Here is a 57,671-nt window from a genome sequence, read left to right on the forward strand (position 1 = left end):
GCCGCCACCCACTCGTCGCGACCGTGCACGCGCCCGAGCGACGCCAGTGCCGCGGGGCTCACCCCGTACTCGACGGCGCGCATCATCAGATCGCGCAGTTCTGTCCTGAACCCCCGGAGCCGACGTACATCCTCATCGAGATGAGGGGGCCAGTAGGACGCCGTGCCGTCTTCGATCTCACCCGCCAACAGCTCGCCGATGATCTGGTCCTGCTCGGCACCCGTCAGAAGTGTCGGCGCAGGCTCGCCAGCCACTGCGGCGGCATCGCGCACGATCTCGAAGGCGAGCGAATTCGCCGTGCGCGCCATCGGCCCGGGAGTCGGCACAGCCAGCCGCTGGGCCAGCCGGTCACGCAGCAGGGTGGCGCTGGCCCGGCTCGGACTCAGGATGACGATCTCGCCCGGAGACCATCCGCGACCGAGCACCCGATCGGCGACCAGCTCGATCATCGTCGTCGTCTTGCCGCTGCCTGGCGCCCCGATCACGGCGGCACAGGCATCATCGGGTAGCGCGATGACGGCCAGTTGGGATGGATCGAGCCCGACGAGAGGCGGGCGAGCCGCTCTGCCCCCGATGTCGAAGTTCGCCATGCCCCCACGGTAGCGGGATGCGCTGACAGTGAACGTCGCGGAACGAGCCTGTCGTTGTGTCGTATTCTGAGCGTGTGGACATTCGCATCGGCATCGCCAACAGCCCCCGTGAGATCAACTTCGAGTCGTCGCAGACATCGAGTGAGGTTGAGAAGACGGTTTCAGACGCTCTCGAATCGAATTCGAAGTTCGTGAAACTGGTCGACAACAAGGGAAACGTTTACCTGGTTCCCACTGACTCTTTCGCATACCTCGAGATCGGCTCCGAGGAGTCGCGTCGCGTCGGCTTCGTCGCGTAGCGACACATGGAGCTTCTCTTCGTCACCGTGATCGGCGCCTGCATCGGGGCCATAGTGCGCTACACCATGCCGAAGCGCGGCACATACGGCGCCTTCCTGCTACCCGCAGCAAGCGCCGCAGTGACGGCCACCGCGTGGGTGGCACTGCTCTGGGCGGGGCTCACCTTCGACGGCACGTGGATCTGGGTCGCGAGCATCGGAGCGGGCACGATCGCTGGCATCGTGATCACGGTGGTACTGCCTCGAAAGCGCACCACGCTGGATGACGCGAAACTCGCCAGGCTCGCTCGGGCATAGACGCCCGACGCGCTGCCCTGCCTAGGCCATCAGGCCGAGTGCATCCATCCGCTGGGTGTGGGCTGTGATCAGTGTGGTGAATACCGGCTCGATCCGCGCTTCGTCAGACCGGTGGTCCTCGCTGTACTGGAGTGCAGATCGGGCCACGAGCATGGTGTCGCCGACTAGCCGGCGTCCCCACATGGCCAGGCGTGCGGAGAGCCGAGGATTCTCCTCGATGGCTTCCGTCAACAGCTCGGCCAACAGCGCTTCCCCCGACTCGCCCGTGAAGATCGCGGCGATACGCCTACCGGTATCGTCGTGGAGACCTCGAGCCAGGCGCGAGAAGAAATCGTCGAGGAATCCGGCGGTCAGGTAGCAGGTCACGACCGTCTCGAACCAGTCGCCCCCACGGGTGTCGCGTTCGAAATCGTCGACAATCCTCGTGAACGGCTGCATCACTGTCGACGGGTCCTCGCCTGCCCTGACGATCTCGCCGACCAGCCGCCGGTGTTTTGCCATGGATAGTTCGGCGGCGCGCCCGATGGCGGTCTTGGCCGCGGTTGTCGGCGCTGTCGAGATCGCCCTGGAGAGGTTTTCGAACAACATCAGCTGCACGTAGGCGGATCGACCGAGGAACTCGACGAGGTCGGGAGTGAACTCCGCCAGTTCGACCTTCGTCGTGGCCTGTTCGCCCCCGCGGGCACGCAAGCGAGGCGTATCAACGCTGCGAGGGGCGCGCGAGAATCGCGAAAACCAATTAGCCACGAAGCCAGCTTATGGTGTGGAAAGGGCAAGGCCGGGATGACAGCGTCGACCCGCAGCGTCGGCTTACAGCGTCGGGTTACACCCCACCGCCGGCATGACACCGGAAACAGCGCGACCAGGCGCGAGTGCACACGTCGTGTCGATGTGCGAAGTGTTCGACGAACGCCTTCCGGAAGGGAGACCGCTGGACGGTGGCGTCAGGATCTAAATGCGGCACGGCGGGCGCGTCCAGGTTCTCGGCGATCCGGCGGTGCGGCGACTGGTCATCGACGCTGCCGCCCCGCCCGGGCCGGATGCTGACGGTTATCAGGGGGCGACCCGCTAAACTGGATACATACCTCCCGTTCTGGCGGAGGTCCTGCGCCCCAGGACACAACGGGCGTACCTCGTTATCTGTTAGGGCATGAATCTTTTGACATTTGCAGAACTCAATATCGATCAGGACATGGTCGACGCTCTCGCCACCAAGGGCATCATCGAGCCGTTCCCCATCCAGAGCCAGACGATCCCCATGGGGCTCGCCGGCCAGGACATCATCGGGCAGGCCAAGACCGGAACGGGTAAGACCCTCGGATTCGGGCTGCCCCTGCTCCAGTCACTCGGCACCGACCCGGAGCCCGGCGTCAAGGCCCTGGTAGTGGTACCCACACGCGAGCTGTGCGTGCAGGTTGCCGAAGACCTCGTGCTCGCGGCATCCAATCGCAAGACCAAGATTGCGGCCATCTACGGCGGCAAGGCCTACGAGGGTCAGGTCGAAGAGCTCAGGGCTGGCGCGCAGGTCGTGGTCGGCACGCCCGGTCGACTGCTCGACCTCGCATCGCAGCGACTGCTGTCGCTGAAAGACGTCAAGGTCATGGTGCTCGACGAGGCAGACAAGATGCTCGACCTCGGCTTCCTGGCCGACATCGAGAAGCTGTTCGCCCAGACCAGCCCGACCCGCCACACCATGCTGTTCTCGGCCACCATGCCCGGCCCGATTGTGGCTCTCGCGCGCCGGTTCATGAACAAGCCCATCCACATCCGCGCCACAGACCCGAATGAGGGCCTGACGCAGGCGAACATCAAGCACATTGTCTACCGCGCCCATAATCTCGATAAAGACGAGGTCATCGCGCGCATCCTCCAGTCAGAGGGTCGCGGTAAGACCGTGGTCTTCACACGCACCAAGCGTGCCGCCGCCAAGCTGGTCGAAGAGCTGGGTGACCGCGGCTTCAATGCCGCTGCCGTGCACGGAGACCTCAACCAGGAGCAGCGCGAGCGCGCCATGGCCGCGTTCAAGGCCGGCAAGAAAGACATCCTGATCGCCACGGATGTCGCGGCACGAGGCATCGACGTCAACGACGTGACCCACGTCATCAACCACACCATCCCCGACGACCACGACACCTACCTGCACCGCGCCGGCCGCACCGGTCGCGCGGGCAAGACGGGAATCGCGGTGACGTTCGTCGACTGGGACGACATGCACAAATGGTCGCTGATCAACCGTGCGCTCGATATGGGAATCCCGGAGCCGACCGAAACCTATTCGTCGAGCCCGCACCTCTTCACCGACCTCGACATCCCCGAGGGCACGAAAGGTCGCCTGCCAGGTGCCCCGCCGGCCCGCGCCCGTGAGGCCGCACCCTCGTCGGCTGGCCGCGATGGTCGCCCGCCGCGCTCCGGTGGCGATCACGGTGGTCGCCCGTCGCAGGGTTCGGGTTCACGCCCGTCGCGCGAGCGTTCGACTGATGCCGTGCGCGACAGCGCGGCAGGCGGAGGTACTCACGATGGCGCGGCTCCGTCACGCCGAAGCCGCACGCGCACCCGCCGGGGCGGCTCCAGCACTCCCGGAAACACGCCACCGACCAACTAGCAGCAATTCTGGTCGGTCATCCGGCACGGGGCGAATCCCCGGCAGTGGCCCGGCGCGGAGTGAAGATCGAGAAGGTCCGCTCCGGGGTTTACCCACCCCGAGCGCGGTGCGATACTGACAGCGACGAACACCGCGGTTCGTTTCTGACAGGATTCTTTCATGACTTTTCATCCGCTCGACCCGCTCACCTCGACCGAGTTTTCACACGCATCCTCGATCCTCACGAGGGAAAAGGGAGTCGCCGACGGTTGGCGCTTCGCGTCGATCGAGATGCTCGAGCCGTCGAAGGCAGCAATCGCCGGGTTCTCCGCCGCCGGTACCGTTCCTGACCGCGCGGCTCGATTGGTCGTGCTCAACCGCGCCGAGAACTCGACCTACATCGCCGTCGTGTCGCTGACGACGGATTCACTGGTCAGCTGGACCCACGTCCCCGACGTGCAGGCCAACTTCACCGTCGACGAGTGGGAAGAGTGCGACGCGATTCTTCGTGCGCACCCCGAGGTGATCGCGGCTCTCACACAGCGGGGCATCACGGACCTCGACCTTGTGTTCATCGACACCTGGACGTACGGTGCCGCCCTGATTCCCGAGAAATACGCGGGTCGGCGACTGGGCTGGAGCGACATCTGGGTGAGAGCGCAGGCCGGCGGGAACCCGTATGCGGGGCCGGTGAATGGACTGCACTTCGTCATCGATGTGAACAGCATGCAACTGCTGGAGATCGAAGACTCATTCTCGGTGGACCGGCCAGAGATCATGGGCGAGTACGTTCCGCATCTCATCCCGGAGCGCATCAAGAACGCCTCACGACGACCACCTCGCAAGCCCCTGGATGTCGTACAGTCAGACGGCCCGGGCTTCGAGGTCGACGGTCATCTCGTGACGTGGCAGAACTGGTCGCTGCGCGTCGGATTCAACTACCGCGAGGGCATGACCCTGCACGCGCTCAGCTACCAGGACGGCGACCGCGTGCGCCCGATCGCGAACCGACTCTCGTTTGCCGAGATGGTGGTGCCGTATCGCGACCCGAGCGTCGACCATTTCCGGCGCACAGCCTTCGACATCGGCGAGTGGGGACTGGGTTTCATGACCACCTCGCTCGAGCTCGGTTGCGACTGCCTGGGCGAGATCCGCTACATCGACGCCGTCATGCACGACTCACACGGCCAGCCGTACGACATCCCCAACGCCTTCTGCGTCCACGAGGAAGACAACGCCCTGCTCTGGAAGCACGTCGATCACGACACGGGAGCCGAGGTGCGTCGATCGCGACGGCTCGTCGTCTCGTTCCACGTGACCGTCGCCAACTACGAGTACCTCGTGTATTGGCGCTTCTACGAAGACGGCAACATCGAGTGCGAGGTGCGTGCGACGGGAATCATGGTCGTCACCCATCTCGCAGAGGGGCAGGCCCACCCCAACGGCACCCTCGTCGACAACCGCACGTACGCCCCATTCCACCAGCACTTCATTGTGGCCAGGATGGATCTGGATATCGACGGCCCCGAGAACACCGTGTACCGCTCCGAGACTCAGATCCAGCCGATCAGCGAATCCAATCCGCACGGTCTCGGCCTGACGGTAGCGAACACGCCGATGGAGATCGAGGGTCACGACGACTTCGACTGGAACACCCAGCGAACCTGGAAGATCACCAACGAGAACTCCACGAACTCTCTCGGCACGCCGGTGTCGTACAAGCTGGTGCCGGGCGGCGCGATTCCCTCATTCTTCCCGCCGGGAGCCCCGGTGCTCGAGCGAGCGCAGGTCATCGGCCACACGGTGTGGGTTACCCCGAACGATCCGGAAGAGCGCTGGCCCAGCGGCGAGTTCGTCAACCAGTCGTCCGTCGATCATGGGCTTCCCGAATGGCAGAAGGCCGGCCGAAATGTACGCAACACCGACGTCGTGGTCTGGTACGTCTTCGGAATCCACCACATCACCCGCCCCGAGGAATGGCCCATCATGGCCGCCGACGTTGTGAGCTTCTGGATGAAACCCGCGAGCTTCTTCGACCGGAACCCCGCCCTCGACGTCGCCCCGAGTGCCAGTGCCCACTGCGCACCCGGCGGAGACCACGCCGGTCACGAGCACCACTGACTCTTCGATAGCCACCCGACGCAAGGAGTTCACCCGTGACCCGGACAGCCAACTATGTCGTCGCATACGAGGCGACCGACCGCGGGCGTGATGCTGTGCAACTCGGGGTCGCCCTCGCCAGGCTCACGGCGGCGGAATTGCGGATCTGCCTCATCCTGCCCACGTCGTCGGCGGTTCCCGCAAAGGTTCCCGCGGGTGCGTCCGAGTACGGGTCACTCCTCGCAGCGCAGGGACGGGATTGGCTCAGCGAGGCCGCCGACCTCGTGCCGTCAGACGTGACAGCCACCACACACCTGCTGTGGGCGGAGTCGACATCAGAGGGCCTGATCCGGGCATCCGTCCAATTCGATTCCGACCGGATCGTGGTTGGCGCCGCGAGCTATGGCGTCCTGCAGCGCTTCACCGTGGGAAGTATCGCCAACGCACTGCTGCACGCATCGCCGGTTCCCGTCGCGCTCGCTCCCCGTGGGTATCTCGCCCCCGCCGCCATCAGCCGAATCACCTGCGCCATGGGAACACGACCGGGGTGGAAGGCACTGCTGGAATCGATGGTCGCCATCTCAGAGGGGCTGCCGGTCGACCTGCGCTTCGTCACGCTGGTCGAGGTGGACGCGGCCCGGTCGGGTCAGGCAATCGACCTCTCTGCGGCCAGCGCTGCCCACCTCACCAGTGTCGTCGAGCATTTCGAGAAGGACTCCACCTCCAGCGGATTCGTCACCACCGAAGTTGCAGAGGGCCGCAGCGTCGAGGATGCCGTCGAGAAACTGGACTGGCGTGTCGACGAGATAGCCCTGGTGGGTTCGTCCCGGCTCGCGCAGCCCTCCAGGATCTTCCTGGGCGTCACAGCGAACCGGATGCTGCATTCCCTGCCGGTTCCACTCATCGTCGTTCCGACCGCTGCCGCGGCCAACTCCCCCTCTTAGCTTCCCTGCTGCTGCCACACGAAGGATCGATCTCATGGCAAGTTCTCCCACCCCCTCATCGCCAGCCGCCACCATGCCGGCAGCGACAGTGACCGGAATCTCTCCCAAAGGTCTGAGTGCCGGCTCGATCGGTCTCCTCGGCGCGACGGTGATCGGTATTTCCTGTATCGCGCCCGCCTACACCCTCACAGCCTCTCTCGGCCCGACCGCCGCCGCTGTGGGAACCCAGATGCCGGGCATCTTCCTGGTCGGCTTCCTGCCGATGCTGCTCGTGGCACTCGGCTACCGCGAGTTGAACAACGCGATGCCCGACAGCGGAACGTCGTTCACCTGGGCGACGCGCGCATTCGGGCCGTGGCTCGGATGGCTCGGTGGCTGGGGCCTGATCGTCGCCACGGTCGTGGTGCTGTCGAATCTCGCAGGGGTAGCCGTCGACTTCCTCTACCTCGCGCTGGCGCAGCTCTTCGGAAATCCCGGCATCGCTGACCTCACCAACACGTTGTGGATCAACATCGGCACCTGCCTGGTCTTCATGGTGGCCGCCTGTTATGTCTCATATCGAGGGATGGAGACGACCAAAGCGGTGCAGTATGTGCTTGTCGCCTTCCAGCTGATCGTGCTCGTGTGGTTCTCCATCTCAGCCGTAGTGCACGTCACCAATGGTTCGGCGTTCGATGCTCTCCCCTTCGACGCGAGCTGGTTCAACCCGTTCGCGGTGCCGTCCTTCTCCGCCTTCGCCGCCGGAGTCTCCCTGTCGATCTTCATCTTCTGGGGCTGGGACGTCACCCTCACGATGAACGAGGAGACGAAGAATCCGGAGACGACACCGGGTCGTGCTGCGACACTGACCGTCGTCATCATCTTCCTGCTGTACATCCTCGTGGCCGTGGCCACCCTGATGTTCTCCGGAATCGGAACCGGTGAGTTCGGGCTGGGCAACGAAGACATCTCAGGAAACGTCTTTGCTGCGCTGGCCGGACCGGTGATGGGGCCGTTCGCCATCCTGCTGTCGCTCGCCGTGCTGTCGAGCTCTGCGGCATCCCTCCAGTCGACGTTCGTCGGCCCGGCACGCACCATGCTCGCCATGGGTCATTACGGTGCCTTCCCCCGGCGATTCGCCAGGATCAGCCCCACCTTCAAGTCACCGGGATTCGCCACCATCATCGCTGCGGTCGTCGCCTGGGGCTTCTACGCCGTGATGCGCGCGTTGAGCACCGACGTGCTGACCGACACGATCCTCACCCTCGGCATGATGATCTGCTTCTATTACGGGGTCACCGCCCTCGCCTGCGTGTGGTATTTCCGCAAAGAAGCGCTCTCGTCGGCCCGTTCGTTCTTCCTCAAATTCCTGGCGCCACTTGTCGGCGGGGTCATCCTCGCGGTGATCTTCGTCACGACGCTCATCGACTCTATGAACCCCGAGTATGGAAGCGGTTCGAACATCGGTGGTGTCGGACTCGTCTTCCTGCTCGCCGTGTTCCTGCTGGTCGCGGGTATCGTGCTGATGTTCGTGATGCGGGCCGTGAACCCGGCCTTCTTCCGGGGCAAGACGCTTCGAAGGGGCACCTCACTGGACGCCCAGCGCTGAGCCGGGCGTGGGGCGCGGGGCGCGTCCTCAGCCGCGGAAGGCCTGCGAGCCGGTGCCGGCCGCCATGATCCGTTCCAGCACATCCGGGGCTGTCGAGTTCTCGGCGAGTCGATTCGGCTTGCCCTCGCCGTGATAGTCACTCGACCCCGTCACCACCAATCCGAACTTCTCGGCAAGCGCGAGCAGCCACAGCTTGCCGTCGTCGGTGTTGTCGCGGTGGTGCACCTCCAGCCCGAACAGCCCGTTGTCGACGAGCTCGCGAACGACCGAGTCATCCATCGACCGGTATCTGCCCTGGGTGGCGGGATGCGCGAGCACCGGCACTCCCCCGGCCGCGACGATCATCCGCACCCCCTCGAGCGGTGACGGCGCGTAGTACTTCTCGTTGTAGCCGCCCTGCCAGTGCAGGATGCTCTCGAATGCGGCACTTCGGTTGGCCACGAAGCCTTTACGCACGAGGGCGTCGGCGATGTGCGGGCGACCCAGGGTCGTGCCATCCTGCGCCTCGGCGAGCACGTCGTCCCAGGTGAGGTCATAGTCTGCCGCGATCTTCTCGACGATCTTCTCGGCCCGGCGAAGCCGCCCATCGCGGATGCGCGCTGTCTCAGAGACGATGCCCGCATCCAGCGGATCGAACAGGTAGGCCAGCATGTGCACGCTCGCCGGGCCGTAGTTCGTGCTCAGTTCCATGCCAGGAACGACCGTCAGCCCGGTGCCGGATGCCGCGGCAAACGCCTCCTGCCACCCCGCCGTCGAGTCGTGGTCGGTGATCGCCACAGTGCTGAGCCCAGCGGCGATGGCGGCCTGCACCAACTGCGTCGGAGTCTCGGTTCCATCGGATACCGCGCTGTGAGTATGGAGATCGATGGGTCGGTCGGGCATTCTCAAAGCCTATTGGCATAGGCTCAGCCCGCAATGATCCGACGAACCCTCGCAGCCATCATCATCGTGGTGACCGCCCTGGCCCTGCTCGTCGTCGCCTGGCCGCAGTTGTTCGGGGCGGCGAGACTGCCGATCCTCGCGCAACTCGTGTCGCTTCGGGGAGCTGCTGCCAGCGTGGGGTTCGGCATCGTGGCGTTACTGGTGATCGTGGCGCTCGTGTCCGCGCGCGTGCGGCGGTTTGCGGCATCCATGGCGGCGATCATGCTGGTGTTCTGCCTCGTCAACCTCGTCGTGCTGTCTGCCCGCGGTTTCGGCGACACGGCTTTTGCCGACCGGACCGATTCGGATGTGACGGTGCTCAGCTGGAACACCCTCGGCGACCTCCCTGGCGCAGACACCATCGCACAGCTGGCGATCGAGGCTGGCGCCGACGTCGTCGTGCTGCCCGAGACATCCAGGGCTGCTGGAGAGGCGGTCGCCGCCCTGATCAGCGATGCGGGTCTCCCCATGATCGCCCACACGACCTCGTATGACGAGGTATCGAAAGCCCGGTCGACCACGCTTCTCATCGGCGTCGGCCTGGGTGAGTACACGGTGGATGAGCTGGCACGCACCACGTCGGTGCTGCCGTCCGTGGTCGCCAGCCCGGCCGACGGTTCCGGGCCAACGATCGTGGCCGTGCATCCGGTCGCCCCTATCCCCGGCGAGATGGCTCACTGGCGGTCCGACCTGCAATGGGTGAAGGATGCCTGCAGCGGCGACAACGTGATCATGGCGGGCGACTTCAACTCGACCCTCGACCACTACGCAGGTCTCGGTGTGGCACCGGGGGCTGCCGTGGGCAATTGCGTGGATGCCGCCGCCACCACCGACAACGCCGCCGTCGGCACCTGGCCCTCCGCGGCGCCCGCAGTCCTGGGTGCCCCGATCGACCACGTTATGTCGACCCCGAATTGGCGGGCCACCGGAATGCGCGTCATCACGACCCAGGATGACTCAGGCAGCGACCACCGCCCGATCGTCGCCCAACTGACCCCGGCAGACTGACGGCACGGACCGACCGGGTGGAGAATGGATGCATGGCTGACTCCACCGCATCCTCCACTGCCCCCCGCGCCACCTCGAACCGCTCGACGACTCCGCTGTCGTCCACGTTCACCGACTACATCTCGTCACAATGGGCAGACCGACCGGATGTCACCCCGTCACCGCGCGACCAGTCCGCGTTCGCCGCCGCCCGGCGTGACCGCATCTCTGCCGCTCATCCCGATAAGCGGCTGGTCATCCCTGCCGGCGCTGCCAAGGTGCGATCCAACGACTGCGACTATCCGTATCGCGCCCACTCCGCCTTCGCCCACCTCACGGGCTGGGGTTCGGATTCGGTCCCCGGAAGCGTGCTCGTGATGGAGCCGACAGGGAATGGGCATACCGCGACGCTGTACTTCCGTGAGGCTGCCGGGCGCGACACCAACGAGTTCTACGCCAACCCCGAGGTTGGCGAATTCTGGACGGGCCCTCGCCCCTCGCTCGCCCACGTCGCAGCCGACCTCGGGCTCGCGACCGCAGGGCTCCCCGCATTCTCTGCCGTCATCGACAACGTGGATGCCGCCACCCTCGTCGTGCGCGACGCCGACCGCGACGTGACCGACCAGATCGACGGGCGCCGCCTGCTCGCAGCAGACAGCGACATCGCCGTGGAGCTCGAGACCGATGGCGACACCGAGCTCGCCCGTGACCTCAGCGAACTGCGACTGGTGAAGGACGCGTTCGAGATCGCCGAGATGCGTGCCGCTGTTGCTGCCACCGGCCTCGGATTCGACGACGTGGTCGGCGACCTGCCGCAGGTGGTCGCGCACACCCGGGGCGAACGCCTCGTCGAGGGCACGTTCAACCGACGCGCGCGCGCCGAAGGAAACACCGTCGGGTATGACACGATCGCGGCATCCGGCGCCCACGCCTGCATCCTGCACTGGACGCGCAATGACGGCGCCGTCGTGCCGGGCGACCTGATCCTCATCGACGCCGGCATCGAACTCGAGAGCTACTACACAGCCGACGTGACCCGCACGCTTCCTGTCAACGGCACGTTCACCGAGGTGCAGCGCCGCATCTACGACGCCGTGCTGGAAGCGGCGGATGCTGCGTTCGCCATCGTGAAGCCGGGGCTGACGTTCCGCGAGATCCACGCCGAAGCCATGAAGGTCATCGCGAGGAAGACCGCGGAATGGGGCCTGCTGCCGGTCAGCGCCGAGGAGTCGCTGGAGCCGGATCACCAGTACCACCGCCGCTACATGGTGCACGGCACGAGCCACCACCTCGGCATCGACGTGCACGACTGTGCTGCCGCGCGCCGAGAGCTCTACCTCGACGGTGTGCTGGAGGCCGGCATGGTGTTCACGATCGAACCGGGGCTGTACTTCCAGCCCGACGACCTGAGCGTGCCGGAGCAGTACCGCGGCATCGGCGTGCGGATCGAAGATGACATCCTCGTCACAGAGGGCGGCGCCGAGAACCTGTCGATCGGCATCCCTCGCACGGCCGACGACGTGGAGTCGTGGCTGCGCGGTGGAGCGTAGATAGTTCCGCCGCTGGTCACATGACCCGGCGTCGGGGGAGCCCGAGACCGTGGCTTATGCCGTCGGATGCTCCTGCAGCGCCTGCTGCGCCTTCGCGGTCAACTCCGGATCGATGATGATCTGGTAGTTGCTGGCGAGCACCTGGTGGGTGGAGGTGAAATCCCGGCGGCGGCGGCTGATGGTGTAGGTGACGATGCTGAAGATCATCCCGAAGCCTGCTCCGATAAGCAGTGCGGCGCCGACGATACCGAATGTCTGGGTGCTCGGCGGGGTGAAGAGAGTGAAAATCAGGCCGAGAAAAAGTCCAAGCCAGGCTCCGGATGCCGCACCCGCGATAGCGGCCCGGCCGTATGTCTGCTTGCCGGTGACCCGCTCCACGGTCTTCAGGTCGTTGCCGACGATCGAGAGCCTGGCGACTTCGAAATCTGCCTTGGAGAGGCGATCGACAACGGACTGTGCCTCGAGGTAGGTGTCGTAGGTGCCCAGAACATCGCCCTTGGGAACACTGGGAAGGGAGAGGCCACGCCGACGGAACATGCTCTGGTTGGTCACCGGGCCATTGTGCCACGCAGCGGTAGGGTTTTACCGTGAGCACGTCGAGAGTATTCGCCGCCCGCCTGGTCGGGTGTTCCGTTTTCGACCCCAATGGCGACCGAGTCGGCAAGGTTCGCGATGTGCTCGTCGTCTACCGCTCACAGGGCAGCCCCCGCGTGGTCGGAATGGTGCTCGAGGTACCGGGCAAGCGACGCGTCTTCCTGTCGATCGGCCGCATCACCAGCATCGGATCCGGCCAGATCATCACGACCGGACTCATCAACCTGCGCCGCTTCGAGCAACGTCGTGGTGAGGTCAGGGTGATGTCGGAGCTCCTGGGCCGCTCGGTTCGACTTCGCGATGGCTCTGGCGAGGCCAACATCGAGGATGTCGCGATCGAGGAGACGGGGCTCGGAGAGTGGGAGGTCACCCAGGCGTTCCTGCGCCGCCCCAGGACGACCACCTTCACGAAGGGTGCCACCCTCTTCATCGCGTGGTCCGACATCATCGAGAAGACCGACACCGGCGAAACGCAGTCGGCGACCCAGCTCGTCGCGAGCTACGCAGACATGCTGCCCGCCGACCTCGCCACCGCCATGCTCGACCTGCCGGAGCAGCGGATGCTCGAGGTCGCTTACGAGCTGTCTGACGACCGCCTCGCCGACGTTCTCGAGGAGATGCCAGAGAACGAGCAGGTCGACATCATGAACCAGCTCGCCGACGACCGCGCGGCTGACGTGCTCGACCAGATGCAGCCCGACGACGCCGCCGACCTCATCGCGCACCTCAGCGATGAGCGCGGCGAGACGCTGCTCGACCTCATGGAGCCCGAAGAGGCCGAAGACGTGCGCTTCCTGCTGTCGTACGCACCAGACACCGCGGGTGGCCTGATGACGACGGAACCGATCATCGTCTCGGCGGATTCGACTGTCGCCGAAGGCTTGGCCCTGATCCGTCGCCACGAGCTCGCGCCAGCCCTCGGCGCGGCGATCTGCGTGACCCTTCCGCCCTATGAGCCGCCGACCGGCCGGTTCCTCGGCATGGTGCACTTCCAGCGCATGCTCCGCTATCCGCCCAACGAACGACTCGGCACCATCGTGGACTCGACGCTCGAGCCCGTGCACTCGGGTACGAGCGCAGCGGAGGTCTCGCGCATCCTCGCCAGTTACAACCTCGTGTCTGTGCCCGTCGTCGACGACAATCACCGACTCGTCGGGGTGGTGACCATTGACGATGTGCTCGACTACCTGCTTCCGGACGACTGGCGAAGTTCGACGAACGACGCAGAAGAGCCGGCTGTTTTCACCAACACTTCGACCGCATCGGTAACCCTGAGAAAACCGACACGACCAGGCAGGAGGTCACCACGTGGCACGCGACCGTAGCTCTCGCCCCAGCCGTTCAGACTCGCGCCTGGACTCCCCCCGCGGCCTGCGCACCACCCCATCGATTTTCCAAAGCCGCGACAGGTTCGGTCGATTCACGGAGGCCATTGCGCGAGGCATGGGAACGCCGTGGTTCCTGTTCGGCCTGTCGATCTTCGTCATCCTCTGGATGATCTACAACACGCTCGCCCCTGAGGGCATCAGGTTCGACTCCGCCGCGATCGGATTCACGGCGCTGACGCTGATCCTGTCGCTGCAGGCCTCCTATGCAGCGCCCCTGATCCTGCTTGCACAGAATCGCCAGGATGACCGCGACCGCGTCACCATCGAGCAGGATCGGCAGCGCGCCGAACGCAACCTCAACGACACCGAGTACCTGGCCCGGGAGGTGGTGGCACTTCGGCTCGCGATGAAAGACCTCGCGTCGAAGGACTTCATCCGGTCTGAGCTGAAGTCCCTGCTCGAGGAGCTCGAGGAGAAGAAGCCCGGTGGCTGAGCGGGCGGCAACCGAGCGGCTCGAAGCTCTCGTGAGGCAGTCGCTCGAACAGGTCATCGACCCGGAGATCCGCCGGCCCGTGACAGAGTTGGACATGATCGGCGGTGTGACGGTCGACGAGACCGGCGTGGCATCCATCGACCTGAAATTGACGATCGTCGGATGCCCCGCAGCCAGGACGATCGAGCGTGACGTGCACCACGCCGTCGCCGGCACCCCGGGCGTGACCGGCGTGACAGTCAATGTCGGTGTGATGACGCCGGCCGAACGCGAGGCCCTCACCGCGAAGCTGCGCGGCGGCCGCCCCAAGGCCCTGCAGTTCGGCCCGGAGTCACTGACCCGCATCTACGCGATCACGAGCGGGAAGGGCGGCGTCGGCAAGTCGACTCTCACGGCCAACCTCGCCGTGGCGATGGCCGAACGCGGACTCCGCGTCGGGCTCATCGACGCCGACGTGTTCGGATTCTCGATTCCCGGCCTGCTCGGCATCGCCGGCGCCACGCCCACCCAGGTCGGCGAGATGATCCTGCCGCCGGTCGCGCACGGCGTGAAAGTGATCTCGATCGGGATGTTCGTGGAAGACCACACCGCGGTGTCGTGGCGCGGGCCCATGCTGCATCGCACCATCCAGCAGTTCCTCACCGACGTGTTCTTCGGCGACCTCGACGTGCTGCTGCTCGACCTGCCGCCGGGCACCGGCGACATCGCCATCTCGCTCGGCCAGCTGCTGCCCCAGGCCGAGGTGATCGTCGTCACCACACCGCAGGCCGCCGCCGCCGAGGTGGCGGAGCGCAGCGGGCTCGTCGCGCGCCAGACCGGCCAGGCCGTGATCGGGGTGATCGAGAACATGTCGGGGCTCGTGCAGCCCGACGGCAGCATCCTCGAGCTGTTCGGTTCCGGCGGAGGGGCGGATGCCGCGGCCAGGCTCTCCACGCCGGAGCAGCCGGTGCCCGTGCTCGGGTCGGTGCCGCTGAGCATCTCCCTGCGCGAGGGTGGGGATTCTGGCCTGCCGGTAATCCTGGCTTCACCGGACGATCCTGCGGCCAAGGTCATCCGCGGCATCGCCGAGGCACTGTCAACTCGCTCTCGCGGCCTCGCGGGCCGCAAGCTCGGCCTCAGCACCTACTGAGCTGCCCCCGGATCCCGCCGCGACGAACTGCCCTTAAATGCAGAACGCCCCGGTCGGGTGACCAGGGCGGTGCGGTACCGGAAAGTCCGGCTCGGGCGTTACGCGCGACGGGTGGGCATGCGACGGTATCCGTCGCGCAGTGCAACCACGAAGGTGCCGGAGATGGCCGCCACGAGGAGCGCTGCTGTGATGATCAGTTCGAAGTTCATAACTCTATTCCAGTGCCTACAACCTTGTAGAACAAGCTGATCTTACTTAGGCAACCGTGTAGTTTAGCTTCATGGATATTCGCCGGCTGGAGCTGCTGAGGGAACTCGCGGATCGCGGAAGCATCACCGCCGTCGCACTCGCAACACACCGCACCACCTCGGCCGTCTCCCAACAACTGAAGATCCTGGAGCGGGAGGCAGGAGTGCCACTCACCGAGCGATCGGGCCGCGGGGTCGCACTCACCTCGGCGGGCCGGGCACTCGCCCGCACGGCCACGGACGTCGCCACAGCCATCGAGCGCGCGGAGGCGCTGTGGGCCGACTTCCGGTCGGCACCCCAGGGCGAGGTCACGATCACCATCTTCCCGACCGCCGGGCAGATGTTCCTGCCGGGCGTCCTCAATCGCGTCGCCGAGATGCCCGGTCTCCAGCTGATCTGCAGCGACCTCGACAGCTTCGTCACCGACATCGCCGACCTCACGGCCGACTTCGACATCGTCATAGCGGATGCCCCGGGAATCCTGCCCTCGTGGACCGAACGGGGGCTGACCGTGGTCCCGCTCATGCGCGAACCCCTCGATATCGCCATGCCCGAAGGCCACCCGCTCGGCGCGAAGAAGTCTCTCACCCCCGCCGATGTGATCGACCAGGACTGGATAGGTGTTCCGTCAGACCTCCCGTTCGACCGGATCCTGCGCGGGATCGAAGCGGCCAATGCTGCGCCGGCGCGGGTCACCCAGCGCATCGCCGACAACCGCATCGTGGAGTCGCTGGTTGCCGCAGGCCACGGCATCGGGATCCTCCCCCGCTACACGACCCGCGATCGCGAGAACGGTCTGGTCACCCGACCGCTGGTCGGGGTCAGGTCGTCGAGGCTGATCAGTGCTCTCGTACGACCGGACCGTGCGCAGCGCCCCTCGGTGCGAGCCGTGCTCTCCGCATTCCAGGCCGAGGCCGCCGAGTTCGAGCAGCGCCACGAAGGCTGAACCCGGCGCCTATTCGACCGTGCGGCCCTATTGGACCGTGCGGCCTGTTCGACAGTGCGGCCTGTTCGACAGTGCGGCCTGTTCGACAGTGCGGCCCTTATTCGATGGTGCGTGCGATGAGTTCCGTGAGCAGCCGTTCGGTCACGGGAGCCGGCAGCGCCGTGATGAGCGCGAGAAACGGCGCCATCTTCTCGGGCAGGCCCGACGCATCCGTCGCGACGAGTCCGACCTCGGTCAGCACTCGCAGCGCCGACTCCGAATCCAGCGGTTCGGTGAGCGAGTCGAGCAGCCCCTCGGGCAGCGAAGCGAGGGCGTCGTCTGCAGACACCGGCGGCACCCCGCGAACCGCTCCAGCGGCGCTCATGAGGGCATCGGCAAGCCCGGCCATCACGCTCTCCGTCACGGGCGTGATCGTGAGGTGGGTGGTGTGCGGCAGGGTCACACCGAAACTCTGGTTGAGTCCGGGCTGCAGCTGCAGCATCCATCCGTGTGATCGCACCTCGTCGGCCCAGTGGTGCGGGTCGACCCTGCGCTCTTCGGGAACGCTCTCGTCGGTAGCGATGGCGAGCAGCGGGCCGACGGGCGAGCCGACCACTCGCAGCCCCTCGATGAAGTCGATGAGCTCGACGAGGAAGGCCGTCGACCTGGCGCAGGATGCCGCGAGTTCGGCGAGCCCGTCGCGACCCAGTGCCCGGGTGATGGCCCAGCCCGCGGCGAGCGCTCCCGCCGACTTCGACCCGAGCATGGTCGCGTTGACCACCGGATACCCGGGCCACTGGGTCGTCGAGAAATACTGTGCGCGCTGACGATCCCGACCGCGAGTCAGCAGCACCGATATGCCTTTCGGGGCATACGCGAACTTATGGAGGTCTGCGCTCATGCTCGTGACGCCGTCGACCCGGAAGTCCCAGGGCTCGAGGCCTTCCCAGAACGGCAGCACCCATCCGCCGATGCACGCGTCGACGTGGCAGTCGATGCCCTGCTCGAGCGCGGCCGCGGCGATCGCGGCGATCGGGTCGATGGCCGCATGCGGGTAGCTCGGGGCAGACACGACCACGAGAGCGACATCCGGCCCCATGCGTTCGATCATGACGTCGGTATCGACGGTCCCGTCGGGAAGCACCGGCACGAGATCGAGGTCGAGACCGAAGTAGTGCGCGGCCTTCTGGAACGCCGCATGCGCGGTGACGGGAGCGAGCAGCCTGGGCTTTCCGTCGCCCGTCCAGTTGTCGCGGGCCGTCTTGACCGCGAGCAGGCAACTCTCTGTACCGCCCGTCGTGACGCTGCCGACGACGTCATCGTCTCCGTTCAGCATGTCGCGCGCGAACGCGACGACCTCGCGCTCCATGACAGCGACCGAGGTGAACGTGGTGGGGTCGAGCCCGTTGACCGGCTGCACCATCCGGATGGCGTCGGCGGCCAACTGGTCCAGTTCGGCAACTCCGGAGTCGTAGACGTACGACAGCACGCGACCGCCGTGGGTGGGAGCATCGGCTTCCCTCAGTTCCGCCAGCCTGGCGAGCACATCTGACGGTTGTTCCTGCAAATTCATGCGATGGTCCTTTCGCTGAGCCGATCGATGTCTGCCCTTCGCAGCGGATAACGCGAGAAAGACCAGAGCGATGCCGCAATGATCACGGCCGGCACGAGGCTGAAGCTCAAAACGATACCCACGATTGTGCCCGGTTGCTGCACGACAACCTGTTCACCGACAGATTCAAGGTAACCAGATGCCGCAAGCACGACGGTCAGCACTGTTGCGCCGAGCGCCATCCCCGTGGTCTCCCCCGCCGTCCACACTCCACCGAACGTGCCTGCCGAGCCGATTCCGTGCCTGTGCGCGTCGTGGGAGATGACGTCGGGCAGCATCGACATCGGCAACGATTGCATGCCCGCGTATGCGGCCCCCGCGAGCGCGACGGGCGCATAGATCCATTCACCAGGAATCCACACCTGGAGGATCATCACCAGGGCCGCCAGCCCGAACAGCAGCGATGCGAGCCGGAAGGCGCGTTCCTTGCCGATGCGAGCCGCGACCAGCGCCCATACGGGAGCGAAGATGACCGCTGGTGCGATGAGCGCGACAAACAGGATCGTGACGCCCGTTCCGAGCACCCACGTCGCAACATACTGCGCGCCTGCCAGCATCAGGCCCGTCGCAAGCCCCTGGAGCAGGAAGGTGAGCAGCAGCGCTCGGAACGGCTGGCTGCGCCTCAGCGCGGCCAGCCCGGCGCGGTACGTGTCGAGGATGGAAACCCGGGCGACCTCGGCGGAGAGACCGCGCGGTGCGACAAAGCTGGAGACGAGCATCCCGAGCCCGATGACGATACCAGCGACGACGGCCATCACGAGGTACCCGGTGTGCTCGTCGGCAAACGCATCCCTGATCTCGGGGGCACCGGCACCGAACAGCAGGATCGCGATGGTCAGCACAACCACGCGCGCCGAGATGAGCTTCGTGCGCTGGTCATAGCCGTCAGCGAGCTCGGCGGGCAGCGCGATGTACGGCACCTGGAACAGGCTGAACGCCGTGGCCGTGATGAGAAAGGCGACGAGCACCCAGAACCCGGATGCGAATGGGTCGATACCGGCCGGCACGGCAAAGGTCAGGATGAAGAACACCGGCAGGGCGACAGCGCCAAGCACCATGAAGGGTCGCCTCGATCCCCACACCGCAAGGCTCCGGTCGCTGTGCGCGCCGATCACGGGGTCGATAATCACATCCCAGGCCTTGGCGACGGTGACGAGGATCCCCGCGGCCAGGGCCGCGATGCCGAGAGTGTCCGTTAGGTAGAAGACCAGCACGAGGCCCGGCAGGGTGGCGAATCCGCCGGTCCCGAGCGAACCGATGGCGTACGTGGCGATTGTTCTTCGGGTGAGAACCCGCGGCAGTGCGGTCATTTCCCTGAGTGTAGTGAGTGCCTGGCCCCGTACTCACGAGCCGGATGCGAGCCGCGGCTTGCCGGTGTGGACACGATCACGCCCGCGTAGGCTTGCGCCATGCCAGCAACGATGCGAACTGCTCCGATCAGCGACGCGAGAATCGCAGAACTGGTCGCCGACCTGACTGCCACGAACGGGACGACCGCGGAGGTCATCGCCCCGTTCACGGGCACCGTGCTGCACAGCCTGCCCGTGTCGAATGCCGGCGATGTGCAGGATGCCGCGGCCGCCGCCCGCGTCGCACAGCAGGCCTGGCGTGCCGCCGGTTTCGCCCACCGCCGTGCCGTGCTGCTCACGGCCCACGACCTGCTGCTGGAGCGCGCGAAGGAACTGCTCGACATACTGCAGACGGAGAGCGGCAAGACCCGCGGACAGGCATTCGAGGAGGTCTTCGAGGCAGCGAGCGTCGCCCGCTACTACGCGGTGTCTGCCCGAAACGTGCTGAAGACCCGCCGACGACGGGCCAGCATCCCGGTCGTCATCCAGACGCGCGTCAGCCACAAGCCCAAGGGGCTCATCGGCGTCATCACCCCGTGGAACTACCCGATCGCGCTCTCGATCATGGATGTGGTCCCCGCTCTCGCCTCGGGCAATGCCGTAGTCCAGAAAGCCGACAACCAGGGCGCACTGTCGATTCTCGCGTCACGTCGTGCCTTCATCGATGCCGGGGTTCCCGAGGCGCTGTGGGCCGTGGTCGCTGGTGATGGCACCGAGATCGGCAACGCGGTGGTGGATGCCGCCGACTACGTGTGTTTCACCGGATCCACGGCCACCGGCACGAAGGTGGGTGAGCGCGCGGCAGCGACGCTCACCGGAGCCTCGCTCGAGCTCGGCGGAAAAAATCCGCTGATCGTTCTCGACGACGCGAAGCCCGCCGAGGCTGCCGCCAACGCCGCATACGCCGTGTTCTCATCGATGGGCCAGCTGTGCGTCTCGATCGAACGCATCTACGTCGACCGGACGATCGCCACGGAATTCATCCGCGCTTTTGCCGAGCGCACGAGGAGCCTTCGACAGGGGTCAGCCCTGAACTTCTCCACCGATGTCGGCTCCCTCACCTCGGCCGCCCAGCTCGAACGCGTCAGCAGGCATGTGGATGACGCCGTCGCTAAGGGAGCCACCGTCCTCGCCGGGGGTCGAGCCCGCCCCGACCTCGGCCCATACTTCTTCGAGCCGACGGTGCTGACCGGGGTGACGCCGGGCATGGAGTGCTTCGCCCACGAGACGTTCGGCCCGGTCGTGGCGATCACCGTGGTCGAAGGCGAGGCAGAGGCGATCGCGGCAGCCAACGACTCGGAGTTCGGGCTCAACGCTTCGGTGTTCACCGGGTCGCGCGCGCGGGGGCGGCGGATCGCCGACCTGCTCGACGTCGGCAGCGTCAACATCAACGAGGGCTACCGGGCATCCTTCTCGAGCACAGACGCACCCATGGGCGGAATGAAGCATTCCGGCATGGGTCGGCGAAACGGCGCGGAGGGGCTGCTGCGCTTCGTCGAGGCACGCACTGTCGCCGAGTCGACCGGCATCATGAACCTCCCTCGCACCGGCGAGGAGTGGGAAAAGATGACCGGGCTGATGACCGCGGCCCTGAAGGTTCTCAAGGCCCTGCGACGCCGCTGAGCTTTCGCGCTAGGTCGACTCCGTATCGTGGGGCGTCGGCAGGTTCTCCCTGAGCATCCGTTGGCGCTGGGCGTACGCGGACTCGGCGGGGGGTCGCACGACGGCTGGCTTCGCTGGCTCATCCGGACCTTCGAGAAGAGCCTCGCGGATGATGCGGCGCGGGTCGTACTGCCGCGGATCCATCTTCTTCCAGTCGATCTCGTCGAAGTCGGGGCCCATCTCCTCCCGCATGCGCTCCTTCGCGCCATCCGCCATACCCCTGATCGATTTCACGAGCCTCGCGAGCTGGGATGCGTAGTAGGGCAGTCGCTCAGGGCCGAGCAGGAAGACAGCGATGATCCCAATAACGAGAAGTTTTTCGAAAGTGAGACCGAAGGACACTCGCTCAGGATACCCGCTGTATGACGCGAGTAACCCTAGAGTTGGCCCAGTGAGGAGCACCCCGTGTCAGACAAGCTGTTGAGCTGGAAATTCGCCGAAGAGTTCGCTGTGGAGCGCCCTGATGTGCTCGCGGCTCGCCTGCACTCCCTCGAACTCGGGATCGAGCCGATAACCCCGTCGATGGGTGCGCAGCTCGCCGTGATTGCGGCAGCCACCGGGCCCACCAACATGATCGAGATCGGCACCGGTCTCGGGGTCAGCGGCATGTGGCTGATGCACGGGGCGCCGGAAGCCGTTCTCACGACCATCGACTCCGAGCTGGACTACCAGCAGCAGGCCCGCAAGGCGTTCGGAGATGCCGGTATTCCAGCAAACCGCATCCGGCTCATCTGCGGCAGGGCGCTTGACGTGCTCCCGCGCATGAACGAGGGCAGCTACGACCTGGTCTTCATCGACGGGGATCCACAGTCTGTCGTCGAGTACGTCGAGCACGGGTTGCGACTGGCCCGCCGCGGCGGCACCGTCGTGGTCGCCCACGCACTCTGGAAGGGCCGGGTGGCAGATCCGGCCCAGCGTGACGACGTCGTCGCGAATTTCAGGTTCCTGCTCAACGAGATCGCCGGTTCGGATGACGTCATCGGAGCGCTGTCACCCGTGGGCGACGGCCTGCTGCAGCTCACCAAGCTCACCGACTGACGCTGCTACCCCGGCGGCGGACAGCCGCATCCGGGCACGAAAAATCGGACGCCGCCCGAGGGCGACGTCCGATAGTGATCGATCAGACGGGCGCGACGACTCCGGCAAGCGCGTCGTGAAGTTCTTTCGCCTCGGCATCATTGACGGAGACGACCAATCGCCCCCCACCCTCGAGTGGCACGCGGACGACGATGAGGCGACCTTCTTTGACAGCCTCCATCGGCCCGTCACCGGTCCTCGGTTTCATGGCGGCCATGATGGTTCCCCTTTCACAAAGAATACGTCTCCTATTATCGTTCATTCCTCGCGTATCGAGAAAACGAGCGCTGCTGCTGCCGCTCACGGCGGCGTCCAGTCCTGGCCATCGACCCACCAGCCGAACTGCACCCAGGCCCACTGGCCGGCGATACACAGGGCGACCAATAGCAGGCGATAGGTGGTCGACTTCGGCAACGCCAGCACGCCGAGCGCGGGGAACAGCGGCATCAGCAGACGGAAGAGGCTGGACTGTGGGAAGAAGACCGCCAGCAGGTACAGGGCGTAGCTGGCGATCCAGAAGCGCAGGTCGACGCCGATACGGCGCGCCCACGGCGACAGGAGCACGGCGAAGAACCCCGCGACGATGATCACCAGCAGCACGAGCAGCAGCGGCTGCGACATCCCGAACCACGGTGCCCAGAATGCCGTTGCGCTCACCCAGGCGGTGAACGGCACCAGCTGCCCGTCGCCAATGTACGCCGCGCGCCATGCAAGCTCGGTGTCGGTGTAGGCCGTGATCGACCCTGTGACGGCCCACGCGATAAGAAGCCAGGCCACACCGCTGAACGCGCTGAAGAGTCCGACACTGATGGATGCCACGCGATCGCGCAGCGCGAACTCCTCCCTGTCGCGGGCTGTGGGCCGCTGCAGCCACCACCGGTACCCGACGTGCAACAGCATCGTCAGGGCGAACGCCAGGCCGCTGGGGCGGGTCAGTGACATGACGGCGACCACCGGGATGAGCAACCAGTAGCGGCGCTGCACCAGGAGATAGAGCGCGAGGGTGAGCAGCAGCAGATGCATCGGCTCCGCATACGACACCTGCAGGATCGGCGACAGCGGTGCTGCACAGAAGAGCACGACAGCGAACAGCGCGGTGCCGCCGGGCAGTGCCAGGTGCATCAGCTTGTAGAACATGAGCGCCGCGGCCAGCGAGAATGCCACAGAGACGCCCACCGCCACCACGGGGAAGCCCTGGCCGGTCAGCTGCATGAAGAACCTGACGACGGCCGGATACGCGGGCATGAAGGCCCAGGCGTTCTCGGCAACACGGCCGTCGGCCGTCATGGGCAGCGTCCACGGATATCCCACGGCGCTGATGATGTAGTACCAGTGACCGTCCCAGATCGCCGCGAAGTCGAAGTAGTCCGGCTTCGGACCCGTCCACGGGTTCGCATCCTGCCTCGCGGCGAACGACGTCATGATGATGGTCGTGACGACCCGGGATGCGACGAAGATCACGACGACCTTCACCCACCACGGCGTGAGCCGATAGCGAGCGACGAGTGCTACGGAGCGCTTAGCCACGCACGAAGCCCCCGCTCGCACTCCAGGATTTCGCTGACCGCGACGCGCTCGTCGTCAGCATGCGCCTTGAGCGGATCTCCTGGGCCGTAGTTGACCGCAGGGATGCCGAGGGCAGAAAAGCGCGCGACGTCCGTCCAGCCGTACTTCGGGGCGGCTTCTCCCCCGACCGCCGCAAGGAAAAGTCGTGCGAGAGGCGCGTCGAGCCCTGGCCGTGCTCCTTCGGCCATATCGGTGACCTCGATCTCGAAGCCGTCGAAGACCTCGCGCAGGTGGGCCTCAGCCTCGGCCGCGCTGCGGCTCGGCGCGAAGCGGTAGTTGATGCTGATCACGGCGAGGTCGGGTATCACGTTGCCGGCAACTCCGCCGGTGATACCGACAGCGTTCAGGCCCTCACGGTAGACCAGGCCGTCCACTTCGATGTGCGCTGGCGTGTACGCCGCGAGAATGGCGAGCACGGGGGCGGCGTCGTGAATAGCGTTGCGGCCCACCCAGGAGCGGGCGGAGTGCGCACGCAGGCCGCGCAGCGTCACGTTCGCCCTGGCCGTGCCGTTGCATCCACCCTCGATCTTCGCGCTTGTCGGCTCCCCCAGGATCGCAAAATCGCCCTCGAGCAGATCGGGCCGTGTGCGCGCCAGCCTGCCGAGACCGTTGAGAGCGCTGTCGACCTCCTCATGGTCGTACCAGATCCAGGTGAGATCGACGGGGGGCGCAGAGAGTTCGGCGGCGAGCTTCAGGGCGACCGCCACTCCACCCTTCATGTCTGCGGTTCCACGGCCGACGAGGAAGCCGTCCTGCTCGACCACCGGGAGGTTGTGGTTGATCGGCACGGTGTCGATGTGGCCCGCGATCACGACCCGGCGATCGCGGCCCAGCGTGGTTCGCGCCACGATGGCGTCGCCATCCCGCACCATTTCGAGGTGCTCGCAACCGGCGAGCGCTGCCATGATGGCGTCGGCGATGAGCTTCTCGCCACCCGAGACCGACTCGATATCGCACAGCTGGCGGGTGAGCTCGACCGACGTTGCGGCGAGGTCGAGAAGGGGGACGGCACGTTCGGTGTCAGGCACCCGACCAGTTTAAGTACTCTTGGGGAATGACTTCGCGCGCTGCATGGGGCTACGGGCTTGCCACCGTTGCCGGAGACGGAACCGTTCTCGACACCTGGTTTCCCAGGCCGGTACTCGGCGCACTGCCTGCGGGCACTGATCCATACATCGCACCTGCCGAATTCGAAGACCTCGAGAGCGCAGACGAGCGCCGCAATGTGACCATCGACTTCCGCACGGTCGAAATCGACCTGGATGCCCCGCCGGCCTCCACGGAAGATGCCTACCTGCGACTGCACCTGCTCAGCCACCTCCTCGCGCAGCCCAACACGATCAACCTCGACGGCCTCTTCGGGCACCTGCCGATCGTCGTGTGGACCAACGCCGGTCCCGTGCATCCCGACGACTTCGACCGGCTGCGCCCCCGGCTGCAGCGCGCCGGGATCGCCGCCACCGGCATCGACAAGTTCCCGCGACTGCTCGACTACGTGTCACCCACTCGCGTGCGCATCGCCGACGCCTCACGCGTGCGGCTGGGCGCCCACCTCTCCCCGGGCACCACGGTGATGCACGAGGGCTTCGTGAACTTCAATGCGGGCACCCTCGGCACATCCATGGTCGAGGGCCGCATCTCACAGGGGGTCGTGGTCGGCGACGGGGCAGACATCGGAGGCGGGGCATCCATCATGGGCACCCTTTCCGGCGGCGGAACCGAGCGCATCTCGATCGGGGCCCGCGCGCTGCTCGGGGCGAACTCCGGCGTCGGCATCTCCATCGGCGACGACACGGTGGTCGAGGCTGGGTTGTACGTGACGGCGGGCACCAAGGTCATCCTCGCCGACGGGGCGACGATCAAGGCGGTCGAGTTGAGCGGGATGCCAGGGCTGCTGTTCCGACGCAATTCGGTGACCGGCGCGGTCGAGGTGCTCACGCGCTCGGGCAAGGGCGTGGAGCTCAACACCTCGCTGCACGCGTAGCGGCGGTAGCGGCATCCGGCTGCATGCTTCCGAAATGACGGAGATCCGGATGCCCCGCGGCGCGATACTGCGAACCTGCAGCCCACGGCGAGCTGTTTCTCCGTCATTTCGGAAGGGGACGTCGGCGCGCGCGATGTTTGACGTACTGCCGCGCATTGCACAGAACGGGCCCGGCGGGCCGGACGGGCTACCGGACACGACGGGCCCAGCGGGCTGCAGGACACCACGGGCACGACGGGCACGTCGGCGCTGCCGCCTGTCCGCCACGACGGTCTGCTGCGACAGCATGCCCGTGAGAGGCCGCTAGCGTTGTCCCATGAGGGTTCCCCGGGCACTGTTGCTGGTCGCCGCCGTTGCGATGGTGGCGGGGTTCGGGATGCTCGCGCAGCTGTTGTTCGCTGGCGCCGAGCCGAGCGAGCAGACGTTCACGGGCTTCTACAGTTCAGACAGCGACATCCGGGTCACGAATCTGACCATCAACGGCGGACACGTCGCAGTGGGTTACTCGGTGGATGTGCTCGTCGTTCCGAATGGGGTATCCACGGGCATCCGGTGCGGCATGGTCGACACCAGCGGGCGGCTCGACTTCTTCGAGGCCAGTCGCACGCGTGCTGGAACAGGGACGTGGACCCGGCTCGCGTTCGAGGCGAACTTCGAACTACCCGAACTCACCCTGGGTATGCGGTGTTCACCGGATCACGCGGGCCAGTTGACCGTGATCTTCCGTGATGCCGAACTGCATGCCACCGTCATCGACTAGCGCTGCGGCCAGTTTCTGACCTCGGAGCCCGTGTACAACTGCTGCGGGCGGCCGATCTTGGTCATGGGATCTTCGTTCATCTCGCGCCAGTTCGCGATCCACCCGGGAAGGCGGCCTATGGCGAACAGCACCGTGAACATCCGGGACGGGAATCCCATCGCCTTGTAGATCACGCCGGTGTAGAAGTCGACGTTCGGGTAGAGCCTGCGCTCGATGAAGTAGTCGTCCGCGAGCGCTACCGCCTCGAGCTCCTTGGCGATGTCGAGGAGGTCGTCCTTGACGCCGAGAGCCGCAAGCACCTCGTCCGCGCTCTCCTTGACGAGAGTCGCGCGCGGGTCGAAGCTCTTGTACACGCGGTGGCCGAAGCCCATCAGGCGGATGCCGTCTTCCTTGTTCTTGACACGTTCGACGAACTTCTCGACGCCCTCACCTGACGCTTTGATCTCGGCGAGCATCTTCAGCACGGCCTCGTTCGCGCCGCCATGGAGCGGCCCGTAGAGGGCGTTGATCCCGGCGGAGATCGAGGCGAAGATGTTGGCCTCGGTCGAACCGACGAGCCGCACCGTCGACGTCGAGGCGTTCTGCTCGTGGTCTTCGTGCAGGATCAGCAGGCGGTCGAGCGCCTTGGACAGCACGGGGTTGACCTCGTAAGGCTCTGCGTGATTGCCGAAGTTCAGTTTCAGGAAGTTGTCGACGAAGCTCAGGCTGTTATCCGGGTACAGGAGGGCCTGGCCGAGGCTCTTCTTGTGCGCGTACGCGGCGATGACGGGCAGCTTGGCCAGCAAACGAATGGTCGAGATCTCGACCTGCTCAGGATCGCGGACATTGAGCGAGTCTTCGTAGTACGTCGACAGCGCAGACACGGCGCTCGACAGCACCGACATGGGATGCGCGTTGGGCGGAAGCGCATCGAAAAAGCGGCGCAGGTCTTCGTGCAGGAGCGTGTGTCGACGCACCTTCTCGTCGAACTCCCCGAGCTGGTCGGCTGTGGGCAGCTCGCCGTAGATCAGCAGCCAGGCGACCTCGAGGTACGTCGAGTTTTTGGCGACGTCTTCGATGGCGTAGCCGCGATACCGCAGGATGCCCTTGTCGCCGTCGATGAAGGTGATCGCACTGCGTGTGGACGCGGTGTTGACGAAACCCTGATCGAGAGCCGTATACCCGGTCTGCTTCATGAAAGTGGAGATGTCGATGGAGTCGTGGCCATCAGTGCCCCGGATCACCGGGAACTCGGCGCTCCCGCCAGGAAAGTGGAGGGTGGCCTTCTCGGGGACTGGACCGGCTGCATTCACGCCTACAGCTTAGGGTGCGGCTCCGACTACTGTCACATGACCCAAAGGATGCTGCTGCGGGTTGTAGATATTCTACAGGGCCAATCGAGCGATAGCGGTGTCGATGTCTGGATCCGTGGCCGTCAGGGCAATGCGTACGTGTTGCGCCGGTTTCTCATTGTAGAAGGAGCCGGGGACCACCAGAATGCCGAGCTCGGCGAATTCGGCGACGGATGCCCAGGAATCCTGCCCCTTCGTCGCCCAGAGGTACAGCCCGCCCTCGCTGTGGTCGACCGTGTATCCGGCGGCCTCGACAGCCGGCCGCAACCGTGCGCGGCGGGCGCGATACAACTCGCGCTGGACCGCCACGTGCTCTTCGTCTTCGAGGGCGGCAATCATGGCCTGCTGCACCGGTGCTGGAGGGATGAGCCCGAGGTGCTTGCGCACGGCAAGCAGTTCGCCGATAACCCTGCTGCATCCCGCAGCGAAAGCCGCACGGTAGCCCGCGAGGTTGGACTGCTTGCTCAACGAATAGACAGCGAGCACGTTCCTGCGGTCGTCGCCGATCACACGGGGATCGAGGATCGACGGTGTACCGGACTCGGATTCCCAGCTCAACTCGGCGTAGCATTCGTCACCCGCGATGACCGCACCCAGCTCGCGCGCCCGAGTGACGGCCGCTCGCAGCTCGTCCACGGACAGAACTCGGCCGTCAGGGTTGCCGGGGCTGTTCACCCAGACGAGCCTGGTGTTCTCAGGCCACTCTGCCGGATCGTCTGAGGCCACGACCGTTGCCCCGACGACGGCGGCTCCGATGGCGTAGGTCGGATAGGCGATCGCGGGCTGGACGACGACGTCCCCCTTGCCGAGCCCGAGAAGCATAGGCATGAGGGCGATCAGCTCCTTGGAGCCGATAGTCGGGAGCACATTGCCCACCGAGAGGCCGCTTACTCCCCTGCGACGCTCGAACCACTCGACGATCGCTTCACGAAGCGCTGGCGTGCCCATCGTCTGCGGGTACGCGTGCGCGTCTGTCGCTGCGGCCAGTGCGTTCCTGACCACGTCCGGGGTCGCATCCACCGGGGAACCGATCGAGAGGTCGACCATTCCGCCCGAATGCGCTTTCGCACGCTCGTTGTAGGGCGTGAGGGAATCCCACGGAAAGTCGGGAAGCTCGAGGCTCATTCTGACGAGCCGCCACCTTCGGGCAGCGCTGCGATGAGTTCGTGATCCTTGTGAATGACGCCGACCTTGGCGGCTCCACCGGGCGAGCCGACGTCGTCGAAGAATTCGACGTTCGCTTTGTAGTACGCCGCCCACTTGTCTGGCAGGTCGTCTTCGTAGTAGATGGCTTCGACCGGGCAGACCGGCTCGCAGGCGCCGCAGTCGACGCATTCGTCCGGATGGATGTACAACATCCGGTCGCCTTCATAGATGCAGTCGACCGGGCATTCGTCGATACAGGCGCGGTCCTTGAGATCGACGCAGGGCTGGGCGATGACGTACGTCACAGGAGATCAGAACCTTTCGAAGCAGAGGCTCCAATATTACCGCGTTTGAGACTGGGAACCGGTCGCGTGAACCGCGGCCACGACAGCACGACTGCGGCGATGATCACGGGAGCGTAGGTCCACGTGTATCCGGCGGGGTTGGCGGGCACCAGCACGCTGCCACCGGACGTCTGGATGGCAAGGAGCGCCGACGCCCCGAGCAGGCCGATTGCGGCGCAACCGGCGACGATCCGGGTCTCGAAGACGATGCGGAGCCCGGCGAGGATCGCGGCAGTCACGATCACGGCCGTGATGATGCCCCAGGGGATCACCAGCGGCCCCACGGCGACGCTCGCCTGGTGGGCCGCAGTCAGGGTCGCTCCAGCGAAGGCACCGAGCAGGGCGGCCACCACGAGCGCAGATACCCGGCTCACGAGGCTCTGGTCGTGGAATCCAGAAGCGCCGGCGGGATGCACCCTGGTGTACGTCTCCGTCGCGGCGATGGGGCGCGGCCCGCCGGATGACAGCGAGAACCGGTCGCCGTCGAGCGTGACCTGGGTTCGGTGAGCCGCGAGCGCTGCACGTTTGCGCTCGAGCACAGGCTGCGCATCCACCCGGAATGGGCCCGGCTTCGAACCGGGGCTGTCGACCACATAGAACGGCACCCCGACGACTTCGGCTGCGGCACGGGTCGCATCGTGGGCCCTCACATGATCAGGATGCCCGTAGCCGCCATCTGCGGCATAACTCACCACGACGTCGGGCTCTCGGTCGATGATCACGGTCGCGATGTCTGCCGCAACGTCACCCAACTCGGCCGCGGACAGGGATTCAGGGTCCATGGGGTGCAGCGCCTGCGCGCCGTTCGCGCCCCACTGCATACCGGAGTCGAGGTAGCGGCGAGGAGGCCGCGCCTCCCAGCGGGCACCGTCGAGCCCCAGTAACAGGTGGTCCGTGACGCCGAGTGCGGCAAGGGCATCCCCCAGCTCCCGCTCGCGCTCGGAAGCCAGCCCGACTCCGGAGAGGTGCTGCAGTTCTGATGGGATGATCTCACCCCGTTCGCCGCGCGTGCACGTGAGCACGGTCACGATGGCACCACGCTCGACAAGGGTGGCGATGGCGGCACCGGTGGCGATCGTCTCGTCATCCGGGTGGGCGTGTACGAACAGCACTCGCTCAGGCATGCATCTCCCTCATTCATCCGACTAGACAGGATACGCACAGGTGGGTATCGTCTAATTTGTTAGGTAAGGCTTACCAATACTCCTCCATCGAAAGCTGCCCGTGCTCTCTAACTTCCTGATCGGCCTCCGCGAAGGCCTCGAGGCCGGTCTCATCGTCGGCATCCTTGTGGCCTACCTCAATAAGATCAACCGCCGCGACGTCCTGCCGCGACTGTGGATGGGCATCGGAGCGGCCATCGCGATCTCCCTGCTGACCGGCGCCATCCTGACCTGGGGCCCATACGGCCTGAGCTTCCAGGGCAAAGAGATCCTCGGGGGCAGCCTCTCGATTATCGCGGTCTCCCTCGTCACCTGGATGATCTTCTGGATGGGCCGGCACGCCCGCAACCTCAAGGGCGAACTGCAGTCGAAGCTCGACGCCGCGGTGATGGGTGCGGGCCTGGGCATCATCGTGGTCGGCTTCGCCAGTGTCGCTCGCGAGGGCGTCGAGACGGCGCTGTTCATCTGGGCGAGCGTGAATTCGGGCTCGAAGGCGGCGCTCGGCACGACCGCAGCGCTCGTGGGCATCCTGGTGTCGGTCGTGATCGCGTATCTGATCTTCCGGGGACTCGTACGCATCAACCTCTCCCGCTTCTTCACCTGGACTGGCCTGTTCCTGATCATCGTCGCCGCCGGTGTGCTCGCCTACGGCATCGGTGACCTGCAGGAGGCCGGAATGATCCCCGGCAACGACCAGATCGCGTTCAGCCTTGCTGCGATCATCCCGCCGTCCAGCTGGTACGGCACGGTGCTCGGCGGGCTCTTCAACTTCACGCCAGAACCCACCTGGGCCAGGGTCATCGTCTGGCTCGCGTATGTCGCCGTGGTCACCCCGCTGTTCCTGCGCATCGTTGGCGCAGGCCGAGCGACCACTACGGCGGTCGCGCCAAAACTCGATATCAGCACAGCGTCTCCCGTCGCCGCCAACAGCCACGGCTGACGCCACCTCACCTCTGCCAGCACCCCAGACCCAGGAGCGCAGCCATGCCCCAACGACTAATCATCGGCGCCGCCGGAGCCGCGGCCCTCGCCCTCGCCCTCTCGGGTTGCGTACCCAACAGTGCGGCATCGACAACGGCGTTGACGGTGGATGTCACGGACGACACGTGTGTCGTGTCCGAAACCACCGCGGCCGCCGGGGCCATCCCGTTCTCGATCACGAACGCCGGCACCGGAGTCAACGAGTTCTACATCTACGCGGAGGACAAGCTCCGCATCGTCGGCGAGAAAGAGAACATCACTCCTGGCCAGTCCGTCTCACTGGTCGCCCAGCTCGATCCAGGCACCTACTACACGGCGTGCAGGTTCGAGCGAGCAGGTTCACCCATCGGGCTGGCCGAGTTCACCGTGACCGGCGAAGCCGCGCTCGGCACCGGGGCGCAGCAGGAACAGTCCGAGCAGGCCGTCACAAACTACATCGCCTACATCAAGCAGCAGGTCGCCGAGCTGACGCCCCGGGTCACGGCCTTCGCTGGCGCCTATGCAGCCAACGATGACGAGACCGCCCGCTCCCTCTTCGCGAGCGCTCGGCTCTCCTACGAGCGCATCGAGCCGACGGCCGAGGCTTTCGGCGACCTCGACCCCAAAATCGATTACCGCGAAGTGGATGCCGTCGCCGAGGGCATCGACTGGACTGGCTTCCACCGCATGGAGAAAGACCTGTGGGTTCCGGGCGCTTCAGACCTGAATTCAGACGGTCAGCCGGCGCTCGTCGACTGGGCGCCGTCCACGCCCGTCGAGCGCCAGCAGTTCGCCGACGGGCTCGTCGAGAACGTGAAGGAGCTGTCAGCCCTGGTCAATGCCGATGACTTCTCGGTGAGCGTGGCCGACATCAGCAACGGTGCCATCGCCCTGCTCGACGAGGTGGCCGTCGGCAAGATCTCCGGCGAGGAGGACTGGTGGTCGCACACCGACCTCTTCGACCTCTACGGCAATGTCGAGGGCGCCGAGGTGGCCTTCGGCACCGTGAGGGGTATCGCGACCACGAGCGACGCCGAAGGCGCAGCCCTCGCCGACGACATCGAGACCGAGTTCGCCGCATTGAAAACGTTGCTCGGCACCTACGGCAGCATCGATTCCGGATTCACCAGCTACGACACCGTCACCAGCGCGCAGCGCAAAGACATCTCCGACCAGGTCAATGCCTTGGCAGAGCCACTGTCGAAGCTCACGCACACCGTGCTCGGCATCGCCGACTGACCCGACGCGCCGGCCCGCGAGAAGACGATGAGACAGATGAACGAGCCACCGGTGGGGAAGCCCGAGCGCGCGCGCACGGGACTGTCGCGCCGCGGGCTCTTCGGGCTGGCGGGAGCCGGTGTCGCCGGGGTGGCGATCGGTGGGGCATCCGTCGGCGCAGTGGTGAGCGGCGGCGGCGCTACCAATGCCGCGGGAGTCTCGACCGCGTACCCGTTCTTCGGAGCGCACCAGGCCGGCATCACCACGCCGGCGCAGGACAGGCTGCATTTCGCGGCGTTCGATCTCTCGGCGACGACCTCTCGAGACGACCTCATCGCGCTGCTCAAGGACTGGTCGTTCGCGGCGGCCCGCATGACCCAGGGCCAGGATGTCAGCGAATCCGGTGCCGTGAATGGCTCCCCGCTCGCCCCGCCAGACGACACGGGCGAGGCGCTCAACCTGCCCGCGAGCGGCCTGACGATCACGATCGGGTTCGGCCCCACGCTCTTCACCACCGACGATGGTGTGGACCGCTTCGGAATCGCGAGCAAGAAGCCCGCGCTGCTGGCCAGCCTCCCCCGCTTCTCCGGGGACGCCCTGAAGCCCGGAAACGGCGGTGGCGACTTGTGCATCCAGGCCTGCGCCGACGATCCCCAGGTCGCGGTACACGCCATCCGAAACCTCACCCGCATCGCGTTCGGTCGCGCATCCATCCGCTGGTCGCAACTGGGGTTCGGCCGCACCTCGTCGACCTCGACGTCACAGGTGACGCCGCGAAACCTGTTCGGCTTCAAGGATGGAACGGCCAATATCAAGGCCGAAGACCCCATGACCGTCAACGACCAGGTCTGGGTCGGTACCGACGACGCAGCCTGGCTCGCCGGCGGCAGCTATCTCGTGACACGCAAGATCCGCATGATCATCGAAGCGTGGGATCGCGTCATGCTCGGAGAGCAGGAGAAGGTGATCGGCCGCAGCAAGGGCGAGGGGGCGCCGCTCTCCGGCGGCACCGAGTTCTCTCCGGTCGACCTCGAGGCAGAGGGCGCCGCAGGCCAGCCGCTCATCGATTCGAACGCACACGTCAGGCTCGCGCACTCGTCGATGACGAAGGGTTCGCAGTTGCTGCGCCGCGGCTACAATTTCGTCGATGGCAATGACGAGTTGGGACGGCTGGATGCCGGACTCTTCTTCATCTCGTTCCAGCGCTCTCCACAGCAGTTCATCGACGTCCAGTCGAGTCTGAGCCGCGATGCGCTCAATGAGTACGTCAAGCACGTGAGCTCCGGTGTCTTCGCGATACCGCCGGGCGCCGCATCCGGCAGCTACGTCGGCGCGACCCTCTTTGGCTGAGGCGGATTCTCGTCAGCGGCGCCGGTGTCCTCTCTCGCCGCCACGCGCATCCGTCGCCGCCGGTGTTCCTCACTCCTGCTGCAGCCGAGTTAACCGGGCGTCATCCGGGGTGGCAGCATGCCGAACGCCCGAGTTGCAGGAGTCATGACGGTGCGCACGCCGTAACGGTCACACGTGGCCGCGCACCGCTGTCCTCCGCCCGACACCAAATGCTGTCCTCCGCCCGACACCAAATGCTGTCCTCCGCCCCGATACCAAATGCTTGCTCCCGCCCGGATACCAAATGCTTGCTCCCGCCCGGATACCAAATGAAGGAGATTTCTGCGTGGAGGGCGCGAGTTCCGCGCCAGCGGTTCCCGGATGCAGGAATCGCCTTCATTCGGTGGATCGGACCGTGCGGGTCGAGTCGTGCGGGCAGAGTCGAGACGAGCCAAGCAGACCGAGCAGACCGAGCAGACCGAGCAGACCGAGCGACCACGAGCACGAGCACGAGCCTGGGCACGAGCCTTGGCGTGGGCGTGATGCCCGTCGCGGCCTCCGCTGACCACGCGGCCCGGGTGCGGTCTCGAGCGACCGCCGGGTATCGGGTGCGGCTGCCCCTACGGCGCTAGGGCGGTCGTGGTGACGGTGTAGTTCACGGTGACGCCACCCTCGGTGGCCACGACCACGGCGACGGTGTACCTGTCGTTCGTGAAGGTGCCGAGCGACCCGGTTTCGGTGGTGCCACCGCCGATCTCATTCTGAGTGAATCCCGCATCGGTCAGTTGCGCGGCAACAGCATCGAAGATCGCGGGGTCGGTGGATTTGATCGTGACGTTCCAGACCTGGTCGTTACCGGTCTTGAAGCCAGCCCCGGACTGGATCTCGCTATCCACCAAAGGAATGTCGCCCGGGAAGTCCTTCGGCAGTGATGCCCCGTCGAGGTTGACGTCACCACCCGTTGCCTGTTCGATGATCGATTCGACGGGGTTGAGGGAACAGCCGATGAGCACCGGGGCGATCGCGAGCACGACGATGATCGCGAGGGGTGCGCGCACGCTGGAGAGTTTCACGGCCACATCGTAGCGGGCCGCAGGTGTGCCGGAACGGTGGATCTCCGGGAAAAACCACGATAGCTCGCCTGGCGCCCTGGCGCCCGGCGAGCTATCGACAGGTGGTTGCTAGGCGTTCTGCTTTTTGCGCTGCGAGTAGGCGCGAGCACGGGCGCTCGAGTCGAGCTCGACCTTGCGGATACGGATCACCTCGGGGGTGACCTCGACGCACTCGTCTTCGCGGGCGAACTCGAGGCATTCCTCGAGGGTGAGCTTGCGCGACGGGGTCATGCGCTCGAACGTGTCAGACGTCGACTGGCGCATGTTGGTGAGCTGCTTCTCCTTGGTGATGTTCACGTCCATGTCGTCTGCACGCGAGTTCTCACCGACGACCATGCCCTCGTAGACCTCCTGGGTCGGCTCCACGAAGAACGACATGCGCTCCTGCAGGGCTGTCATGGCGAACGGAGTCGCGGCACCGGAGCGGTCGGCGACGATCGAGCCGTTGGTGCGGGTCTCGATGGCGCCAGCCCACGGCTCATAGCCGTGCGAGATCGCGTTGGCGATTCCGGTACCACGGGTGATCGTCAGGAACTCGGTGCGGAATCCGATGAGCCCTCGCGACGGCACAATGAACTCCATGCGTACCCAGCCAGTGCCGTGGTTCGTCATGGTCTCCATGCGACCCTTGCGCGAGGCGAGAAGCTGAGTGATCGCACCGAGGTGCTCCTCAGGCGAGTCGATGGTGAGGTGCTCGAACGGCTCGTTGAGCTTTCCATCGATGTGCTTCGTGACCACCTGCGGCTTGCCGACGGTGAGCTCGTAGCCTTCGCGACGCATCTGCTCGACCAGGATGGCGAGCGCGAGCTCACCACGGCCCTGGATCTCCCAGGCGTCGGGGCGACCGATATCGACGAGCTTGATGGAGACGTTACCGACGAGTTCGCGGTCCAGGCGATCCTTGACCATGCGGGCCGTGAGCTTGTGCCCCTTGACCTTGCCGATGATCGGGGAGGTGTTCGTACCGATCGTCATCGAGATGGCGGGATCGTCGACCTTGATGGTCGGCAGCGGGCGAACGTCATCCGGGTCGGCGAGGGTCTCACCGATGGTGATGTCTTCGAAGCCTGCGACGGCAACGATGTCACCCGGGCCGGCGGATTCAGTCGGGAAGCGGTCGAGCGCCTTGGTGATGAGCAGCTCGGTGACGCGCACGTTGTGAACGCTGCCGTCGTGCTTGACCCAGGCGACGGTCTGGCCCTTCTTGATGGTGCCGTTGAAGACACGCAGGAGCGCGAGACGGCCGAGGAACGGCGAGGCGTCGAGGTTGGTGACGTGCGCCTGCAGCGGGTGCTCGTCATCGTAGGTCGGAGCCGGGATGTGCTTGATGATGGCGTCGAACAGCGGTTCGAGGTCTTCGTTGTCTGGCAGTGAGCCGTTCTCCGGGCGGTTCCAGCTAGCGGCACCGTTCCGGCCCGAAGCGTAGACGACGGGAACGTCGAGCACGGCATCCAGGTCGAGGTCAGGGAAGTCGTCGTGCATGTCGCTGGCGAGACCGAGGAGCAGGTCCTGGCTCTCGGTGACGACCTCGTCGATGCGCGCATCGGGGCGGTCGGTCTTGTTCACTAGCAGGATGACGGGCAGCTTGGCCTCGAGCGCCTTGCGCAGCACGAAGCGCGTCTGGGGCAGCGGCCCCTCGCTCGCGTCGACGAGCAGCACGACACCGTCGACCATGGACAGGCCGCGCTCGACCTCTCCACCGAAGTCGGCGTGGCCCGGGGTGTCGATCACGTTGATGATGATCGGTCCGCCGTCGCCGTTGGCAGCAGCATGGATGCCGTTGTACGAGATCGCCGTGTTCTTGGCGAGGATCGTGATGCCCTTTTCGCGTTCGAGGTCGTTCGAGTCCATCGCACGCTCCTCGAGGTGAGCATGCGCAGCGAACGAGTTGGTCTGCCTGAGCATCGCGTCCACAAGGGTGGTCTTGCCGTGGTCGACGTGGGCGACGATCGCCACGTTGCGCAGGTCTGAGCGTGTGGCGATTGCCATGAGCGTGTTCCTTCTAGTTCTGGCCTTCTGAGGCCTTGGAGGCTGCGCGAGTCTCACGCCGCTCACGCTGAGCGAGCGGATCCGGCAGCGGCACGGCAGCGATGAGTCGCTGTGTGTAAGGGTCTTTGGGGTGTCGCAGGATCTCATCTCGAGTTCCCTGCTCCACAAGTCTACCGCGATGCATGACCGCGATCCTGTGCGCGAGAATATCGACCACCGCCAGGTCATGGCTGACGAAGAGGCAGGCGAACTGGAGTTGCTGCTGCAACTCCTGCAGCAGGTCGAGGAACCTGGCCTGCACCGAGACATCGAGGGCACTCGTCGGCTCGTCGGCGACGAGCAGTTCGGGAGTCAGCGCGAGTGCCCTGGCGATACCCACGCGCTGGCGCTGGCCACCACTCAACTCGTGCGGATACCGGTTGCGGTAGCTCGTCGGCAGTTCGACGGAGCTCAACAGCTCCTGTACCCGCCGATCGAGGTCTTTGCCCCTGGCCTCGCCCGCCAGCAGCAGGGGTTCACCGATCGACTGCCCAATGGGCATCCGGGGATTCAGGCTCGACCCCGGGTCCTGGAAGACGATTCCGGTCTTCTGGCGCAGGGGACGGAGGTCTTTCTGGCTCGCGTTCGAGATGTCGTAGCCGACCACCGTCAGCTTTCCCTCGGCGATCGGCAGCAGGCCCACGGATGCCCGCCCGAGCGTGGTCTTGCCCGATCCGGACTCCCCAACCAGGCCGACGATCTCGCCGGGAAAGATCTCGAGGTTGATGTTCTCAGCAGCCCGGAAAGCCGGAACCCGGCCCCGTTTCGGGTATTCAATGGAGACGTTCTCGAACTTCAGCACGGCCGTCCGCGTGTCTGTACGAGCCTTCGTCACGCGCAGGGAGCTTTCGACGGTTGCGGCGCCCAGATGAGGAACGGCGGCGAGCAGGGACTTCGTGTATTCGGCGGTAGGCCGGGTGAACACGTCGATGACGGTCCCCGTCTCGACGGCAAGCCCATCCTTCATCACCATGATGTGGTCGGCGAGGTCGGCCACGACGCCCATGTCGTGGGTGATCAGGATGATCGCACTATCGAGTCGCGTGCGCAGGCTGCGCAGCAGATCCAGGATCTCCGCCTGCACCGTCACGTCGAGAGCAGTCGTCGGCTCGTCCGCGATCAGCAGCACGGGGTCGCACGAGATCGACTGGGCGATCATGGCGCGCTGCCGCTGGCCGCCCGACAACTGGTGGGGGTACTTGTTGAACGCGATCGGCGGATCCGGCATTTCGACCTTGGTGAGAAGGTCGATCGCTCGATCCTTCGCCTCGGTAGGCGTGAGGTCGAAGTGGGAGCGCAGGGCCTCCATGATCTGGAAACCGATCGTGTAGACCGGGTTCAGTGCCGTCATCGGCTCCTGGAAGATGACAGCAACCTGGTTGCCTCGCACCTGTCTGAGTTCGCGCTCGGGGATTCCCCGCAGTTCTTTGCCCAGGAGTTTGATCGACCCGGTGACCTTGGCGTTGGCCGGCAGCAGGCCGAGCAGCGCCATCGAGCTCGAGCTCTTGCCCGAGCCTGACTCGCCGACGATGGCGAGCACCTCGCCGCGCTTGACTGAGTAGTTCAGGTCGATCGCGGCTGGGTAGAAGGTTCCATCGACCCAGAAATCGACGCCGAGGCCAGTGACCTCGAGAACCGTTTCGGAGGTGGGTGTGGTCGGTGCGCTCGTTGCCATCAGCTGACGTTCCCTGCAGTTGAGTGAAGGCGATCTGCGAAGCTGGAGGCATGCGTTTCGCCCCAACTTCTTTTCGCCCGGTGTTCGGTCGAGTACTGAGTGTCATCGTGGCGGTCATCGTCGCGTTCGGCCTGGCCGGCTTCATCGTCGCCGGTGATTACGAGGGCCTGGTGCGCTACGGCTGGGGCATGCTGCTGCTGGTCGTCGTGGTGTACGCGCTGTTCTGGCGACCCAGTCTCGACGTCGCCGAGCACGCAATCACGGTTCGCAACGTCTTCAGCACCATCACGGTGCCATGGCCGGCGATCCAGCGCATCGACACGAAGTACGCGCTCACGCTCTACACGACCGGTGGCACGATCTCGGCCTGGGCGAGCCCGGCCCCTAATCGCTATGCCTCTCACAACGCTGCGGCATCGGATGCCCGGCTCGCCTCGAACGGAACGGGCGCTGTTCGACCCGGCGACCTGCTGTCCACGGGAAGTGGTGCTGCTGCCTTCGTCATCCGCCGCCATTGGGGGGAACTTCGTGACGACGGCCTGCTCGATGCGGGCTACGAAGACGGGAGCGTGCGCCGCGACATCCACTGGCCGACGATCATCGCGATGGCCACGTTGGCCGTCGCGACGGTGCTCGGGATTGCGCTTTAGCGCGGGCATCAGCTGTCGCCCCTCGGGGGGCGATCATCGGCGTTGGGCTTGTCGGCGCTGTAGCCCCGCGTTCCGGGCCCGCCGCCCTGCATACCCGCACCGCGGGACGACACGACAGCTGCCGCGCGGTTGAGGTCTCCGCCCGCGGCCGGAGCAGCGTCAGGCTTTCCGCCATCGGGGCCGAGTCGTTTCGCCCTCGCCAGTGCCCTGTCGGTCGGCATGCGCCGCTGACGAGGGTCGAACGCATCGCGAAGACCGTCGCCGATGAAGTTGATGCACAGGGCGATGGCGATGATGAACAGACCTGGCCACCAGAACAGCCAGGGTCGGGTCGAGAACGCCGCCTGGTTCTCGCTGATGATCTTGCCGAGCGAGGTGTCTGGCGCCTGCACCCCGTAGCCGAGGAAGCTGAGTCCGGTCTCGATCAGTATCGCCGCGGCCATCAGCAGCGTCGAGTTGACGATGATGACGCCAATGGCGTTGGGCAGGATGTGGCGGAAGATGATCCGCGCATCGCGGGCGCCTGCCACGCGGGCGGCATCCACGAACTCACGCTCGCGCAGGGACAGGAACTCTCCTCGAACGAGTCGAGCGAGCCCCGTCCAGAGCACCAGGCCGAGGATGAGTGCGAGCACCGGAGCACCGGCGATGCCGAAGCGTCGTCCGAGAACCGCGCCGATCACGATCACGGGGATCGTGATGATGATGTCGGTGAAGCGCATCAGCACCGCGTCGGTCGCACCACGATAGAAGCCGGATACGGCTCCGACCACCGTTCCGATGATGGTGGCGATTCCGCCCACGATCACCATGATCATCAACGACTGCTGGGTGCCCCGCATGACGACGGCGAAGATGTCCCGACCGACTTCGTCCTGTCCGAACGGGTGGTTGCCGAAGGTGAAGGGGAAGAGCGAGATCGTCGGTCGCCCGCCATTCTCCACCGCGACCGCGATGTTCCAGGTGAACTGCCACCAGCCGCCTGGTTTGAAGCTGCCGAATTGGGGCCCGACCGAGCTGAAGGCCAGCACGATGATGAACAGCAACACGAACATTGCGACCAGGGCTCCGCGGTGGCGGAAGAACCGCTTGCGAACGATCTGGCCCTGGCTGAGGCCGGCGATGTCTTTGAGTTCGATCGAGGATTCGTCGTCGGTGACGCCTGGCGCCTGATGGCCGGGCTGCTGCACCGGAGGTTCGAGGCTAGTCATCAGGACACCCGGATTCGTGGGTCGAGCCCCGCATACACAAGGTCTGCGAGCAGGTTGAACAGGATTGCGAGCCCGCCGGTCACGAGGAAGAAGGCCATCACGGGGTTCGGATCCACCTTGTCGAGGCCGTTCTGGAACAGTTGGCCCATTCCGACGAAGCCGAACACTCTTTCCGTGATCACCGCACCACCGATGATGCCGCCGATGTCGAACGCGACGATCGTGGCGATCGGGATGAGTGCGTTGCGAAAGGCGTGGCGCACCACGACCGTGCGCTCAGTGAGCCCCTTCGCGCGAGCCGTGCGGATGTAGTCCTGGTTCATCACTTCGAGCAGGCTCGCTCGCGAGTACCGCGTGTAACTCGCGAAGGAGATCAGGATCAGGGCGATGGTCGGCAGCAGCAGGTGGGTGAAAAGGTCGACGCCCTGCACCCAGAGGGAACCTTCAAGACCGGGGGTGGATGATCCGACCGTAGCGATCGGCCGCCCCTTGATGCGTCCGGAGTTCGCGTACTGGTTCCACACGAACATAAAGCGGTCGAGTGCAATGAGCCCGGCCACCAGGAATCCGGTGATCGCCGCGGTGCGGGCCACAGGCAATCGATCAGAACCCCCGAACAACCAGCCGATTCCGAAGCTCACTCCGATCGTGAGCAGCGCGATCAGCGCCAGTCCCCATAGCTCGAGGCCGAACGAGAAGCCGTAGAGGAATGGGAAGTAGATGGCGATGCCGACGCCTGCAACGGCAAGGGAGGCATACAGCGCCCGCCTCCGTTTCAATCCGGTCGAGATCAGCGTGACCCCGATGGCAACCCCGATCGAGGAGATGATGATCCCGACGAATCCGATGTGGGGGGTCGAGAACCAGTCGCTCAGGTCCATATAGAACAGAATGCCCGCGGTCGCGACGGCCGCAATGCCGAACGTGAGCAGCTTCTGCAGCCCTTTCCTCGGGATGATCGACATCCAGATCAATCCCGAGATGACCGCGATTATCGGGATGATCCAGTATTCGATCTTCGGATCGGCGAGGAAGTCGTTGAAGCCGATGGCGATGTACTGCTTCAGGAGGACGGCGACCCAGAAGATCGGCAGCGAGAAGAACAGGAACGAGATGAAGGTCACGCCGTAGTCGTAGCCGCTGTACTGGCGAAGCGCGGTGGTGATACCGACGGTGATGCCGAGGACGATGGCGACGATACTGGCGATCGTGACGAGCTGCAGCGTCGAACCGGCCGCCTGCGCCAGCAACACAGCTACGGGCTGGTTCTGCACGGTGACACCGAGGTCACACTGCCCGATGAAGCACTTGCCCACACCAGCGAGCCAGATGAAGTATCTGAGGAATGGCGGAACGTCGAGATTGAGCAACTGAGTGCGGGCCTCGATGAGTTGCGCCTTGTTGGGTGCGGTGCTGACTCGCAGGTCCTCGAGGGGGTCACCCGACAACGCCGTCAGGATGTACATGAGATAGGTCGCTGCGAGAAGAATGAAAATCGACGCGATGAGGCGCCTGACGACGAATGTTGCCACGAGCGTGACCTGCCTTAATGCGTCTTCCAGAATGGCGGGCGCTGGGACCTTTCGGTCCCAGCGCCCAGAATTAGCTAACGGTAACGAATGATCGAGTCTTCTCGATTATTCGCTGACCGGGCTCCATTCCCAAACGTTCCAGAAAATCGTCGGCGAGAGCGTCGACGGAGCGATGTTCGCGATCTTCGTCTGGTCGAACGCGGTCACCGCAGGGAACTGGAAGATCGTGACGCCATAGAAGTCCTCCCACAGCAGCTTGTCGATCTTCTTTTGGATCTCAATCTGCTTGTCGAGGTCGAACTCCTTACCCAACTGATCTGTCAGCTTGTCCATGTCAGGGTTGCTGTAAAAGTTGAGGTTGTTGATTCCCTTCGAGTTGAAGGTGGGGGGCGGGCCGTTCGTCACCCCTAGGCTCGTCGACTGCCATCCGAACAGCGATGCGTCGTAGGCACTGGGGGTGCCCAGCAGGCCTCCCCAGTCTGGGCTCGAGCAGTCTGTGACGTTGAAGCCGGCCAGGGCTCCGGACTGCTGGATCAGCAGGAACTCGTTTGCACGGCGAGGGTTCGTCGACGAGAAGAGCATGCAGACCTCGGGGTTGGTCACGCCGGCCTCGGCAAGCAGTGCCGTTGCGCCGGCGATGTCGACGTCAGCGTAGTCAGCAGAACCGTTGGCTTTGGCGGAGTCGTCGTAGCCCTCTGCTCCGGGAAGGAAGACCTGCGAGTCACGGGTGACGGCATCTGCCTGGATCGGGACGATGAGCTTGTCGACGATCTCCTGGCGCGGGATGACCTTCATGAACGCCTCACGGATGAGGGGGTTGTTGAAGTGTCCGCTCTTCGACTGGTCGAACTGGAGGTCGATGTGCTCGTAAGTGCCCTCGTAGCCACCCACCACGGTCACGTCGAGTGCTGCAAGAGCATCAGACACGTCGGCCGTAGCCTGTGGCGAGATGACCTGCACTTCACCGTTCTGCAGCGCTTGAACGGCCGCGAGCGGGTCGGTGATGAATCTCACCGTGATCTCGGCAACCTGCGGCTTGTGGTCGCCGACGTAATTCTCGTTGGCAGTCAGGGTGATGTACTGGTCGGCCACGAAGTTCGTGATCGTGTACGGTCCGTTGCTGACGACCAGGCTCGTGTCACTGGGCATCTCGGTGAAGTTGAAGCCGGTGTTCCAGAAATTGGCGATCTTCGCCATCGACGCTGCGTCGTTGTCGGTGATGGCCGCCACGAGGGCGTCTTTCGCTTCCTGCGGGTCTTCGATTCCGAGGGCCTGCTGCGCCACGACGTGGGCGGGAAGCCCTGCGGTGGTGAAGGAGAGTTCCCAGTCGACGAACGGGGCGTCCCAGGTCATCGTGATCGACTTCTTGTCGTCACTGACCTCGGGCAGCTTACTCACGAGGCCGGGTCCCGTTGTCGGGTCAGCGCCCGAGTCGAAGAAGACGACGTCGGTTGGGAAGTCGGGAGTGAACTCACCGGTATCGGGGTTGGTGAACTGGGTGGAGTCGAAATCGGGCGTGTTCTCAGCACCCGAAAGCGAGACCCAGTTGAGCAGGAGGTCGGCAGCGTCGACGGCAGTGCCATCAGACCATTTCACGCCGTCAGCGATCGTGTATTTGACGACCAGCGGGTCGTCAGAGACCTTCTCATACGTTCCGAAGGACGTGTCCTGGATGAGCTTTGGCGTGTCGTCGTAGAAGTTGAACCGCGAGTTCGTGGAATACGTGATGTTGGCGTTCGCCGTCGCATTACCGAACGAAGTCAGGTCGTTGTACGAGTAGAACGGCTGGTTCCACGCCACCGACAACGATGAACCCTCGACGATCTCCGACTGCGGTGCTGCGCAGCCCGAGAGGACGAGAGCACCGACGGCGACCGTGGCAGCTGCTGCTGCGAATCGTCTGATTCTCAATTTTCCTCCTGTGCAAGATGAGCGACCGCCGCGACAAGACAGAGCGCGGCAGTGCGCCTGATGTTCACACCCTAAAGGGGGCAGACCACGGTCAACAAGGTTGGCGAGAAACGTTACACATTGGTAACGAGAGGCGAAACAATTCGGAGCGGGCACCATATTTGTGCACGAATTTCCCGACAAACGCACAATTCATGCGTACACTGCGCGCTGTACGCTCATCCCGCGCAGTAATCACCCGCTACGAACCCGCGGGTAAGGAGCGCGCAACGATCAGGCCCCGAGCTTTATACCCGCTCCAGGGATAGCCGCGAGCAACTCCTGTGTGTACTGCTCGCGAGGGTTGTCGAAGACTTCACTGGTGGAGGCCGCCTCGACGATCTTCCCCTTTCGCATCACGCAAACGTTGTCGGCGATCAGGCGCACAACGGCGAGGTCATGAGTGATGAAGAGGTAGGTCAGATCGAGCTCAGACTGCAGCTCCCCCAGCAGCGCGAGGATCTGCGCCTGCACGAGCACGTCGAGCGCCGACACTGCCTCGTCGAGCACGACGATATCCGGTTTGAGCGCAAGGGCCCTCGCGATCGCAACGCGCTGGCGCTGTCCGCCCGAGAGCTCGTTGGGGTAGCGATCGACGAGCTGTTTCGGCAACGAAACCTGATCGAGCAACTCGAGCACGCGGGCTCGCTGCTCGTGGCGATCGCCCACGCGGTGAGCGCGCAACGGCTCCGCGATGGTCGCGCCGATGTTGTACAGCGGGTCGAGGGATCCGAATGGGTCCTGAAACACGGGCTGCATGCGGCGTCTGAGCGCGAGCAGGTCTTTGCCTCGCGTGTCTGCCAGGTCGCGACCATCGACGACGATGCGGCCAGAGGTGGGCTCATCCAGTTTGAGCACGAGTCGTGCCACCGTGGATTTGCCAGAGCCCGACTCCCCCACCAAGGCGGTGGTCGTGCCTTTCGCTATCGAGAAAGAAACGGAGTCGACCGCGGTGAACGGCTCGCTGCGCAGTTTTCCCGAGCTGATCTGGAACACCTTGGTCAGGTTCTCGACCTGCACGGCGGGCGGTGCGGTCAGCGACTTTTTCGCTCGCGCGGCGCGATCCTCGGCCGTTGCCACCAGGTCGACATCGACGCCGTCGTCGCCGCGAAGATCTGCGCCGGAGACAGACGTCGAGCTGTGCTGCAATCGTTGAGACGCAAGGCTCGGTGCCGCTGCGACGAGTCGCTTCGTGTAGGGATGCTGCGGATTCTGCAGCAACTCGATCGAGGGCCCTGCCTCGACGACGCGACCCTTGTACATCACGACGAGCTTCTGGGCGCGCTCCGCAGCCAGGCCGAGGTCGTGCGTGATGAACAGCACGGACGTTCCGCTCTCGGCGGTGAGCTTGGCGAGGTGATCCAGGATGACGCGCTGCACTGTCACGTCGAGTGCTGAGGTGGGTTCATCCGCGATAAGGAGTTTCGGCGTCGACGAGAGCCCGATGCCGATGAGCACGCGCTGGCGCATTCCCCCAGAGAACTGGTGGGGATACTGGCGCATGCGCTCGGCGGCATCGCTGAGCCCGGCCTGCTCGAGCACAGCAATGGCTTTGGCCCTGGCGTCCTGGCCGCGAGTGGCCTTCCCGTTGGCAACGAGCGTCTCTTCGACCTGGAAGCCGATGCGCCAGACCGGGTTGAGATTCGACATCGGATCCTGTGGCACGAAACCGATCTGTTTGCCACGCACCTTCTGCAGCTCTTTCTCGGAGAGCGTGGTCAGGTCGACACCGTCGAACAGGATGCTGCCACCGGTGATCTGCGCAGACCCGGGCAGCAGCTTGATGACCGACAGGGCCGTCGTCGTCTTGCCCGAACCCGACTCACCGACGATGGCCAGCGTCTCGCCCTGGAGCAGGGTGAGGCTGACACCGTTGACGGCCGGAACCATTCCGCCCTGGGTGGCGAAGGCCACCTGCAGGTCGCGGATCTCGAGTAACGGTGCACCGATCCGGTGCTGGTCCATCGGGTCGGTGAGAATTGGCTGGCTCATCGACGGGCCCTCGCTTTCGGGTCTAGCGCATCTCGAATCACTTCACCCATGACCACGAACGCAAGCACCGTGCTGGTCAGGGCGATCGATGGCCATACGAGCGTCATCGGGTTGTTCCGTAGGTCGCGCTGCGCGGTGCTGATGTCGTTACCCCACGACATGACCGACGGCGGCAGGCCGACGCCGAGGAACGACAGCGTGGCCTCAGCCACGATCGCGCCTGCGAGGCCGATCGTCGTGACCACGATCACAGGGGCGATGGAGTTGGGAAGAACGTGACGCCAGAGAATGGTCAGCCTGCCGACACCGAGCGCGGTCGCCGAGGTTACATAGTCGGCGTTCTTCACCGAGAGCACCTGCCCACGAAGAATGCGCGCCGTTCCCGGCCAGGAGAATGCTCCGATCGCCAGTGCGATGACGAAGACGTTACGGTACTGCACGAACACCGACATGATGACGACCGCGGCCAGGAAGTACGGGATGGCGAAGAAGATGTCGCCGATGCGGGACAGGATCGCGTCGACCCACCGACCGAAGAATCCGCCAAGCGCTCCGAAGATCACACCGATGGACGTGTTGATGACGGTTGCGACGATACCCACCGTCAGGGAAGTGGATGTTCCGAAGATGATCCGCGCATACACGTCACACCCCTGCTTGGTCGTCCCGAGGATGTGGGCTGCCGATGCGCCGTTATTGCTCAGCCCAAGATCACACAGTCGTGGATCGATCTGCGTGAAGAGGCCGGGGAAGACGGAGACGACGATCACCAGGACGATGAAGACTCCTGAGATCCAGAACAGCGGGCGACGCCGGGCATCGCGCCAGGCGTCGATGTAGAGATTGCTCGGTTTCGAGTCTTCAGCGACGCTGTCGGTTGCCTGGAGCGGCGTCTCGTCGAGCGACGCGACGAAATGCGTTTCGCTGAGCGGCGACGGAGAACTTTGGTTACTTTCCATAACGGATCCTTGGATCGAGGAACGCGTACAGGATGTCAACCAGGAGATTGGAGATCAGGTACACAATCACGAATACGGTCACGAACGACACGACCGTGGGCGCCTCGCTGAGGAGAATCGCCTTGAAGAGGGTATTTCCCACGCCGGGCACGTTGAAGATTCCCTCGGTGACCGTCGCACCCACGATAAGCAGGCCGAAATCGGTTCCGATAAGTGTCACCACGGGAATAAGAGAATTTCGAAGCACGTGGACGCGGATGATGCGTGGCCGGCTGAGCCCCTTTGCCGTCGCCGTACGCACGAAGTCCGCATCGAGATTCTCGATCACCGACGTACGCGTGAGCCTGATCACGTTGGCCACCACGAAAAACGCCAGGACGAAGGCCGGAAGGATCAGTTCGCTGAACGGGGCCTCACCGCTCACCGTCGTGCGGGCCCACCCGAGCTGGATCGCGAAGACGAACTGGGCCAGGAATGCCAGCACGAAGATCGGCATGGAGATCAGCACGAGCGAGAAGAGCAGGGACACGGTGTCGAAGGCACCGTTCTTGCGCAATCCAGCGATAAGTCCGATCAGGATTCCGGCGACCGCCTCGATGACGATCGCGATGATGGCGAGCCTGAATGTGACCGGAAGGGTTCGAGCCAGAATCTCAGAGACCGGTTGGCCCGAGAACGTCGTGCCGAGGTTCCCGGTGAAAATGCCCTGAAGGTAATAGAAGTACTGCACGATGAAGGGCTCATCGAGGTGGTACCGGGATCGGATCGCGTCGGCCACAGCCGGGTTGAGACCGCGGTCGCCACCGAGCGCAGCGATCGGGTCCCCGGGCAAAGCAAAAACCATGAAATAAATCAGCAGTGTCGCCCCGAGGAACACCGGGATGACCTGGAGAACACGCCGGAGTATGTACCAGACCATCGCTCTAGTCTTCTACCTTTGCGAGGATTCGCACAATTGACACAAGAGTCTCCTTCAGAAGTGTCCGGGTCTGGACATGCCCGGGGCGGCGGCTGTGTGCCGCCGCCCCGGGTGCCGGGTTCACCCGGCCCGTGCAGGTTGTTACTTGGTGATCTCGTGGTAGATCGGTACCGAGTTCCAGCCGAACTGCACACCGCTGACGCCCTGGCTGTATGCACCGGTCGCGTTGGCGTACCAGAGCGGGGTGGCGGGGAGGTCCTTCAGCAGAATTTCCTGAGCCTGCTGGAAGAGCTTGTTGGCCGCCGTGATGTCCGGCTCCCCTGCGCCCTCCCTGAGCAGACCGTCGAATTCGGCGCTGGAATAATCACCGTCGTTCGAGCCGGCGTCCGTCGCATAGATCGGGCCGAGGAAGTTGTACAGGGCCGGGTAGTCGGCCTGCCATCCTGTGCGGAACGCCGTCTTGATCGTGCGGTCGGTGATCTCGGTGCGGATTGCTGCGAACGTCGGGTACGGGTTGCCGGATGCCTCGATGCCGAGTGTGTTCTTGATCGAGTTGCTGACCGCTTCGACCCAGCCCTGGTGGCCGCCGTCAGCGTTATAGCTGATCTGGAACTGTCCGTCCCACGGTGAGATGTCGTCGGCCTCGGCCCACAGCTTCTTCGCCTCGTCCGGGTTGAATTTCAGCACGTCAGCGCCCTTGAGGCTGTCCGAGTAGCCGTCGATCACCGGCGAGGTGAAGTCGGTGGCCGGGGTGCGAGTGCCCTCGAAGATGACGTCGGTGATCTGCTTGCGGTCGATCGACATCGAGATCGCGGCGCGACGGAGCTTGCCCTCGTCACCGGCGAAATGAGGAGCGTCCTGCGGAATCGTGAACGACTGGAAGACAGCGGCAGGCTGGTTGATGGCGCGGTCTCCGAACTCGTCCTCGAAGGACGCGAAGGCGCTGTCTGGCACGGCATCGAGCACATCGAGGTTTCCACCCTGGAGGTCGGCGTATGCCGCATCCTGTGTCGCATAGAAGATGAAGTCGACTCCGCCGTTCTGCGGCACGCGGTCACCCGTGTACTCGGGGTTCGGAATGACCTTCAGGCTGACGTCATGTTGCCACGCGCCTTCGCCGTCGAGCATGTAGGGTCCGTTGCCGATCGGGTTCTCGCCGAAGGCAGCGGGGTCTGCCAGCGCCTCTGCCGGCAGCGGGAAGAAGGCCGAGTAGCCGAGGCGCAGTGGGAAGTCAGATTCCGGCTGCTTGAGCTTTACGGTGAAGGTGGTGTCATCGACGACGGCCAGCCCCGAGAGTTCGCTGTCTTCGTCATAGCTGAAGCCTTCGATGGACTCGAAGAAGTAGCTGCTAAGCTGCTCGTTGCTGAGCAGGGCGCCGTAGTTCCAAGCGTCGACGAAAGAGGATGCTGTGACTGCCTCGCCGTTGCTGAACTTCTGGTCTGCCTTGAGCGTGATGGTGTAGTTCTGGGAATCTGTCGTCTCGATCGACTCTGCGACGTCGTTCTTCGGCGCTCCAGTTGCGTCGTAGTAGACGAGACCCGCGAAGATGCTGTCGAGGATCTTGCCGCCGCCGACTTCGTTGGTGTTGGTCGGGATCAGCGGGTTCTGCGGCTCAGAGCCGTTGACCGTGATGACGGCGGTGGAGTTGCCGCCGCCGTTGTCGCCCGCGTCAGGGGCGGAACAGCCTGTGAGCACGAGTGCCGCGGTCAAAACGAGGCCTCCTGCTGCTGAGGCGATCTTAAAGGTTCTCAATTTTCCTCCTGGTGAAAGATGAGCGAACGACGTGGCATCGTGAGCGACGGCGCGCTGGGTACCGCACCCGAATGGGGGGATACCCTTCTCAAAACTGTAGACGGAAACGTGAAGCTCGAATGACGCGTAGGTGAATTTCTCTCTTGTCCTGAAGAATTGTGCTGTCGAATCGTTCTCGCACACATGAATGTTGCGCCGATATCGCTCTCGCGCCGTTAATCCGCAGCGGGATCGGCGTAGCATCGGGTCGTGAGCAACGCGGCACTGTCGGAAACTCCCCGAGCTTTCCCCCTCAGGATCCCCACCTCCATATTGGCTCCGGAGTGAGCCGGGCGCTGCCGGGCGTCAGCAATGGAGGGATGTCGCGGCGCAGGCTCTGGGCCGAGATCGGCATCGTGCTCGGGCTCTCGCTCGGGGCGTCCGCTGCGTACTCGGTCGTATCTTTTGTAGACAAATTCACGCGGGAAAAGGCTCTCTCGCAGCAGACCACCTCGATCAACAATTCGCTCAGCGACCGGCCCACTTTCGACCTGACCTACCAGGTGATGGCCGTATTCTTCGATCTGGTCCCGGTGGCTCTGGTGGTGTTCCTCCTCTGGCAGGTATCCCGACCGCACCTCGGCCGACTGGGGATCGACTTCACGCGGCCCGGACGGGATTCACTCACCGGATTGGGACTGGCTCTCATCATTGGCCCGGGCGGAATCGCCGTCTACCTCGGCGCGGTGGCGTTGAATGCCAACACGGCCGTTAACCCCTCAGCTCTCGACACCTACTGGTGGACGATACCGGTGCTGCTCCTGCGCGCCATCGACGCCGGCGTCACCGAAGAGGTGATCGTCATCGGCTACCTCTTCGCCAGGTTGCGCGATCTCGGCTGGGGCACGTGGCGGATCATCATCGGCGCCGCACTTTTGCGTGGCACCTACCATCTCTACCAGGGCTTCGGCGCATTCATCGGCAACGTCATCATGGGGTTGCTGTTCGGCTGGCTGTACAGCCGCTACGGTCGGGTGCTTCCGCTGGTGATCGCCCACGTCATCATCGACTCCGTGATCTTCATCGGCTACCCGTGGGCCGCGACGGTGTTCCCGCAGCTGTTCGGCCTGCCCGCGGCCTGAGCCCGGCATCCACCCCTGTCCCGGGTCTGAGGTGCGGGTCTGAGGTGCGGGTCTGAGGTGCGGCGATTGCATGCTCCCGAGCGCCAGGAAACTGCATTTGCCGCACCTCAGCGGATTATCCGCAGATGGTGATGTCAGTTCCCACTGATGTCAGTCTGAACTGACATCAGTGGGACGAGGCGGTGTGGCCGGAGGCAGTCCGCCCGGCGGGCACGCGCCATGAGGCGGGCACGGAACGGGGTCAGTCGGCGAAAGCCTCGATCGGCGGGCACGCGCACACCAGGTTCCGGTCGCCATATGCATTGTCGATGCGCCTCACCGGTGGCCAGTATTTGTGGCCGATCAGCGAGCGCAGCGGATAGACCGCCTGCTCACGCGAGTAGGCGTGCTCCCACTCCCCCTCGATCACGGCCTGCGCGGTATGCGGCGCGTTCACGAGCGGGTTGTCATCGGCGGGCCAGACTCCGGATGCCACGGCGTCGGCCTCATCCTTGATCGCGATCATCGCATCGATGAACCTGTCGATCTCGGCGAGGTCTTCGCTCTCAGTTGGCTCGACCATGAGGGTACCCGCCACCGGGAACGACATCGTCGGCGCGTGGAATCCGTAGTCGACGAGGCGCTTGGCGACATCGTTGTTGTCGATGCCGGTCGCCTCCTTGAGCGGCCGAAGGTCGAGGACGCACTCATGCGCGACGAGCCCGTTGTCGCCCGCGTAGAGCACCGGATAGTGATCCCGCAGACGCACGGCGACGTAGTTTGCCGCAAGCACGGCGGCTCCGGTGGCGGCCTTCAGGCCATCCAGCCCCATCATTCGCACATAGGCCCAGGAGATGGGCAGGATGCTCGGGCTGCCGTACGGCGCGGCGCTGACGGGCCCGCCACCGTGTACGAACTCGCCAGCGCGACCGCTGTCTAGGTCGAACGCGGGGTGCTGCGCGCTCTGCGCCATCGGGTGCCCAGGAAGGAACGGGGCGAGGTGGGCCTTCGCCGCAACGGGGCCGACACCCGGGCCGCCACCGCCGTGCGGGATGCAGAAGGTCTTGTGCAGGTTGAGGTGGGAGACGTCTCCGCCGAAGTCGCCGAACCTGGCGTACCCGAGCAGGGCGTTGAGATTGGCTCCGTCGACGTAGACCTGCCCGCCCGCCTCGTGCACCGAGTCGCAGATCGCGCGGATCTCATGCTCGTATACGCCGTGGGTCGAAGGGTAGGTGATCATGAGCGCTGCGAGCGAGTCAGCGTGCAGCGCGATCTTGAGCTTCAGGTCGTCGAGGTCGACGTTTCCGAGACTGTCCGTGGCAACCACGACGACGCTCATCCCGGCGAGCACCGCGCTGGCGGCATTCGTGCCGTGTGCGCTCGACGGGATCAGGCACACCGTGCGCTGGTCGTCGCCGCGCGAACGGTGATAGCCGCGAATCGCGAGCAGCCCCGCGAGTTCGCCCTGGCTACCGGCGTTCGGCTGCAGCGAGACCGTGTCGTAGCCGGTCACTTCGGCCAGCCAGGTCTCGAGGTGCGAGATCATCACGAGGTACCCCGAGACATCTTCCGCCGGCGCGAACGGGTGGATGCCCGCGAACTCCGGCCACGTGACCGACTCCATCTCCGTGGCGGAGTTGAGCTTCATCGTGCACGAGCCGAGCGGGATCATCCCGCGGTCGAGCGCGTAGTCCTTATCGGCGAGGTACTTGAGGTAGCGCATCATCGATGTCTCACTGCGGTGCGTGTTGAATACCGGGTGGGTGAGGTAGTCGGAGGTGCGCTCGAGTGCTGCCGGGATCGAGTGCGGTCCCGTCGTGGACACGACGCCGGCATCCAGCCCGAAGGCGGTCGCAAGATCGTGAGTGCTGGGCCCGGCCGCGCCGCTGTGCGGCTGCGAATTGACCTCGTCGAAGCTGAGCCGCACGGTGTCGTTGTCGACAAGGTGCAACAGGATGCCGCTGGCCCGTGCCGCGGCGACGATCGAGGTCGCACGCCCCGGAGTGCGCACCGTCAGCGTGTCGAAGTAGTGCTCGTGTGCGAGCTCGAACCCTGCTGCGGTGAGTCGCGCGGCGAAGAATTCGGCGGCATCCCGAACCTGCAGCGCGATGCGCTTCAGACCCTGGGGGCCGTGGTAGACCGCATACATCGAGGCCATCACCGCGAGCAGCACCTGTGCTGTGCAGATATTGGACGTGGCCTTCTCGCGACGGATGTGCTGCTCGCGCGCCTGCAGGGTGAGTCGATAGGCGGGGTGGCCGACGGCATCCTGTGACACGCCGACGAGCCGGCCCGGCAGCTGGCGTTCGAGTCCCTTGCGCACGGCCATGTAGCCGGCGTGCGGGCCGCCGAATCCCATGGGCACACCGAAGCGCTGGGTGGTGCCGACGGCGACATCGGCGCCGAGCTCGCCGGGCGAGGTGAGTAGTGTGAGGGCGAGCAGGTCTGCGGCGACAAGTGCCAGGCCGCCGTTCTGCTTGACTGCGGCGATGGCTGCTGACGGGTCGACGATGCGACCGGATGCGCCGGGATACTGCACGAAGATCCCGAATGCTTCTGGCATCGTGGCCAGGATGTCGCACTCGACAAGCTCGATTCCGACGGCCTCCGCGCGATTCCTGAGGATCGCCTTGGTCTGTGGCAGGGCATCCGAGTCGACGATGAAGACGTTCGATTCGACATCGGATGCGCGCCTGGCCAGCAGCATCCCCTCGACGACGGCGGTGCCCTCGTCGAGCATCGACGCGTTCGCGGTGGTCATGCCTGTCAGATCCGAGATCATGGTCTGGAAGTTGATGATGGCTTCGAGGCGGCCCTGCGAGATCTCGGGCTGGTACGGCGTGTATGCGGTGTACCAGCTGGGGTTCTCGAGCACGTTGCGCTTGATGACCGCTGGGGTGATCGTGTCGTAGTAACCGAGGCCGATCATCGACCGGTTGATCGTGTTGTGGTCGGCGAGCGCGCGGAGTTCGGCGAGCGCCTCACGTTCGGTGGCGGCATCCGGGATGCTGGATCGAACCGTCGGCGACACCGCGATGGATGCCGGAACGGCGGCCGTGACGAGCGCCTCGACGGTGTCATAGCCGACCGCGGCGAGCATCGCGGCCTGGGCCGTGGCATCCGTTCCGATGTGGCGCTGTGCGAATTGGTCAGTCATCACTCGCCCGTCAGTGCCGTGTATGCGGCGAGGTCGAGCATCTCAGGCAGCTCGGTGAATCGCACCTTGACGAGCCACCCTTCACCGAAGGGGTCGCTGTTGACGAGCTCGGGGCTGTCGCTGACGGCCGCATTCGCCTCGACGACCGTGCCATTCACGGGCGCGAACAACTCACCGACGGACTTGGTGGATTCGATCTCGCCGACCACCGTTCCCTCGACGAGGGTCGAGCCGACCTTCGGCAGTTCGACGAAAACGATGTCTCCGAGCTTCTCGGCGGCGTAGGCGGTGATGCCGACGGTCGCAACATCTCCGTCGACGAGGATCCATTCGTGTTCAGCCGTGTACTTGAGTTCGTTCAGGTCAGCCATGGTCATGCCTCTCGCTTGTAAAAGGGAAGTGCTACGACGGATGCCGCGACTCGCGACCCCCGCACATCTATTGCCAGCTCGGTACCCGGTGCACTCAGGCCCGGATCGACGTACGCCATCGCAATCGGGTGACCGAGTGTGGGCGACAGCGCGCCGCTCGTAATCGCGCCGACCTCGACGTCACCGTCGAACACGGCGTACCCCGCCCGGCCGGCGCGCTTGCCCTCGGAGACGAGCCCGACGAGCACCCGCGCCCCGTCGGGGGCACCGAGCTCTGACGCCTGGCGACCGACGAAGTCGCCCTCCTTCTTGAGGTTCACGACCCTGCCGAGCCCGGCCTGCACAGGAAGGGTGTCCAGCCCGAGTTCGTGGCCGTACAGCGGCATTCCTGCTTCGAGCCTCAGGGTGTCCCGGCTCGCGAGCCCGGCGGGCTGGAGGCCGAACGGCTGCCCGGCAGCCGTGAGCGCCGCCCAGAGTGCCGCCGCTGCATCCGCCTGGATGTAGAGCTCGAAGCCGTCTTCACCCGTGTACCCGGTGCGGCCGACCATCAACGGCACCCCGTCGAAGGAGCCGTTGGTGCTCCAGTAATACTTGAGCTCGTCGAGCTGGATGCCAGTGATTCCGGCGGTGGCCGCGATGATCTCCCGTGACCGTGGGCCCTGCACGGCGATCAGTGACACCTCGTCACTCTGGTCATCCACTGTCACATCGAAGTCGGATGCCCTGGACGCGAGAGCCTCGACGACGGGGACGCGGTTGCCGGCATTGGCGACCACGAAGAAGGAGTCATCAGCCCTGCGGTAGACGACCAGGTCGTCGATGATGCCGCCTGCCGTGTCGAGCAGGAGGCTGTACCTGGCCTGGTCGACCGCCACCGCGGAGAGCTTGCCAGCGAGCGCGAAGTCGAGGAAGGCCGCCGCATCGGGGCCGTGCACCAGGATTTCGGCCATGTGGGAGATATCGAAGATGCCTGCCGCCGTGCGGACGGCGTGGTGCTCGGCCAGGTCGGAACTGTAGCGAACCGGCATGAGCCACCCGGCGAAATCGGTGAAGCTGGCTCCGGCGGCCGCATGAACATCGTGCAGTGGCGACTGTCGGGGCTGCGCTTCTAAAGCCGGTGAATCATCGGTCACGGAGTTCTCCTGTATGCATGGCTGCGGGCGGAACTCCCCCTCTGTCATCGGCCTGAGAGTTTCGCGACCACGAGTGTGAACTCGGGATGGCTTTCACCGTCGGCGGAAGCAGTGCTGTTTCCAGTTTGCTTCGCTTTTCAGAGTGGCCGTGCCCACGCGCCTCAGCGGGGACAACTCGATGCGGTACGGGAACCTGAGAGATTGGCGGGGAGGCTTGCTCCTTCGGTGCCGTCGACAGCGCGTGGCACAGTCGTCGGCTCTCCCGCATCGTGTGGCGGCCAGATGTTCAGTTGTGCGGCCAGCCTAGCAACTGTGGGCGACTCCCGGCCGTGTCACGGCTCGGGAAAGTCGCCGTCATCGGCGCCATCCTCCATCCAGGATGACGCGAGAGTGAGCTCGACCCCGAGCGTGTGTTCCATGATGCCCTCGAGCAGTTCGGACATCGTTGCCGACCTGAGCAACCGGATCTGGTCGAGCGGACCGAGTGGTGCGATGGCCGCGAGCTGCCATACGTGCGCCACGGGGTCATCCGAAAGTTCCACATCAGGAGACCAACTGAGGTCTGAGAACTCACTGGCCCTCGAGAGCGTTCGGCGAACGAGCTGCTCGGCGCGCTCCCTCAGCGGCAGCAACGAATCATCCCATTCGAGGTCGGGCAGTTCGCTCACCGTCGCGCTGGGGTGTGGATCCTCGTCGAGCCACTCCTCGATCGTGATGCGACCCTGCCCCTCGGCGACGAGACCGATAAACCCCTCCGCCGCCTCGAGCTGGACGATTCTCGCCATAGTTCCCACGGAGAATCGTTTCTCGCCACCGCCCACCTCCTGGCCGCGCTCGATGAGGACGACCCCGAAATCAGAGGGCTCGTCCTGCAGCACCCTTGAGAGCATCACGATGTAGCGCTCTTCGAAGATACGAAGACTCAACGGCATATGCGGAAACAGCACGGAACCCAGGGGAAACATCGCCAGAGCAGTCATCCCCCCAGCGAACCATGCATCGCACCCTGTTGCCAGCCCCAGACGGACACGATTGGCTACGAACAGTGGGGGAAGGGCTTGTCGAGCGGTTATCGGTCTACCCCATCACCGCGTCGGAGATCCTGTTCGGCACCACAATTCTGGTGATCGCCTGGTCGCGCAGGGCCGCCCGATACCCCAGAGTTGTCTCATGACGATCGCATCCGGCACCGCACCCTCCCGATCGAGTTCGGTGGGTCGCACCATCGGCAGGGTGCTGCTCGGGCTGTTCCTGGTCGGAGCCGGTGTCGGGCATCTCACCATCGCGCGGGAGGGGTTCCAGGCACAGGTGCCGCCATGGCTTCCGTTCGACGTCGACTTCGTCGTCGTGGCATCCGGAATCGCGGAGATCACTCTCGGGCTCGCCCTGCTGCTGCTCACCCGATACCGGATCGCGGTGGGCTGGATTGTCGCGCTGTTCTTCCTGGCGATCTTCCCCGGAAACATCTCGCAGCTGTTCGTGCACACCGCTGCAGAGGGTTGGGACAACGCCATGGCCGTGGCACTCGGAGTACGCCTGCTGTTCCAGCCGCTGTTGGTGCTCTGGGCGCTGTGGTCGACGAGTGCGTGGGCGTGGTGGAGAGGGCGCCGCTCCTAGGCGACGCGAACGTCGATCTCGCCGGGTTCGGCGCCGTCTGCTCCGAACACTAGGAAGCGATTCGCGATCTTGTCTGTGAAGAACCTGTCGTGGCTGACGACCACCACGGCGCCGGGGAAGTGAACGAGCGCGCGCTCCATCACCTGGGTGCTCGCCATGTCGAGGTGGTTGGTCGGCTCATCCAGCAACAGCACGGATGCCCCCGACAGCAGGCATTGCGCCATCGCCACCCTCGCGCGCTGGCCACCTGACAGGTTGCCGATGCGCTGCTTCAGGTCGGCCTCGGAGAACTGGAACATCGCCAGGAACCGGCCGACCGACTTGCGCGTTGCCGTCAGAGCGAGGCTGTTCGGCATCGCGTTGACGGCGTGCGTGACGGTGTCGTCGTCGTCGAGCTCGTCGAGCACCCTGTTGTACGAGACGACGTCACTGCCCTT

General features: G+C 65.0%; 51 protein-coding genes and 2 riboswitches (2 of these 53 only partly in view). Of the genes, 22 read left to right on the forward strand and 29 right to left on the reverse strand.

What is annotated here, in order from left to right; genetic code table 11:
- Positions 1 to 590, reverse strand: partial view of an ATP-dependent helicase gene (locus IEW81_RS03250; RefSeq protein ID WP_097060525.1) — the beginning only. It extends 2,563 nt beyond the left edge of the window; 590 of the gene's 3,153 nt are visible here — the first part of the coding sequence; its start codon is at positions 588 to 590; its stop codon lies off the left edge, out of view.
- Positions 591 to 664: 74 nt separating this feature from the next.
- Here IEW81_RS03250 and IEW81_RS03255 point away from each other — a divergent pair, with 74 nt between their 5' ends.
- Complete coding sequence (locus tag IEW81_RS03255) at positions 665 to 889, forward strand: DUF3107 domain-containing protein (RefSeq protein WP_097060524.1); 225 nt, start codon at positions 665 to 667, stop codon at positions 887 to 889.
- A gap of 6 nt (positions 890 to 895) precedes the next feature.
- Positions 896 to 1,186 (forward strand): hypothetical protein, encoded by a 291-nt coding sequence (locus tag IEW81_RS03260; protein ID WP_097060523.1) that lies wholly within the window; start codon positions 896 to 898, stop codon positions 1,184 to 1,186.
- Between the two features lie 21 nt (positions 1,187 to 1,207).
- Here the strand turns inward: IEW81_RS03260 and IEW81_RS03265 are convergent, their stop codons facing one another.
- The gene (locus IEW81_RS03265; RefSeq protein WP_097060522.1) at positions 1,208 to 1,933 is read right to left on the reverse strand and encodes a ferritin-like fold-containing protein; all 726 of its coding nucleotides are present in this window, start codon (positions 1,931 to 1,933) and stop codon (positions 1,208 to 1,210) included.
- 412 nt (positions 1,934 to 2,345) lie between these two features.
- Between IEW81_RS03265 and IEW81_RS03270 the strand changes: the two genes are divergently transcribed.
- The 4 genes from IEW81_RS03270 (at position 2,346) to IEW81_RS03285 (ending at position 8,399) form a co-directional block, all read left to right on the forward strand.
- A complete protein-coding gene (locus IEW81_RS03270; RefSeq protein ID WP_097060521.1) occupies positions 2,346 to 3,788 on the forward strand; it encodes a DEAD/DEAH box helicase in 1,443 nt (480 codons plus the stop codon).
- A gap of 159 nt (positions 3,789 to 3,947) precedes the next feature.
- Positions 3,948 to 5,888, forward strand: a complete 1,941-nt coding sequence (locus IEW81_RS03275) for a primary-amine oxidase (protein ID WP_097060520.1) — start codon at positions 3,948 to 3,950, stop codon at positions 5,886 to 5,888.
- Positions 5,889 to 5,923: 35 nt separating this feature from the next.
- Positions 5,924 to 6,811: a universal stress protein gene (locus tag IEW81_RS03280; RefSeq protein WP_097060519.1), complete on the forward strand. Its 888-nt coding sequence runs from the start codon at positions 5,924 to 5,926 to the stop codon at positions 6,809 to 6,811.
- A 73-nt stretch (positions 6,812 to 6,884) separates the two neighbouring features.
- Positions 6,885 to 8,399: an APC family permease gene (locus IEW81_RS03285; RefSeq protein ID WP_097060920.1), complete on the forward strand. Its 1,515-nt coding sequence runs from the start codon at positions 6,885 to 6,887 to the stop codon at positions 8,397 to 8,399.
- Between the two features lie 27 nt (positions 8,400 to 8,426).
- On the opposite strand, the gene IEW81_RS03290 is transcribed toward IEW81_RS03285, so the two are convergent.
- Positions 8,427 to 9,281, reverse strand: coding sequence for a PHP domain-containing protein (locus tag IEW81_RS03290; RefSeq protein ID WP_097060518.1), 855 nt, complete (start codon positions 9,279 to 9,281; stop codon positions 8,427 to 8,429).
- Positions 9,282 to 9,314: 33 nt separating this feature from the next.
- On the opposite strand from IEW81_RS03290, the gene IEW81_RS03295 reads away from it, so the two are divergent.
- Both IEW81_RS03295 and IEW81_RS03300 read left to right on the forward strand, forming a co-directional pair.
- Positions 9,315 to 10,328 (forward strand): endonuclease/exonuclease/phosphatase family protein, encoded by a 1,014-nt coding sequence (locus IEW81_RS03295; protein WP_097060517.1) that lies wholly within the window; start codon positions 9,315 to 9,317, stop codon positions 10,326 to 10,328.
- Positions 10,329 to 10,360: 32 nt separating this feature from the next.
- Entirely contained in the window at positions 10,361 to 11,857 is a 1,497-nt protein-coding gene (locus tag IEW81_RS03300) for an aminopeptidase P family protein (RefSeq protein WP_097060516.1), read from the forward strand.
- A 54-nt stretch (positions 11,858 to 11,911) separates the two neighbouring features.
- Here the strand turns inward: IEW81_RS03300 and IEW81_RS03305 are convergent, their stop codons facing one another.
- Positions 11,912 to 12,409, reverse strand: a complete 498-nt coding sequence (locus IEW81_RS03305; RefSeq protein WP_229671214.1) for a YflT domain-containing protein — start codon at positions 12,407 to 12,409, stop codon at positions 11,912 to 11,914.
- 35 nt (positions 12,410 to 12,444) lie between these two features.
- Here IEW81_RS03305 and IEW81_RS03310 point away from each other — a divergent pair, with 35 nt between their 5' ends.
- The 4 genes from IEW81_RS03310 (at position 12,445) to IEW81_RS03325 (ending at position 16,596) form a co-directional block, all read left to right on the forward strand.
- Positions 12,445 to 13,776: a magnesium transporter MgtE N-terminal domain-containing protein gene (locus tag IEW81_RS03310; RefSeq protein ID WP_097060515.1), complete on the forward strand. Its 1,332-nt coding sequence runs from the start codon at positions 12,445 to 12,447 to the stop codon at positions 13,774 to 13,776.
- Positions 13,760 to 14,272, forward strand: a complete 513-nt coding sequence (locus IEW81_RS03315; RefSeq protein ID WP_097060514.1) for a DUF1003 domain-containing protein — start codon at positions 13,760 to 13,762, stop codon at positions 14,270 to 14,272. Before IEW81_RS03310 ends, IEW81_RS03315 begins: the two co-directional genes overlap by 17 nt.
- A complete protein-coding gene (locus IEW81_RS03320; RefSeq protein ID WP_229671215.1) occupies positions 14,265 to 15,401 on the forward strand; it encodes an Mrp/NBP35 family ATP-binding protein in 1,137 nt (378 codons plus the stop codon). The genes IEW81_RS03315 and IEW81_RS03320 overlap by 8 nt, the downstream gene beginning before the upstream one ends.
- A gap of 280 nt (positions 15,402 to 15,681) precedes the next feature.
- Positions 15,682 to 16,596: a LysR family transcriptional regulator gene (locus IEW81_RS03325; RefSeq protein ID WP_097060513.1), complete on the forward strand. Its 915-nt coding sequence runs from the start codon at positions 15,682 to 15,684 to the stop codon at positions 16,594 to 16,596.
- 97 nt (positions 16,597 to 16,693) lie between these two features.
- Here the strand turns inward: IEW81_RS03325 and IEW81_RS03330 are convergent, their stop codons facing one another.
- The gene (locus tag IEW81_RS03330) at positions 16,694 to 18,148 is read right to left on the reverse strand and encodes a pyridoxal phosphate-dependent decarboxylase family protein (RefSeq protein ID WP_097060512.1); all 1,455 of its coding nucleotides are present in this window, start codon (positions 18,146 to 18,148) and stop codon (positions 16,694 to 16,696) included.
- A complete protein-coding gene (locus IEW81_RS03335) occupies positions 18,145 to 19,497 on the reverse strand; it encodes an MFS transporter (RefSeq protein ID WP_097060511.1) in 1,353 nt (450 codons plus the stop codon). Before IEW81_RS03335 ends, IEW81_RS03330 begins: the two co-directional genes overlap by 4 nt.
- Positions 19,498 to 19,596: 99 nt before the next feature.
- Here IEW81_RS03335 and IEW81_RS03340 point away from each other — a divergent pair, with 99 nt between their 5' ends.
- Positions 19,597 to 21,159 carry a succinic semialdehyde dehydrogenase gene (locus IEW81_RS03340; RefSeq protein WP_097060510.1) on the forward strand — a complete coding sequence of 521 codons (1,563 nt, stop codon included), beginning with the start codon at positions 19,597 to 19,599 and terminating at the stop codon, positions 21,157 to 21,159.
- A 9-nt stretch (positions 21,160 to 21,168) separates the two neighbouring features.
- Here the strand turns inward: IEW81_RS03340 and IEW81_RS03345 are convergent, their stop codons facing one another.
- Complete coding sequence (locus IEW81_RS03345; RefSeq protein ID WP_097060509.1) at positions 21,169 to 21,540, reverse strand: twin-arginine translocase TatA/TatE family subunit; 372 nt, start codon at positions 21,538 to 21,540, stop codon at positions 21,169 to 21,171.
- Between the two features lie 63 nt (positions 21,541 to 21,603).
- On the opposite strand from IEW81_RS03345, the gene IEW81_RS03350 reads away from it, so the two are divergent.
- Positions 21,604 to 22,236 carry an O-methyltransferase gene (locus IEW81_RS03350; protein ID WP_097060508.1) on the forward strand — a complete coding sequence of 211 codons (633 nt, stop codon included), beginning with the start codon at positions 21,604 to 21,606 and terminating at the stop codon, positions 22,234 to 22,236.
- Between the two features lie 82 nt (positions 22,237 to 22,318).
- Here the strand turns inward: IEW81_RS03350 and IEW81_RS03355 are convergent, their stop codons facing one another.
- The 3 genes from IEW81_RS03355 to dapE all read right to left on the reverse strand — a co-directional run bounded on the left by IEW81_RS03355 (position 22,319) and on the right by dapE (position 24,869).
- Positions 22,319 to 22,492, reverse strand: coding sequence for a DUF3117 domain-containing protein (locus IEW81_RS03355; protein ID WP_097060507.1), 174 nt, complete (start codon positions 22,490 to 22,492; stop codon positions 22,319 to 22,321).
- 83 nt (positions 22,493 to 22,575) lie between these two features.
- Complete coding sequence (locus IEW81_RS03360) at positions 22,576 to 23,802, reverse strand: putative hexosyltransferase (protein ID WP_229671216.1); 1,227 nt, start codon at positions 23,800 to 23,802, stop codon at positions 22,576 to 22,578.
- Positions 23,784 to 24,869 (reverse strand): succinyl-diaminopimelate desuccinylase, encoded by a 1,086-nt coding sequence (gene dapE, locus IEW81_RS03365; protein ID WP_097060917.1) that lies wholly within the window; start codon positions 24,867 to 24,869, stop codon positions 23,784 to 23,786. Before dapE ends, IEW81_RS03360 begins: the two co-directional genes overlap by 19 nt.
- Before the next feature lie 26 nt (positions 24,870 to 24,895).
- Between dapE and dapD the strand changes: the two genes are divergently transcribed.
- Together dapD and IEW81_RS03375 are read left to right on the forward strand one after the other, a co-directional pair.
- Positions 24,896 to 25,825: a 2,3,4,5-tetrahydropyridine-2,6-dicarboxylate N-succinyltransferase gene (gene dapD, locus IEW81_RS03370; RefSeq protein WP_097060505.1), complete on the forward strand. Its 930-nt coding sequence runs from the start codon at positions 24,896 to 24,898 to the stop codon at positions 25,823 to 25,825.
- Positions 25,826 to 26,141: 316 nt separating this feature from the next.
- Positions 26,142 to 26,585 (forward strand): hypothetical protein, encoded by a 444-nt coding sequence (locus tag IEW81_RS03375; protein WP_097060504.1) that lies wholly within the window; start codon positions 26,142 to 26,144, stop codon positions 26,583 to 26,585.
- Here the strand turns inward: IEW81_RS03375 and IEW81_RS03380 are convergent.
- The 4 genes from IEW81_RS03380 to IEW81_RS03395 all read right to left on the reverse strand — a co-directional run bounded on the left by IEW81_RS03380 (position 26,582) and on the right by IEW81_RS03395 (position 30,530).
- Positions 26,582 to 27,877, reverse strand: a complete 1,296-nt coding sequence (locus IEW81_RS03380; RefSeq protein ID WP_097060503.1) for a citrate synthase — start codon at positions 27,875 to 27,877, stop codon at positions 26,582 to 26,584. The two genes, IEW81_RS03375 and IEW81_RS03380, sit on opposite strands and share 4 nt — an antisense overlap.
- 72 nt (positions 27,878 to 27,949) lie before the next feature.
- A complete protein-coding gene (gene dapC / locus IEW81_RS03385) occupies positions 27,950 to 29,041 on the reverse strand; it encodes a succinyldiaminopimelate transaminase (RefSeq protein WP_097060502.1) in 1,092 nt (363 codons plus the stop codon).
- Entirely contained in the window at positions 29,038 to 29,367 is a 330-nt protein-coding gene (fdxA, locus tag IEW81_RS03390) for a ferredoxin (protein ID WP_097060501.1), read from the reverse strand. The genes dapC and fdxA overlap by 4 nt, the downstream gene beginning before the upstream one ends.
- Positions 29,364 to 30,530, reverse strand: coding sequence for a PIG-L family deacetylase (locus IEW81_RS03395; protein WP_097060500.1), 1,167 nt, complete (start codon positions 30,528 to 30,530; stop codon positions 29,364 to 29,366). Before IEW81_RS03395 ends, fdxA begins: the two co-directional genes overlap by 4 nt.
- Positions 30,531 to 30,630: 100 nt before the next feature.
- On the opposite strand from IEW81_RS03395, the gene efeU reads away from it, so the two are divergent.
- From efeU to efeB, 3 genes are read left to right on the forward strand one after another with little or no spacing between them, the layout of a single operon-like run.
- Entirely contained in the window at positions 30,631 to 31,509 is an 879-nt protein-coding gene (efeU, locus tag IEW81_RS03400) for an iron uptake transporter permease EfeU (protein ID WP_097060499.1), read from the forward strand.
- 44 nt (positions 31,510 to 31,553) lie between these two features.
- A complete protein-coding gene (efeO, locus tag IEW81_RS03405; RefSeq protein ID WP_097060498.1) occupies positions 31,554 to 32,768 on the forward strand; it encodes an iron uptake system protein EfeO in 1,215 nt (404 codons plus the stop codon).
- 36 nt (positions 32,769 to 32,804) lie between these two features.
- Positions 32,805 to 34,097, forward strand: coding sequence for an iron uptake transporter deferrochelatase/peroxidase subunit (gene efeB / locus IEW81_RS03410; protein ID WP_373285366.1), 1,293 nt, complete (start codon positions 32,805 to 32,807; stop codon positions 34,095 to 34,097).
- A gap of 599 nt (positions 34,098 to 34,696) precedes the next feature.
- Here the strand turns inward: efeB and IEW81_RS03415 are convergent.
- The 3 genes from IEW81_RS03415 to IEW81_RS03425 form a co-directional block, all read right to left on the reverse strand.
- Positions 34,697 to 35,149 (reverse strand): hypothetical protein, encoded by a 453-nt coding sequence (locus tag IEW81_RS03415; protein WP_143544656.1) that lies wholly within the window; start codon positions 35,147 to 35,149, stop codon positions 34,697 to 34,699.
- 108 nt (positions 35,150 to 35,257) lie between these two features.
- Positions 35,258 to 37,177, reverse strand: a complete 1,920-nt coding sequence (gene typA / locus IEW81_RS03420) for a translational GTPase TypA (protein WP_097060495.1) — start codon at positions 37,175 to 37,177, stop codon at positions 35,258 to 35,260.
- A 13-nt stretch (positions 37,178 to 37,190) separates the two neighbouring features.
- Positions 37,191 to 38,891 carry a dipeptide ABC transporter ATP-binding protein gene (locus IEW81_RS03425; RefSeq protein ID WP_097060494.1) on the reverse strand — a complete coding sequence of 567 codons (1,701 nt, stop codon included), beginning with the start codon at positions 38,889 to 38,891 and terminating at the stop codon, positions 37,191 to 37,193.
- Positions 38,892 to 38,941: 50 nt separating this feature from the next.
- Here IEW81_RS03425 and IEW81_RS03430 point away from each other — a divergent pair, with 50 nt between their 5' ends.
- Positions 38,942 to 39,541 carry a PH domain-containing protein gene (locus IEW81_RS03430; RefSeq protein ID WP_097060493.1) on the forward strand — a complete coding sequence of 200 codons (600 nt, stop codon included), beginning with the start codon at positions 38,942 to 38,944 and terminating at the stop codon, positions 39,539 to 39,541.
- 8 nt (positions 39,542 to 39,549) lie between these two features.
- Here IEW81_RS03430 and IEW81_RS03435 read toward each other — a convergent pair whose 3' ends face one another.
- The 7 genes from IEW81_RS03435 to IEW81_RS03465 form a co-directional block, all read right to left on the reverse strand.
- The gene (locus tag IEW81_RS03435) at positions 39,550 to 40,752 is read right to left on the reverse strand and encodes an ABC transporter permease (RefSeq protein WP_097060492.1); all 1,203 of its coding nucleotides are present in this window, start codon (positions 40,750 to 40,752) and stop codon (positions 39,550 to 39,552) included.
- Entirely contained in the window at positions 40,752 to 42,284 is a 1,533-nt protein-coding gene (locus IEW81_RS03440; protein WP_097060491.1) for an ABC transporter permease, read from the reverse strand. Before IEW81_RS03440 ends, IEW81_RS03435 begins: the two co-directional genes overlap by 1 nt.
- A gap of 105 nt (positions 42,285 to 42,389) precedes the next feature.
- Positions 42,390 to 44,195: an ABC transporter family substrate-binding protein gene (locus IEW81_RS03445; RefSeq protein ID WP_229671217.1), complete on the reverse strand. Its 1,806-nt coding sequence runs from the start codon at positions 44,193 to 44,195 to the stop codon at positions 42,390 to 42,392.
- Positions 44,196 to 44,468: 273 nt separating this feature from the next.
- Positions 44,469 to 46,226: a dipeptide ABC transporter ATP-binding protein gene (locus IEW81_RS03450; RefSeq protein WP_097060490.1), complete on the reverse strand. Its 1,758-nt coding sequence runs from the start codon at positions 46,224 to 46,226 to the stop codon at positions 44,469 to 44,471.
- Entirely contained in the window at positions 46,223 to 47,185 is a 963-nt protein-coding gene (locus IEW81_RS03455) for an ABC transporter permease (protein ID WP_097060489.1), read from the reverse strand. The genes IEW81_RS03450 and IEW81_RS03455 overlap by 4 nt, the downstream gene beginning before the upstream one ends.
- Entirely contained in the window at positions 47,175 to 48,104 is a 930-nt protein-coding gene (locus IEW81_RS03460; protein ID WP_097060488.1) for an ABC transporter permease, read from the reverse strand. Before IEW81_RS03460 ends, IEW81_RS03455 begins: the two co-directional genes overlap by 11 nt.
- 141 nt (positions 48,105 to 48,245) lie before the next feature.
- Entirely contained in the window at positions 48,246 to 49,856 is a 1,611-nt protein-coding gene (locus tag IEW81_RS03465) for a peptide ABC transporter substrate-binding protein (RefSeq protein ID WP_244902367.1), read from the reverse strand.
- 359 nt (positions 49,857 to 50,215) lie between these two features.
- Between IEW81_RS03465 and IEW81_RS03470 the strand changes: the two genes are divergently transcribed.
- Positions 50,216 to 50,977 (forward strand): CPBP family intramembrane glutamic endopeptidase, encoded by a 762-nt coding sequence (locus IEW81_RS03470; RefSeq protein ID WP_097060486.1) that lies wholly within the window; start codon positions 50,216 to 50,218, stop codon positions 50,975 to 50,977.
- A 241-nt stretch (positions 50,978 to 51,218) separates the two neighbouring features.
- On the opposite strand, the gene gcvP is transcribed toward IEW81_RS03470, so the two are convergent.
- The 4 genes from gcvP to IEW81_RS03490 all read right to left on the reverse strand — a co-directional run bounded on the left by gcvP (position 51,219) and on the right by IEW81_RS03490 (position 56,597).
- A complete protein-coding gene (gene gcvP, locus IEW81_RS03475) occupies positions 51,219 to 54,113 on the reverse strand; it encodes an aminomethyl-transferring glycine dehydrogenase (protein ID WP_097060485.1) in 2,895 nt (964 codons plus the stop codon).
- Entirely contained in the window at positions 54,113 to 54,484 is a 372-nt protein-coding gene (gene gcvH, locus IEW81_RS03480) for a glycine cleavage system protein GcvH (protein WP_097060484.1), read from the reverse strand. Before gcvH ends, gcvP begins: the two co-directional genes overlap by 1 nt.
- 2 nt (positions 54,485 to 54,486) lie before the next feature.
- Entirely contained in the window at positions 54,487 to 55,632 is a 1,146-nt protein-coding gene (gene gcvT / locus IEW81_RS03485; RefSeq protein WP_097060915.1) for a glycine cleavage system aminomethyltransferase GcvT, read from the reverse strand.
- Between the two features lie 19 nt (positions 55,633 to 55,651).
- Positions 55,652 to 55,763: riboswitch (glycine riboswitch) on the reverse strand.
- Between the two features lie 25 nt (positions 55,764 to 55,788).
- Positions 55,789 to 55,892: riboswitch (glycine riboswitch) on the reverse strand.
- A 57-nt stretch (positions 55,893 to 55,949) separates the two neighbouring features.
- Positions 55,950 to 56,597 carry an LON peptidase substrate-binding domain-containing protein gene (locus IEW81_RS03490; RefSeq protein ID WP_097060483.1) on the reverse strand — a complete coding sequence of 216 codons (648 nt, stop codon included), beginning with the start codon at positions 56,595 to 56,597 and terminating at the stop codon, positions 55,950 to 55,952.
- Positions 56,598 to 56,787: 190 nt separating this feature from the next.
- Between IEW81_RS03490 and IEW81_RS03495 the strand changes: the two genes are divergently transcribed.
- Positions 56,788 to 57,234: a DoxX family protein gene (locus IEW81_RS03495; protein WP_097060482.1), complete on the forward strand. Its 447-nt coding sequence runs from the start codon at positions 56,788 to 56,790 to the stop codon at positions 57,232 to 57,234.
- Here the strand turns inward: IEW81_RS03495 and IEW81_RS03500 are convergent.
- On the reverse strand, positions 57,231 to 57,671 hold the final stretch of the coding sequence (locus tag IEW81_RS03500; RefSeq protein ID WP_097060481.1) for an ABC-F family ATP-binding cassette domain-containing protein. Its footprint extends 1,146 nt past the window's final position; only the last 441 of its 1,587 coding nucleotides appear in the window; its start codon lies off the right edge, out of view; the stop codon is at positions 57,231 to 57,233. The genes IEW81_RS03495 and IEW81_RS03500 overlap by 4 nt on opposite strands.

The organism is Salinibacterium xinjiangense (genome assembly GCF_014645015.1).
GTDB classification, from domain to species: Bacteria; Actinomycetota; Actinomycetes; order Actinomycetales; family Microbacteriaceae; genus Rhodoglobus; species Rhodoglobus xinjiangensis.

Excerpts from the sequence above, each read along its gene's own strand:
- IEW81_RS03260 (WP_097060523.1), top strand. The coding sequence starts at position 896 with ATGGAGCTTCTCTTCGTCACCGTGATCGGCGCCTGCATCGGGGCCATA.
- IEW81_RS03275 (WP_097060520.1), top strand. The coding sequence starts at position 3,948 with ATGACTTTTCATCCGCTCGACCCGCTCACCTCGACCGAGTTTTCACAC.
- IEW81_RS03285 (WP_097060920.1), top strand. The coding sequence starts at position 6,885 with ATGCCGGCAGCGACAGTGACCGGAATCTCTCCCAAAGGTCTGAGTGCC.
- IEW81_RS03290 (WP_097060518.1), bottom strand. The coding sequence starts at position 9,281 with ATGCCCGACCGACCCATCGATCTCCATACTCACAGCGCGGTATCCGAT.
- IEW81_RS03295 (WP_097060517.1), top strand. The coding sequence starts at position 9,315 with ATGATCCGACGAACCCTCGCAGCCATCATCATCGTGGTGACCGCCCTG.
- IEW81_RS03300 (WP_097060516.1), top strand. The coding sequence starts at position 10,361 with ATGGCTGACTCCACCGCATCCTCCACTGCCCCCCGCGCCACCTCGAAC.
- IEW81_RS03325 (WP_097060513.1), top strand. The coding sequence starts at position 15,682 with ATGGATATTCGCCGGCTGGAGCTGCTGAGGGAACTCGCGGATCGCGGA.
- IEW81_RS03330 (WP_097060512.1), bottom strand. The coding sequence starts at position 18,148 with ATGAATTTGCAGGAACAACCGTCAGATGTGCTCGCCAGGCTGGCGGAA.
- IEW81_RS03335 (WP_097060511.1), bottom strand. The coding sequence starts at position 19,497 with ATGACCGCACTGCCGCGGGTTCTCACCCGAAGAACAATCGCCACGTAC.
- IEW81_RS03340 (WP_097060510.1), top strand. The coding sequence starts at position 19,597 with ATGCCAGCAACGATGCGAACTGCTCCGATCAGCGACGCGAGAATCGCA.
- IEW81_RS03355 (WP_097060507.1), bottom strand. The coding sequence starts at position 22,492 with ATGGCCGCCATGAAACCGAGGACCGGTGACGGGCCGATGGAGGCTGTC.
- dapD (WP_097060505.1), top strand. The coding sequence starts at position 24,896 with ATGACTTCGCGCGCTGCATGGGGCTACGGGCTTGCCACCGTTGCCGGA.
- IEW81_RS03375 (WP_097060504.1), top strand. The coding sequence starts at position 26,142 with ATGAGGGTTCCCCGGGCACTGTTGCTGGTCGCCGCCGTTGCGATGGTG.
- dapC (WP_097060502.1), bottom strand. The coding sequence starts at position 29,041 with ATGAGCCTCGAGCTTCCCGACTTTCCGTGGGATTCCCTCACGCCCTAC.
- IEW81_RS03395 (WP_097060500.1), bottom strand. The coding sequence starts at position 30,530 with ATGCCTGAGCGAGTGCTGTTCGTACACGCCCACCCGGATGACGAGACG.
- efeO (WP_097060498.1), top strand. The coding sequence starts at position 31,554 with ATGCCCCAACGACTAATCATCGGCGCCGCCGGAGCCGCGGCCCTCGCC.
- efeB (WP_373285366.1), top strand. The coding sequence starts at position 32,805 with ATGAACGAGCCACCGGTGGGGAAGCCCGAGCGCGCGCGCACGGGACTG.
- typA (WP_097060495.1), bottom strand. The coding sequence starts at position 37,177 with ATGGCAATCGCCACACGCTCAGACCTGCGCAACGTGGCGATCGTCGCC.
- IEW81_RS03425 (WP_097060494.1), bottom strand. The coding sequence starts at position 38,891 with ATGGCAACGAGCGCACCGACCACACCCACCTCCGAAACGGTTCTCGAG.
- IEW81_RS03430 (WP_097060493.1), top strand. The coding sequence starts at position 38,942 with ATGCGTTTCGCCCCAACTTCTTTTCGCCCGGTGTTCGGTCGAGTACTG.
- IEW81_RS03435 (WP_097060492.1), bottom strand. The coding sequence starts at position 40,752 with ATGACTAGCCTCGAACCTCCGGTGCAGCAGCCCGGCCATCAGGCGCCA.
- IEW81_RS03450 (WP_097060490.1), bottom strand. The coding sequence starts at position 46,226 with ATGAGCCAGCCAATTCTCACCGACCCGATGGACCAGCACCGGATCGGT.
- IEW81_RS03455 (WP_097060489.1), bottom strand. The coding sequence starts at position 47,185 with ATGGAAAGTAACCAAAGTTCTCCGTCGCCGCTCAGCGAAACGCATTTC.
- IEW81_RS03460 (WP_097060488.1), bottom strand. The coding sequence starts at position 48,104 with ATGGTCTGGTACATACTCCGGCGTGTTCTCCAGGTCATCCCGGTGTTC.
- IEW81_RS03470 (WP_097060486.1), top strand. The coding sequence starts at position 50,216 with ATGTCGCGGCGCAGGCTCTGGGCCGAGATCGGCATCGTGCTCGGGCTC.
- gcvP (WP_097060485.1), bottom strand. The coding sequence starts at position 54,113 with ATGACTGACCAATTCGCACAGCGCCACATCGGAACGGATGCCACGGCC.
- gcvH (WP_097060484.1), bottom strand. The coding sequence starts at position 54,484 with ATGGCTGACCTGAACGAACTCAAGTACACGGCTGAACACGAATGGATC.
- IEW81_RS03490 (WP_097060483.1), bottom strand. The coding sequence starts at position 56,597 with ATGACTGCTCTGGCGATGTTTCCCCTGGGTTCCGTGCTGTTTCCGCAT.
- IEW81_RS03495 (WP_097060482.1), top strand. The coding sequence starts at position 56,788 with ATGACGATCGCATCCGGCACCGCACCCTCCCGATCGAGTTCGGTGGGT.